The organism is Streptomyces sp. NPDC005931 (genome assembly GCF_042871235.1).
GTDB lineage: Bacteria > Actinomycetota > Actinomycetes > Streptomycetales > Streptomycetaceae > Streptomyces.
Genome location: NZ_JBIAIG010000022.1, coordinates 1 through 57671 on the forward strand (window position 1 = coordinate 1; position 57671 = coordinate 57671).

A 57671-nucleotide genomic window follows, 5' to 3' on the forward strand; every position below is an offset into this window, starting at 1 on the left:
AAGATCCCAAGCCGTTCATCTGGACCAAGACAGCCGAGGAAATCCTCGACTCCCTCGCCAACTTCTGCCGACGGATCTCCGGCGCAGGACACTAGAACCCTTTCCGTCTTACCCGGAGAAACAGATGCGCTCGAGATCTGTAGCCCATTCGGCGCCCGTGCAGGTGGCCGCGGGCCGGCGGCAGCACGCCCCTCGTCCGGCATACCTCCCACCCTGCGCTGCAGCGCCGCGCGCGTAACTCGAAGAACACGATCCGGGGCCAGCCGGTCAACACCCCCGCCGCCCGCACCCGGGGCCGGTGTCCCCGGTGTCGTGCTCCAGGATCCCGAACCGCACCCGTCGTCGACGATCGGATGCTGCCGCTTCGCGGACAGCCAGGGGATCTCTTCGAGCCACCCGGCGACCCGGCCGGCTTCGCCCTCGACACCGCCGGAGGCGGTAGTCGCCCACCCGTCCGCCGTGAAGAGCCGCCGGTACGCACTCCAGTCACCGCCGTCCACCGCCTCCGCGTGCTCGGTGGCCGGCTCGTCCACGGCCCAGCCGGTCCATCACGGGTGCGAGCTCAACGCGCTGCGTCATCGGCGCAGTGAGGGCGGGGGCGGGGGCGAGGTGCCAGGGCTGTGCCGAATATTCGGTGGTACGGGTGACACGGAGCCGGGACGTGGACGTGGTTGCCCTCGACCCGAGGAGATCGCCCGCCCGGTCACGGCATGGCCGCGTACCACCACCTCGGTGCCGTCGGCCGGAACCACGGCGATGCCTCCCGAACCGAGCTGCTCGACCACGGAGGGCAGGGGAGGGCGAATCTCCGGCACCGTGTGACACAAGTACGATGCCGCCAACGGTGTCATGAACAAGGACTCTATGAGTCGGAACGCCATTCAGCAATGCCGAACAGGGAGTCGATCATGGTCCAGGCGGTGCAGAGGGCGATCCACGTCCTGAGGGAGCTCGCCACGGCGGCGACACCGCGCCTGGGCGTTACCGAACTGGCCGACCGCGTCGGGATTGCGAAGCCGACCGTGCATGCCCTGTTGCGCACTCTGGAGGCGGAGGGCATGGTCGTGCAGGACCGGGAGTCCGGCAAGTACCGACTCGGCCCCGGCCTCGTGGCCCTGGGCAACGCCTACCTGGACTCGCACGAACTGCGCACTCGCGCGGTGACGTGGGCCGACCTGCTCGCCACCCGGACCGGGGCCGCCGTGTGGGTGGGAGTCTTCACCGATCCCCAAGTTCTGGTCGTCCACCATGCTTTCCGGCCCGGCGGATCGATGCAGATCCTGGAGACGGGGGCCAGTCTCCCCTGGAACACCTGCGCCCTGGGAAAGGCCGTCGCGGCCTTTCTGCCCGCCGAACGCCGAGAGAAGCTTCTGGCGGGGGAGTTGACCCGGGTCACCGGTGCCAGCATCGACGATCCGGCACGGCTCGCGGCACAGCTGGACAGGGTTCGGCAGACCGGCTACGCGCTGGACGACCAGGAGCTGACCCTCGGCGACGCCGGCATCGCGGCCCCCGTCTTCGACCGCACCGGTGACGTCGTGGGCGGTCTCGGCGTGGTGGGCCCCGTCGAGCACCTTCTGGCGGAAGGTGCACGTCAGGAGAGTGCCATCGCGGTCCGCCAGGTCGCCCGCAGCCTCTCCCGGGACCTCGGTGCACCGCGTGACGCAGGGCTGCACGCCTGCGATTGAGGCCGCTTTCAGGGGACCCTACGGCGTCCTTCACGATTCATCAACTCACCGGACACGTCTGATCGTTCACCCCGTCGTGCCCCTCGGAACCGCTCTGTGACACACGCTTGACGGAACCGGGGGCGGTGGGTTTTGCTTCCCATGGCCGTTCGGCAATGCCGAACAGCTTTCGGAATTGTCAGTGGCCCGGCCCGCCGCTCACGGCAGCGACCCCGGGGAGTGAAGGAGCGCCTGCCATGGAAGACCGTGCAGCACCCGTCGAGTTACCCGCGTCCCCGCGCTCCGAGGCGCTTGTGGATGTCGCCGACGCCTGCCGGCAGGCAGCTCCTCGGCCAACCTCCCTGGCCGTCCGGCCCCGTTGCAGGACCGCACCGCGCGATCCGAAGGAGGACAGGTGGATGCCTCGCTCGCCCGTGGCTGGATGCAGAACATCGCCTCGGCCATGAGCCGGAATCAGGAGTACCTCACCACACTGGATGCGGCCATCGGGGACGGCGATCACGGGGCCAACATGGCCCGTGGCTTCGGCGCGGTCCGCGCCCGGCTTCACGATGGGGGGCAGCCCGCGGCCTCAGTCGGCGAGATCTTCGTGGCCACGGGAAGCACTCTGGTCTCCGTGGTCGGAGGCGCCTCCGGTCCACTGTTCGGCAGCGCGTTCCAGGCCCTCGGCAAGGCCATCGACAGAGATGCGGAGATCGACACCCCGCAGTTCGCGGTGGCGCTCGGCGCGGCGCTGCAGAAGCTTCAGCAACTGGGCGCGGCGGTGCCCGGCGACAAGACCATGATCGACGCGTATGCGCCCGCATTCAGGGCCTTCCATGACGCGGCTCATTCCGGCGCCGACTTCGGAACGGCCGCACACGCGGCGGCCGAAGCGGCCGAGGCCGGGATGCGGGCCACCATCCCGATGCAGGCCAGAAAGGGCCGCGCGTCGTATCTGGGACTGCGCAGTATCGGCCACCAGGACCCGGGTGCCACGTCGACCGCCTATGTCTTCCGCGCTCTCGCCGAGGAGACGGGAGCGGTCTGAAGGACAACGAGCTCCTCCGGTACGGCCGACAGGCCGCACAACGCCCGCGCCTGACGACCGCCTCCCCCAGGACGGGCAACAGCAGTGGGCGGCTCTTGGCCCGACCGCCGGCGACGCTGCCCGCCCCCGGATGCCGGGGCGCGCTCCCACGGGCCCGTCCCCTCCCTCTTCTCCCTCTTCGTGCCTCCAACGATCGATTGGATCCATGTGACCGTCCATTCCGTCGACCATGTCGAGTTCTTCGTCGGAGATGTCCATCAGGCATCCCATTACTACTGCAGCACCTACGGATTCCGGGTGGTGGCCGAGGCCGGCCCGCTCACCGGACTCGCCGGTGCCCGCTCGCTGGTGCTGGCGCACGGCGGCGTCCGCCTGGTGCTGACATCCGCCCTGCACGCCGACCACGCGGCCGCGCGGTTCGTCCGCAGGCACGGTGATGGCGTACGCGACGTGGCACTCCGGTCCACCGATGCGGTCGGCGACTACGAGCGGGCGCTGGCCTCCGGGGCCGAGTCCGTCGCCGCACCGGAGACCTTCGAGGGCGCCGGAGGCCGGGTCGTACGGGCCACCATCGCCGCGACCAACGACCTGGTGCACACCTTCGTCCAACGCGACGATCCGTCAGGCGCTCATCTGCCCGGCAGGTATCTGCCCGTGACCGACGAGCCCGCGCCCGGGCCCGGGCTCCTGCGCTCGGTCGACCACCTGGCCCTGTGCCTGCGCGCCGGTTCGCTTCACAGCATGGTCGACTTCTATCAGCGGGCCCTGGGGCTGCGGCACACCTACGACGAGCACATCGTCGTAGGCGGTCAAGCGATGGCTTCCAAGGTCGTGCAGGACGAGACCAGGGGCGTCACCTTCACCATGGTGGAACCGGATCCCACCGGCGACCGCGGTCAACTGGACGAATTCCTCGACGGATTCGACGGTCCCGGCGTCCAGCATGTGGCGTTCGGCACCGACGACATCGTTCGGGCGGCCCGTGAACTGCGCGACTCGGGTGTGGAGTTGCTGTCCACTCCGGCCGGCTATTACTCCGCGCTGGCCGATCGCGGCATCGACGTGGACATCGACACCACCGTGCTGCAGGAGCTGGGCCTGCTGGCCGACCGGGACGAGTGGGGCCAGCTGGTGCAGGTCTTCACCCGCTCTCCGTACGCCCGTCGGACAGTGTTCTTCGAACTGATCCAGCGGTTCGACGCACGGACCTTCGGCAGCGGCAACATCAGGGCCCTCTACGAGGCGGTGGAGCGCGAGCGCGCCAAGGACGCACTACCGGCCGGTGCCGCGGCGAGGACCGTCGAGTGACCGCGCGGGTGACCGAACGGACCGGGCCACCCGACGGCCGGCGGGACGTGCTGTTGTCCCCGCAGGACTACGAGGCGGCGGCACGCGCCCGGCTCGACCCCTCCGTCTGGGACTACATCGCCGGCGGCAGCGGCGACGAGGTGACCCTGCGGGAGGACACCGCGGCATACCGGCGCTACCGGCTGCGTCCCCGCGTCCTCGTCGACGTGTCCCGCTGCGAGCTGAGCACCACACTGCTCGGCGGACCCGTCGAATTCCCCGTCGGTATCGCGCCCATGGCCTACCACGGGCTGGTCCACGCGGACGGCGAGACCGCCACCGTCCGCGGGGCCGGAGCCGTGGGCGCGCTCACGGTCATCAGCACCTTCGCCGGCAGGACGCTGGAGGAGACGGCACGAGCGGCCACCGGACCGCTGTGGCTGCAGCTGTATGTGATGCGTCGCAGGGAGATCACCGAATCGCTCGTACGCCGGGCCGAGGCCGCCGGCTACCGAGCCCTGGTGATCACCGTCGACACCCCCCGGATGGCGCGTCGGGAACGCGACCTGCGCAACGGCTTCGGCCTCCCCGCGCACGTCCGGCCGGCCAATCTCGACAACGGGCACCGGGGCGCACTGCACCACGGCCGCTCCGGCAGCTCCGCTCTCGCCGAGCATGCCGCGGAGCACCACGATGCCGCGTTCACCTGGCAGGACCTGGCCTGGGTGCGCTCGCTGACCAGTCTGCCGCTGGTGCTGAAGGGCGTGCTCACCGCACAGGACGCCCGAAAGGCGGCCGGCCTGGGAGTGGACGGGCTGATCGTGTCCACGCACGGAGGCCGGCAACTCGACGGCGCCGTACCGGCACTGGAGGCGCTGCCCGAAGTCGTGGCGGCCGTGCCGGACCAGTGCGAAGTGCTCGTCGACGGCGGCGTCCGCCGCGGCAGCGACGTGCTCAAGGCGCTGGCTCTCGGGGCCCGCGCGGTGCTCGTCGGCCGCCCCGTCCTGTGGGGGCTCGCCACCGACGGCGAGAGGGGCGTCGAACGGATCCTGACCACCCTCCGGACGGAGCTGGAGGAGGCGATGGCGCTGACCGGTCGGCCCCGCCTCGACACCGTCACCCGGGACCTCCTCCACCCTTCCGAAGACTTCGCGCACCACGCCACCGATCACAGGGAGATGACATGACGACGAACGACGCCCGCTTCACACTGAGCGCCGCCGAGCAGGAGCTTCTGCCGTCCGACGAGGAGGTCCAGTTCTACCAGGAGCACGGCTGGTATCTGTCGAAGAAGCTGCTGACCGACGAGGAGGTCGACCTGCTGAACTCCGCGGCCGACCGCTTCTACGCCGGCCACCGGGACCGCACCATACCGAAGCGTCCGCCGCGCCTTGCGTACTGGGAGCCCGAGCAGGGCGATGTGCACCGGCACAACGACTACATCTTCTACGAGGACGCCACCATCCGCGGGATCCTGTCCAAGCCGGTCATCGCGGCCGTGGCGGCACGGATAGCGCAGACCAGCCAGATACGCCTGTGGAACAGCACCCTCATCCACAAGCCGCCGCGTGCGGACGACGCCCGCAACATCGTGCCCTGGCACTTCGACCGCCACTACTGGCAGACCTGCTCCAGCGACGAGATGCTCACCGCCTTCGTCCCCTTCCACGACTGTGACGAGGAGATGGGGACGATCACGATGATCGACGGCAGCCACCGCTGGAAGGAGATCGGCGGCGACGACTCCACCAGCCGTCACTTCGCCGAGCGCGACCGGTCGGAACTGGAGGAGATGCTTGCGGAGAATGCCGCGTTCAACAACGCGGAGGTGCGCAAGGTTCCGGTGAACATCCCCAAGGGACACATCAGCTTCCACCACTGCCGCACCTACCACGGCAGCGGCCACAACGTCAGCGACCGGCCCCGGCGGGCCATCTCCTTCCACCTGCAGGACCGCACCAACCAGTGGCGGCCGTACGAGCTGTCCTCCGGTGAGCGGCTCGTGTACAACAACGACGTGCTCGTCCGCGCGGATGCGAACGGCAACCCCGACTACACCGACCCGGACTTCTGCCCGGTGCTGTGGGAGGACCGGCGGTGACCCAAGGTCCCCCCAACACCGTGCTGCGGGCCGATGAGCTGCACGCATCGCTCGACGACCCGCTCATGGAGGTGATGAACTTCCTCAACGAGGTCACCTCCCGCCATCCGGAAGCGATCTCCTTCGGCCCCGGGCGCCCCTACGAAGGACTCTTCGAGGTGGAGCGGATCGGCCACTACCTGGGCGCCTACACGCGGTATCTCTCCGAGGAGATGGGCCGGACCGACGACGAGATCCGCACCATGCTCTTCCAGTACGGACGCACCAACGGCCAGATCCACGACCTGGTGGCCCGCGTCCTGCGCAACGACGAGGGCATCGAGGCGGACCCCGATGCGCTCGTGGTCACCGTGGGCTGCCAGGAGGCCATGTTCCTCACCCTCCGCGCTCTGTTCGGCGGGCCCTCGGACGTACTGCTGGTCTCCTCACCCTGTTATGTCGGGATCACCGGGGCGGCCAGGCTGCTGGACATCGAGACGGTGCACGTACCCGAAGGCGAGAGAGGGGCCGACCCGGAGCTGTTGCGGCGGACGGTCGCCGAGCTGCGCGCGGCCGGTAAGCGGCCCCGCGCGTTCTACGTGGTGCCGGACTTCTCCAACCCCACCGGCACCTGTCTGCCCCTGCCCGCGCGTCGCCGCCTGCTCGAGGTGGCCCACGAGGAGGACCTGCTCCTCCTGGAGGACAACCCGTACGGCTTCTTCACCCGCACCGGCACCGGACTGCCCACGCTCAAGGCGCTGGACAGCCGGCGGCGGGTGATCTACCTCGGTTCCTTCGCCAAGACCTGCTTCCCCGGCGCCCGGGTCGGCTATGTGGTCGCCGACCAGCGCGTCCGGGCGGTGGACGGCGGCCACCGACTCCTGGCGGACGAACTGTCCAAGATCAAGGGCATGGTGACCGTCAACACGCCCGCCATCAGCCAGGCCGTCATCGCCGGCATGATCCTCACCCACGACTTCCGCCTCAGGGAGGCCAACAAACCGGCCGCAGACTTCTACCGGGAGAACATGACCGTCCTGCTCGGCTGTCTGGACCGACTGCTGCCCGCACAGCGGCGCGAGGCGGCCGGAATCCGCTGGAACTCGCCCGACGGAGGATTCTTCCTGACCCTGACGCTCCCTGTCCCGGCGGACAACGCACTGCTCGAAGAGTCCGCCCGCGAGCACGGAGTGATCTGGACCCCCATGAACTACTTCTATCCGGATCCGGAGGGCGGCCGCCACCAGATGCGCCTGTCCCTGAGCTATCTCACGCCGGAGCAAGTGGCCGAGGGAGCCGGTCGGCTGGTGGGTCTGCTGGAACGGAGCTGTCTGTGAACGCGCTCCTGTACCTCGTGACGGTGCTGATCTGGGGTTCCACCTGGCTGGCCATCAAGGGACAGCTCGGGGAGGTACACCCCACCGTGTCGATCGCCTACCGGTTCGCCCTGGCGGCCGTGATCCTCCTGGCGTGGGCCCGTCTGCGCGGGCTGCGGCTGCGCCACCCACCGCGGGTGCACGGGCAGTTCGCCCTCATGGGCGCGCTGATGTTCTCCACCAACTTCGTCTGCTTCTACTTCGCCGAACAGCATCTGACCACCGGTCTCGTCTCGATCGTCTTCGCGATGTCGCTGCTGGTGAACATGGCGTTCGCCCGCCTCTTCTTCAAACGCGCGATCACCGGGAAGATGCTCGTCGGCGGTGCGGTCGGGCTGACGGGGATCGGCACGGTGTTCTGGCCGGAGTTCCAGAACTTCGGTCTCTCCTCCGGCTCGGGCCAGGGCATCGCGCTCTCGGTCCTCGGCACCCTGGTGTTCTGCCTGGGGAACGTGGTCTCCGGCAAGACCCAGGCCGCGGGCATCGCGGTGGTCCCGAGCACCGGGTACGCCATGGCCTACGGGGCGCTGCTGATGGCCCCGTTCGCCGCGTTCTTCGGCAGGAGTGCCCTGTTCGAGCCCACGCCGCGATACGTCGGCTCGCTTGTCTACCTGGCCGTTTTCGGCTCGGTGGTGGGTTTCGGTGCCTATCTCACGCTGCTCGGCCGGATCGGCGGCGAGCGCGCGGCGTACGCGATGGTGCTCTTCCCGATCGTGGCGCTCCTGCTGTCCACGATGTTCGAAGACTTTCACTGGACCGGACGGGATCTGGCGGGCGTCCTCCTGATCCTGGCCGGCAACGCCGTGATGCTGGCACACCCGGAGCTGCTACGGCGCCTGACCGGCAACCGGCTCCCCGCGGGGCCGACGGCACCGGCGGAACCGGCGGCAGAGAGCGCGGCCGACCGGTAACCCCTCCCGAGGCCCGTCCGGGCCCGTCCGCATGCCGGATGGGCCCGGACGGTCGCGCCGCCCATCTCACCACGGTCGAGGAGCGACCCTTGCAAACCGCTGCAGTCGTCGGCACTGGCCTCATCGGCACATCGATCGCCTTGGCACTGACCGGCCGCGGAGTGACCACCCACTTGATCGACCGCAACTCCGAAAACGTACGCATCGCCGCCGCACGCGGCGCGGGGACGCCCGAACCGCCTTCGGCACCGGTGGACGTCGCGGTCATCTGCGTCCCGCCGTCGGACGTCGCCGGCACCATCGCAGAGCACCAGAAGGCCGAACTGGCCAGGGCGTACACGGACGTGGCGAGCGTGAAAGCGCTCCCCCACGCCGCGTGCCTGGCCCTGGGTTGCGACACCACCGCTGTGGTGGGCGGGCATCCGCTGGCCGGGCGGGAACGCTCCGGGCCGCTGGCGGCCCGAGCCGACCTCTTCCGTGACCGGCCCTGGGTGCTCACCCCGACCCCGGAGACCAGCGAAGACGCTCTGAACCGCGCCCTGGAGCTGGTGTCACTCTGCGGCAGCGTCCCCGTGCTGCTGGACCCACCGCACCACGACCGGGCCGTGGCGCTGATCTCCCATCTGCCCCACCTGATGGCGAGCCTCACCGCCGCCCGGCTGCTGGAAGGGGAGGACCACACCGTACGACTGGCCGGTGGTGGAGTGCTGGACGTCACCCGGATCGCCGCGGGCGACGCCACCCTGTGGACGGACATCCTCGCCGCCAACGCCCCGGCTGTCGGCGCGCTGCTCGCAGAGGTCACCGAGGACCTGCAGCGAACGGCCGACGCGCTGGCCCGACTCGCCGAGGGAGCACCGGGGCAGCAGGACGGTGCCCTGGCGGACCTGACCGACATCCTGCGCCGCGGCAGCGAGGGGCGGGCCCGGATCGTGACCGCGCACGGCGGCGGAGGAGTGGGCTCCGCCACCCCGCTCACGATCGCCATCGGCGGCTGGGGACGCGGCCTCGAGCAGCTGCTCGACGATGTGAGCGCGGCACGAGTGGACCTGGAGGACTTGACGTTTCCGGACGTGGCACCGCCACCGCACCGTTCGGTGGTCGAGCTCCGGGTGGCCCCGGACGCGGCGCGCCCGCTGACCGACGCTCTGCGCGAACGGGGCTGGGCGGTCCGTTAGCGACCCCCGCCTTGCGTACGTCACGTACATCCCCCAGCCATGACGCGGATTGGTGCTCTTTTGTCTCTGCATCCTGACGGCCCCGCGAAGCCTGATCGCGATCGCGTGGTCGAGCCCTACCTCCTGCCGGCGGGCCAATACACCCTCGGCGTCCTGACCGACCTCATCGAACAGCAACGTCCCATCTTCGCGATGCCGTCCGGGTTCGTCACCGAAGACTCCGCCCACGTGGGTTTCCTCCTCAGCGAGTTGATGCGCGAGCTCGGTGGCATGCCCTCCGGTACGACCTACCGGAGCTTCTTCGCGAACTCCCGCTTCGAGGCCCTGCACGGAGCCGTCAAGCTGCTGCGCCATCGCGCAGTCGCCTCCGCCGATGTCCACGGAGGCCGGGTCCTCGTCCTCGACCCCGACGGCACTCTCGGCCGGCGGGCCGACCCGCTCGGCGAGGGGCCCGAACGCGCCCTGGTACCGGGTATCGCCACCCATCCCACCCTCGACACCCTGCGCGCCGCCCTGTCCACGGGCACGTACTGCGGGCTCGTCGTCCGTGCTCCGGAGTCCCTCGATCCCGCGGAGCTGGTCGAACTCGCCGAGCTCGCCCGCGCCCACGGCGCACGCACCGCCCTCGATCTGTCCGACGCCGACCCGGTGCGGCCTCGCTCCCCGGCCGTATCGGCTGTCCGGCCGGACATCGTCGTGGTGGGCGAGTCGCTGACCGGCTACGAGATCCCGTTCGGCGCGTTCATCGGCACGCATGACGTGTTCGCTCCCTGGAGCACGCCCGCCACGGGCTTTCTGCACTCCAACACCTACGGCGGCAACACCGTCGCCATGCGTGCCGTCAAACAGAGGCTGCTGCGCCGGTGGGGTCCCGAGGCCCCGGTGCGCACGGTACTGGCCGCGACCGCGAAGAACTGGCAGCGCACCCTCGATCTGTACGCACGCCATGTGAACCCGATGACGGTACGGATGCACCGCAAGCTGCGCGGCGCCCTGCACGTCGTACAGGCCAAGGGCTCCCGGGTCACCGTCCAGCTGGATTCCGGCCGCCGGCTGAACCTGGTCGACGGGCTGTGCGGCGCGGGCCTCGGCGTCAACGGCCACAACCCGACCGACGCCCTGACCGACGTGATAGGCCGGCACGACCCCGGCCGCGACTATGTGGCCGAGTTGCGGCGGGTCCTGGCCCGGGAGACCGGGCTGCCGCACACCTTTCCCGCGGTCAGCGGTGCCTCGGCGGTGGAGAACGCGCTGATCCTTGCCCGGCTCGCCCGCCCCGAACAGCGGCGGATCGTCGTCTTCAAGCACAACTACGGCGGAAAGACACTGGTTTCGCTGCTGGCCACCGCGGCGCCGAAGACCCGCGCTCCCTTCGCGCCGCTCTACGACGACATCGTCTACATCGACCCGTTCTCGACGCGCGCGGCCGACGAGTTCCAGTCCGAGATCGACTCGGGCCAAGTCGGTCTGGTCTGGATCGAACTCGTCCACGGCAGCTCGGACTCGTACGGCTCCATTCCCGACCCGCTGCTCGACGTCGTGGCCCGCGGCCGTACGGAACACGGCTACCTGGTCGGCGTCGACGAGGTACTCACCTCCTTCTACCGATGCGGACGACGCTTCGCCCACCGGGGTCGGCTGCCCGAGATCGACCTGATGAGCCTCTCCAAGGTGCTCAGCTACGGCTGCTTCCCCACCGGAGCGGCCCTGGTCTCCGACACCGTCCATCAGGCGGCCGCGAGGACCAACCCGCAGCTGGTGGGCGAACTCCGCGAACATCACGCCAGCAGGCTCGGCGCACACTTCGCGCTGCAGGCCATCGCCCAGGTCGACGCACTCCGGCTCGACCGGCGTGTCGCTGCACTCTCAGAGGTCGTGCGCACCGGCATCGCCGGAATGCGCAGCCATTCACCGAGCGTCGGACGGCGGTTCGCCGAGGGGCTGCTCGGCCGCTTCGAGGTGCGCCTGCCCCGTCTGCTGCGCCACATCATCGATCCCGAGGGCGAGTTGATGACCTTCTCGATGATGCTCTGGTGGATCACCAGAGCCAGGGTGTTCATCGTCTACGACGTCTTCCTGCTGCCGTTGATCGCCACGGAGGACGAGATCCGCGGGGTGATGCGCAGCGCCCAGGAGCTCTCGCGCACCAGCCCGTACCGGCTGCTCGCCCAAGTGGCCCGGTTCCATGCACAGGAGACGTTCCGCGGCGCCCTGCGGTGGCGCCGGAGCGTCGCACACACGTCCAATGCCGTGGGGGGCACTTCATGAGCGACCAGAACATCGATGTGATCCGCCGCTTCTTCCGCCTGTTCGACGAGGGCCGGCTCGAAGACATCGAGGCGATGCTCTCCGAAGACTTCGAATGGATCTACCACGGCCCCAAGTCCCTTCCCTGGGCCGGTGCGTACCGGGGTGTGTCGGGTTTCCGGGAGTTCTTCCGCATCGTCCGGGAGCTGATCGAAGTCCAGGAATGTGAGGCGTACGAATACCTCGATGCGGGGGACAGGGTGGTGGTCCTCGGCGTCAGCCGGACCCGGATTCTGGCCAACGACGTCCGGTACGAGGCGCAGTGGATGAATGTCTTCACCGTTCGGGACGGTCTGATCACGCGATACCTGGATCTCTACGACACCGCCAGCGTCGTCGCGGCACTGAACGCCCGTGGGTGACGCGCCGATGACGACGACAGCTTCTGCCGACACCCTGGGCGACGCCTTCCACGAGGTGGTGGCCGCCCGCCCGGACAGCACGGCCCTGACCGCCGGCGACCTGCGGCTCAGTTACCGCCGGCTGGCCGACTGGGCCGGGGTGGTGGCCGGACGGCTCACCGACACCCTCGAACCCGAGGAGACTGTCGGGATCTGCGCCCCGCGTTCCCCCGGGACCATCGCCACGCTGCTCGGGATCGTCCTGGCCGGGGGCGCGTACATGCCGCTGGATCCGCGCTCGCCCGATGCGCGGCTGCGCATGCTCGTCGAGGGCAGCGGAGCTCGTGTGGTCTTCGCGGCGACCGATGACGTACCGCGGCTGCGTGCTCTGCTCCCCGAGCACGTCGAGATCCGGTGCATCGACGAGTTCCCGCCCGAGGAGGAGGCGCCACCGTTCACCCCGGTGCCGCGGCGGCCGGACACTCTGGGCTATGTCATCCACACCTCGGGCAGCACAGGGCAGCCCAAAGGCGTACTGGTGGAGCAGCGTTCCGTGCTCGCCCTGGTGCGTGGCACGACGGCCGGGCTCGGCCCCGACGATGTCTTCCTGCAGCTCGCCCCGCTGCATGTCGATCCGTCGGTGTTCGAGATCTGGGGTGCCCTGCTGAACGGCGCGACACTCGTCCTGCCCGAGCAGCCGGACCCGACCGTCCACGACATCGGCCGCGCCGTCACCCGGCACGGCGTGACCGTGCTGCGGCTGGCCGCCCCGCTCTTCCGGCTGGCGGTGGAGCACATCACCCCCGAGCTGGGCGGGCTGCGGCTGCTCATATCGGGCGGTGACCGGGCCCATCCGCGGTCGGTGCGGCAGGCGCTGCGGGCGCTCCCCCGGTGCCGGATCGTCAACGGCTACGGACCGACCGAGACGACCGTCTACGCCTGTTGGCAGGTGATGGACGCGTACGACGAGAGCTGGTCCGGCGGCGTACCCATCGGCAGGCCGGTCGCGGGGGCGTCGGTGCACGTTCTCGGTCCCGGCCGACGGCCGGTGGCGCCGGGGGAAGAGGGCGAGCTGTGCGTGGGCGGCACCGGAGTGGCCCGGGGCTATCTCGGTCGGCCGGAGCTGACGGCCGAGCGCTTCATCCCCGAGCCGGGCAGGCCCGACCGCAGGGCGTATCTGACCGGGGACCGGGTGCGGCAGCTGCCGGACGGCAGTCTGGCCTTCCTCGGTCGGCTCGACGACCAGATGAAGATCCGTGGTCACCGGGTCGAACCGGGGGAGGTCGAACAAGCCCTGCTCGATCACCCGGCGGTGCGCGAGGCAGTGGCGGTCGCGCAAGGGGAAGGCCTGCTCCGAAGACTTGTGGCGTTCGTCCGCCCGGCGGCCGGGCGGACGGTGTCCGAGGAGGACCTGCTCACCCGACTCGGTGAGGTGCTGCCGTCCCACATGGTTCCCGCCGCGGTCACGGCGCTGCCCGCGATCCCCGTGACGGCGAACGGGAAGGCCGACCGGCAACTGCTGGCGCGGAGCACGATGACCTCGCAGGACTCCCGTGCCGAAGCAGCCGCCTTCGACGCGGGCACCATCGGCACGGTGGCGGCCGTCTGGCGCGATGTGCTCGGCGGGCCGGCCGGCCCGGACACCGACTTCCTCTCGGCGGGCGGCGACTCGCTCTCCGGCATGGTCGTCCTGGCGCGTCTGGAACGGGCCACCGGCGTCGCGCTCTCCGTCGCCGAACTCCTCGAAGCCGCCACTGTCCGGGCGCTCGCTGCCCGCGTCGACGCCGCGAAGCCTGCCGTGCGGGCGGCGCTCCGCACGGCACCCAGCGACCGGGTCCCCCTCCTGCCGGGGCAGGAAGGCATCTGGTTCGAGCAGCAAGCGGCCCCCGGAGGCCGCTATGACATCTCCCGTACCTTCCTCGTACGGGGGCCGGTCGACGTCCCCGCGCTGCGCACCGCCCTGACCCGGCTGGCGTACCGCCAGAGCGCACTGCGCACCGCCATCGAGCAGGACGCGGAAGGCTGGTGGCAGTCCCCGTCCGCCGACCCGGGCGCCGCGCTGCGGCACATGGATTTCAGCGCCGTGCCGCCGGCCGCACGGGAGCCCCGGGCGCGGGAGCTGATCGCCGAGTCCATCGCCGCCGACCCCGCGGACCCGGTGACGCCGCTGGTCCGCACGGTGGTGCTCACCTTGGACCCAGCACGGACCGTCGTCCACTTCGACATCCACCACGTCATTGCGGACGACTGGTCGCTGGACCTCTTCTTCGACGAACTGTCCGCCTTCTACGCCGCTGCGCTGAGCGGCGAGCCCGACCCGGCCGGTCTCCCGCAACTCGAGCTGTCGTTCGCCGATCACGTGCTGGACTCCCTCGACCGCGATCCGGGGCGGTCGGCCGCCGCACGCGAGTTCTGGAGGGACGCCCTGGCAGGCGGGGCCGCCGCCCTCGACCTGGTGACGGATGCCCCGCGTCCTGGCGTGCTCAGTGGCGCGGGCGACCGGATACGCCTCAGGATCGCTCCCGCGCAGGCAGTCCGGCTGACCGAAGCGGCCCAGGCGCACGGCGTCAGCCGGTTCATGTTCTGCCTCGCCGGGGTCTACACCGTGCTGTCCGCCTACGCCGAGCGGGACGATCTCTGCCTCGGCAGCCTCGCCACCGGTCGCGGCCGGGCCGGCACGGAGCGGCTCATCGGCTACTTCGTCAATATGCTGCCGATCCGGGTCAGCGCATGCGCTGACACCTCGGTGGGCACGCTGCTGCAGCGGGTCCGGGACGCCTGCCTCGAGGCGTATCGCCACCACGACGTCCCCTTCCAGACGGTCTGCCGGGACCTGGGTGTCACGGGCCCGGCCCGCGGCTCGATCCCCTTCCAGGCCGTCGTCAACTACCAGCAGCGTCCACCTCGTCTCCCGGCCCTCGGCCCCGGTGTCGAGCGCTGGCCGACCGCGGCGCCGGACTCCGCCAAGTTCGAGCTCTCCTTCGCCTTCCAGGAGGGGGGCGAGGGGATCGACCTGGAACTGGAGTTCAGCACCGATCTCTACCGCACGGACACCGTCCGGCACCTCGGGGAACAGGTGATCGCGGTGCTCGACCGGCTCGCGGGCGACGCCCACGCGACCCTGCGGGAACTGGCACTGGACTCGGCTCACGAGCGGCAGAACCCGGGTGAGACAGAGCACATGCAGGAGTTTCCCCCGGCCACGCTGCACGAACTGTTCGCCCGCCAGGCCGCCGCACGTCCCGACAAACCGGCTGTGATCAGCGACGGCCTCATCCTCACCTACCGGGAGCTCGACCGGCTCAGCGACGAGGCCGCAGCCCGGCTCGCCGGGCACGGTGTGCGCGCGGGCGACCGGGTGGCGATCTGCCTGGACCGCTCGCCCCGTCTGATCGTGGCGATTCTCGGCGTGCTCAAGGCCGGTGCGGCCTACGTCCCGCTCGACCCGTCCTACCCGGTCGAGCGACTGCGGTACACCGTCGACGACGTACAGGCACGGGCCCTGGTCACTGCCAAGGAATTGGCCGACGCGCTGTTTCGCGAGGTGCCCGGGGCTACCGCCGTGCTCCATATCGACCGGCTGACGCAACCCGCCGACGAGCCCACGACCGTCGTGCCCGCCCCGGCCACGGCACCGGACGACCCGGCGTACGTCATCTACACCTCCGGCAGCACCGGCCGCCCGCGCGGTGTGGTGATCGAGCACCGCTCGGTCGTCAACACGCTCCGCGCGAACCTGTTCCGGCACCCCTTCGACGCCACGGACGTCTGGCTGCAGCTCACCTCGCCCGGCTTCGACGTCGCGGTCTACGAGCAGTTCATGCCGCTGGTCTCCGGGGCCTCCCTGGTGTTCTGCGACGACACCACTCGCGGCGACGGAGCGGCGCTCACCCGCCTGCTGCGGGAGCGGAAGGTCACCGTCATGGTGACGGTCCCCTCGCTGCTGCGTGCCCTGGGCCGCCCGGATCTCGCGGGCGTACGGGTGCTGCTGGTGGCCGGTGAGCCCGCGGACGTACACGACACCCGGCATTTCGCCCGCGGCCGTGTGGTGATCAACGGTTACGGGCCGACCGAGGCCGCCATCCTCGCGACCACCTACCAGGTCGCGCCGGACGACGACCGGGCCCGGGTGCCGATCGGCCGTCCGCTGCCCGGTACGCGGGCCCATGTGATCGACCGGTACGGCCGGCCGGCTGCCGTCGGGGTCCCCGGCGAGCTCTACCTGGGCGGCGCCGGTGTCGGCCGCGGCTACTGGAACAATCCCGAGCACACCACGAAGCTGTTCACCACCGTCCCGGTGGTCGGCCCCGATGAGCGGTTGTACCGTACCGGCGACCGGGTGCGTCGGCTCCCCGACGGCAACCTCGACTTCCTGGGCCGACTGGACGGCCAGATCAAGCTGCGCGGCTTCCGCGTCGAACTGGGCGAGATCGAGGCCGCGTTGGCGACCCACCCCGGAGTGCGGGAGGCGGTGGCGGTCGTCCTGGGACACGGTCCGGACGCCGAACTGGCGGCGGTCCATGTCGGCCCGGCGGACGCCCGGCAGGCGCGCGAGCACCTCACGAGGCTGCTGCCCGGCCATATGGTCCCCCGGCACCTCGCTCCCGTGGACGCCATCCCGACCAGCGCACACGGCAAGGCCGACCGCCACGCCCTCGCCGCTCTGCTGGCCGACCGGCTTCCGGCGGCCCCCGTCGCCGCCGACCCGGTGGCAGCGAGCCCGGAAGAACGCCGGATGCTGAGGTTGTGGGAAGAGGTGCTCGGCAGCCCGGTGGGGTCGCTCGACGCTGACTTCTTCGCGCTCGGCGGGCATTCGCTGCGGGTCATCAGGCTGCTCGGCCTCATCGAGCGGGAGTGCGGCACCCGTATCGCGGTCCGCGACTTCCTGGCGGCGCCGACCGTCCGCGCCACGGCCGGCCGGACAGCGGGCCACACCGTCCCGCCCGCGGACACCGTGCGCCCGGCCGACGCCGTACTCGATCCGGCGGTCGTCTTCAGCGGGCCGCCCGCGCCATCCGGCGGACCGGCGCTGCTGACCGGCGCCACCGGTTTCCTCGGGGCCCACGTCCTGCAGGAGCTGCTGGAGCGCACCGACGACCGCGTGCTCTGCCTGGTACGGGCGGACTCGCCCCACGCCGCACGTCGCCGTATCGAGACCACCGTGTCCCGCTACGGACTGCGGGTGGACCCGCACGACCCCCGTGTCGTGCCGGTCCCGGGCGATCTGGCACAGCCAGGGCTGGGGCTGGCCGGTACCGAGCGGGAGCGGCTGCTGAGGGAGGCCGACACCGTCCTCCACATCGGCGCCCGAGTGCACCACCTCTCCGGCTTCCAGCATCTCGCCGCCGCCAACGTCCGTGGCACCGAGGAACTGCTGAAGATCGCGGCGACGGGCCGACCCACCCGGTTCCACCAGATCTCCACGCTCGGGGTGTTCACGGCCGACGGCACACCTCGGACGATCACCGAGGCCACCCCGACGGACGCCGAACGGCACCCGCTCGGCCGGGGCTACGCCGCCACCAAATGGGCGGCCGAACGGCTCGTCGCCCAGGCCGTGGCGCGCGGGGCGCACGCCCGCGTCTACCGGCTCGGCCGGGCGGGCGGCACCACCGGCAACGGCGTTGTGAGCCTGGACGACATGCTCACCCGGATCCTTGTGAGCTGCGCGGAACTCGGCTGCTACCCGGCCGACCCCCGGCTGACGTTCGACGTGCTCCCCGTCGATTTCATGGCGCGGGCACTGGTGGCGCTGGCCCTCGCCGACGACCGGTCCGGCGCCGTCTACCACCTGCACCATCCCCGGCCACTGGGCCTCGACGCCTTCCTCACCCCGTACCACCGGCGGGGCGATGGCCCCATGGAGGCGGTGGACCTCGCCGAGTGGATCCGGCGGTTGGGCGCAGCAGCCGCAGACGGGACCGAACTGCCCGCCCTGGCCTACCTCGAGCACCTCAGGGACCTGGGCGCCATCGAGCACCCGAGTCGCGTCCGCCACGACAACCGGGCCACCCTCGACGCGCTGCTGGCACACGGCATCACCCCACCCGAGCTCGATGACGCCCTCATCGGCCGGTGGTGGGACTTCCTGCGGCGGTCGCGCGCCGCGCTCGGTACGACGACCGGAGAGATCCACCGATGACCACTGCACGCTCCACTCCCACCGGCACGGCGCCGTCCGGCGAAACCCCCGTACCCCCCCACTACCCGATGGCACGCCAGTGCCCGTATGCACCGCCCGAAGAGGTCACCCGGGTGCGCGCCGCAGGGACCGTCCCCCGGGTCACGATCTGGAACGGGGTCCGGCCCTGGCTGTTCACCCGCTACGAGGACGCCCGAGTGGTGCTCTCCGATCCGCGGTTCAGCGCGGACAAGAGCCGCCCCGGCTATCCCCTGTCCAGCGCCGTCGCCCTCGCCGAGACGGCCGTCACCCCGACGCTGCTCATCATGGACAACCCGGAACACGCTCATTACCGGCGGCTGGTGCTCAGTGAGTTCACAGTGAAACGCGCCGAGTTTCTGCGCCCCGCCGTGCGCGGTGTCGTGGACCGCTGCCTCGACCGGATGCTCCAAGGGCCCGCCCCGGCCGACCTGGTCGGCGAACTGGCCCTCCCGGTCGCCCTCTCGGTGATCTGCGAGCTCCTGGGAGTGCCGTTCGAGGACCGGGAACTGTTCCGCTCCCTCACCCACACCATGAACGCGATCGGTGGTACGACACAGACCGCCGCGGCCGCCCGCCGGGAGCTGCAGGACTACCTTGAGTCCCTGGTCGCCGTGCGGGAGCAGGCCCCCCGGCAGGACTTCATCAGCCGGATCGCGGTGAAGCACCTTCGCACCGGCGCCATCGACCGTGAACGCCTCGCCGCCATGGCACTGTTGCTGCTCACCGCCGGGCATGACACCACCGCCAATATGATCTCGCTGGGCGTTCTCACTCTGCTGCGCCACCCAGCGCACCTCGCCGCGCTCCGCGAGGGCGAGGACCCCGGGCTGCTCCGCGACACCGTCGAGGAGATGCTGCGGCACCTGACCATCGTCCAGCGCGGCATCCGCCGTATCGCCGTCGAGGACGTCGATGTCAACGGCCACCTCGTGCGCGCAGGAGAGGGGGTCATCGCCGCCATCAACGTGGCCAACCGCGACCCCGGGCGGTTCGGCGCCGGTGAGGAGTTCGACCCCACCCAGCGCGCCCACGGTCATCTGGCCTTCGGCTACGGGCCGCACCAGTGCCTGGGACAGTCCCTCGCCCGGGTGGAACTCCAGGAGGTGTACGCGGGCGTCGCCCACCGCATCCCCACCCTGCGTACCGCCGTGCCCGACGAGCAGCTCCGCTTCAAGGAGGACATGGCGGTGTACGGCGTGCACGAGCTGCCCGTCACCTGGTGACCCCCGGACACGCAACAGCACGAAGACAAGGAGCTCCCGCACATGAAGGTCACCCTCCTGCCGGAAGAGTGCGTCGGCGCCGGACACTGTGTTTTGTCCGCCCCCGACGTCTTCGGCCAGAACGAGGACGACGGTGTCGTCCTGCTCCTCGACCCGACCCCGGACGCGCACCTCGGGGACGCTGTGCACGAGGCTGCCGATCTCTGCCCGGCCCGGGCGATCGTGGTCCACGCACCGGGCAGCACCGTATGACGGCCACCCTGCTCCGGGAGCTGCGTCAGGCATTGGGGGAGGAGGCGGTGCTCACCGACCCCGGTGCGACCGAGGGCTACTCGGGCGACATGATGCCGCTGGTGCCGCGCGGGCGGCCGCTCGCTGTCGTGTTCCCCGTCGACACCGTCCAGGTGCGGGCCTGCGTACGCGCCTGCGCCGGGGCGGGGGTCCCCATCGTGCCGCGCGGCGCGGGCAGCGGCCTGACCGGCGCGGCGAACGCCGTCGACGGCTGCGTCGCCCTCGTCACCACGCGGATGAACCGGATCCTGGAGCTGGACCCGGACAACCGGCTCGCCGTCGTCCAGCCCGGCGTGGTCAATCTCGACCTGCGCAAGGCGGCGGCCCGCCACAACCTCTTCTACCCCCCGGACCCTTCAAGCCTGGAGTGGTGCACACTCGGCGGCAACCTGGCCACCAACGCCGGCGGTCTCTGCTGCGGAAAGTACGGGACGACCGCGGACTTCGTGCTCGGCCTGGAGGTGGTGCTCGCCGACGGCTCAGTGCTGCGGACCGGGCGCCGAACCGTCAAGGGCGTCGCCGGGTACGACCTCACCCGCCTCTTCGTCGGCAGCGAGGGCACGCTCGGCGTCATCAGCCAGGCAACCTTCGCGCTCACACCGCTGCCTGCTGCTCCCGGCACGCTGATCGCCTCGTTCGACGCGGTCGAGCAGGCGGGCGACGCCGTCATCCGCGTCGTACGGGAAGGCATCGTCCCCTCCCTCATGGAGATCATGGACGCCACCTCGCTACGGGCGTCCGCAGCCTATCTCGACAGCGACCTCGGCCGTGCCGGCCGGCAGGTCCTGCTGCTGTGCCAATCGGACTCGGGAGGCAGGGCCGCCGATCACGAACTGGCGGCGATGGCGCGGCTCTGCCAGGAGGCCGGGGCGGCCTTCACCCACACCACCCGCGATCCGGCCGAGGGCGACCTGCTGCTGCGCGCCCGCCGGGTGTCACTCACCGCCCTGGAGGCGCAAGGCGCCGTGATGACCGAGGACGTGGCCGTACCACGCACCCGAATCGCCGAACTCATCGTAGGCTGCGAGAAGATCGGCGCCGATGCGGGTCTGACCGTGGCCGTCGTCGGGCACGCGGGGGACGGCAACATGCACCCCACCGTGCTGTACGACCGCACGTCATCGGAGGAATTCCGCCGGGCCTGTGAGGCCTTTGACGCGATCCTCGCCCTGGGCCTCTCCCTCGGGGGTACGGTCACCGGCGAACACGGCATCGGCAGGCTCAAACAGCAGTGGCTGGAGCGCGAACTGGGCTCCGTCTCGCTGCGGGTGCACCGGCAGCTCAAGGCGGTGCTGGACCCGGGAAGTCTTTTCAATCCGGGAGCCGTGTTCACCCCGGCGGAGGCGAGGCACGGCGCCCCGTGATCATCGTCAAGACCTTCCGGATCGTGGCCGGACTCGACGACGGGCTGCGCGCTCTCTTCCTCACCACCCTTGTCTTCCGTGCGGGAACGATGGCGTACCCGTTTCTCGCCGCCCACCTCCTGCTGTCCGAAGGCTTCGACAAAGCACAGGTGGGCGCGATCCTCGCCTGTTTCGGAGCGGGTGCGCTCGCCGCCGACCTGGCGGCCGGTGTGCTGCTGGCGCGGATCGGCGCACGCACGGTGATGCTCGGCGGCTTCCTGCTCAACGCCGCGGTACTTGCCGTCATCCCCCTTGTCCATCACCTCACTCCGATCATCACGGCAGTCGTCATCTGGGGCTTCGGCTACGAACTGGTCACCCCGGCCGCGTACTCGGCCACCCTCGACGGCTCTCGGCCCGCCGAGCGCAAGGTCGCCTTCTCCTGCTACCGGCTGGCCATCAACCTCGGAATGGCCGTCGGCCCGATCGCCGGCGGGCTCATCTTCGCGGTCGGTCCCCGCGCGGTGTTCTGGGTCAACGCCGTCTGCGTCCTGGCCGCGGCCGGCTCTCTGGCGCTCCACCCGCACGGCGGCGGCCCACCGCGCCGCCCGGTACGGACAAAGAAGCGGGCCGGCCCGGGCACTCGCCCGCTGCGTCACCACACCCGGTTCTGGACGATCTTCACCCTGTCGTTGCCGATCCAGCTGGCGTACTCCCTCCCCTCGGTCTTCGTCGGCACCTACGTCGTCGTCGCCCTTGGCATGCCAAGTCACTGGGCCGGCATCATCTTCACGATCAACGCTGCGGGCATCGTGCTCTTCGAAGTCCCCCTCAACGCAGCGACGGCACGCTGGAGGAACCTGCCGACGCTGCTCACCGGCTACGGGCTCGCCGGCGTGGGCTTCCTGCTGACGGGGCTCTCCTCGTCCGGCATGTCCCTCATCTTCTCCACCGTGGTGTGGACGCTCGGCGAGATCGTCGTCTTCCCCGCACTGCTGCACTACGTCAGCGGCCTGGCACCCTCCGGCGGCGCAGCCGACCGCAACCTGAGCCTCTACTCCACCGGCGCCAACATCGCCTTCATCCTGGCTCCCCAGGTCGCCCTGCTGCTCTCCGGACCCGGACACGCCGGAGCGCCCTGGGTGGTGAGCGGAGCCGCGGTGTGCGTGGCGTGGCTGCTGCTGATCGCGGCCCGTACATGCCCCTACACCTGGCACGACGAGAAGTCGTCGCACGAGGAACCGTTGCACAAGGAGGAACCTGAACCATGCACAAGCGTGATCTGACTCCCTACATAGGTGTCGAGTTCACCGGGGCCACCATCGACGAGCTGCGCCGTCCCGAGGTGTTCGACGACCTCGTCGACTCGCTCCACCGCAGGGACCTGGTCGTCGTCCGCGGCGTCGATCTCACACCGGAACAGCAGATCGAACTGGCCACCCGGATCGGCAACCCGGTGCCCTTCGTGATGAAGGACTGGCGACACCCGAAGTTCGAACAGATACTCGTCTCGTCCAACGAGCGGAAGAACGACCGGCCGTTGGGCGTTCCCCGCGTCGGTAACTTCTGGCACCAGGACTCGTCGTTCAACGAGCATCCTTCCGCATACACGATGCTGCACGGCGTCAACGTGCCACAGGACTGCGGGCACACCCTCTTCGCGAGCGCCTGCGACGTCTACGACCGGCTGCCGGACGAGTGGAAGACCAAGCTCGAGGACCGCAGGGGACTGCACACCCTGACCAAGCAACAGCGCATCGGCGAGGAGCACGTCGGGCTGTCGATCACCGAGATGCAGGCGCTCGTCGCCCAGCAGTACCCGCCGGTGGAACACCCCCTGGTGCGGCGCGACGCGTTCACCGGCCGCACCTACCTCTACGGTGCCCGCGCCTACATGGACTCCGTGGTCGGCTTCGACGCCAACGACAACGCGGCCTTCTTCGACCTGGTCGACGCGCTGATGCAGGACCCCGACCACGTCTACACCCACCGCTGGACGCCGCACGACCTGCTGGTGTGGAAGACCTCGACCACCTACCACGTGGCGACCGAGCTGCCCCCGGGTGTCTCCCGGACTGTGCACCGTGTCAGCATCGCGGCCGTGTGACGGGGCGAACCATGCAGACTTCCAACCGTGCGCGGGTAGGCGTGGTCGTCGACGGCTATTCGGTCGGCAAGTACCTGCCGGCCGCGTTCCGGCGGCTCGGGGCGGATGTCGTACATCTGCAGAGCACGCCCGAGTTCCTGTCCACCGTCACGCCGCCGGACCTGAGCCCCTACCTCGCCAACGTCGTCCACGAAGAACTTGAGCAGACCGCCGGGCAACTTTCCGAATACGCCCCAGTCTGCGTACTGCCTGGTCAGGAAACCGGTGTGATACCGGCCGACCTGATGGCCGAGTACCTCGGGCTGCCCGGCAACGGCTCCGCGCTCTCCGTCGCACGGCGCGACAAGTACGAGATGATCGAGACCCTGCGCCGGGCAGGGATCCACTGCGCGCGCCAGCTCAAGTCCGCCGACATACAGGAGATCGTGGACTGGGCCGAGCGCGAGTCCGGCTATCCCGTGGTGATCAAACCACTCAGCTCCGCCTCCACCGACGGTGTTTCCATCTGCCGCGACGCGCACGACGTCCGCACCGCCGCCGCGGCCGTGCTCGGCTCGTACGACATCTTCGAGCGCCGCAACACCGAGGTGCTCGCCCAGTCGTGCCTCCACGGCACCGAATACGTCGTGGACGTGGTACGTGGGCCCGGCGGGGGACGGCACGTCTGCGGGGTCTGGGAGTACGAGAAGACCGACATCGGCGCCAAACGCGTGTACGACAAGGACATCCTGCTGGGCCCCGACAGTGAGCCGGTGGCCGAACTGGTCGCCTATCTCGACACCGTTCTGGAAGCTCTGGACATCCGGTTCGGTGCCGCCCACGCGGAAATCATCATGACCGCACAAGGCCCCGCCCTGGTGGAGATAGGCGCCCGGATGAACGGTGACATGGAGCCCGGCTTCCACGACCTCTGCATGGGCGGGAACCAGGCGGACCTGCTGGCGCTGGCGTGCATCAGGCCGGATGAGTACGCGCGCCGCTTCACCGGGAAAACCATGTACCGCAAGCGGTGCGAGGCTCTCGTTCTGCACGGCCGGACCAGCCTCAGCGGCGTAGTGGCCGCCATCGATGAAGACGTTCTCGCGGAGATCAACGCACTGGACACCGTGCACCTGACGGTACCCCGGGTGGCACCCGGAGACCGGCTGCGCCCCACCACCGACCTTCTGTCCAGCCCGCTGCGGGTCTTCATGACCGGAGACGACCGCCGGCAACTGATGGCCGACTACCAGCGGATCCTGGCTCTCAAGGACCATGCCTTCCGGCTCGCCTGACCGCTCACGACCCTGCGTACGTGTTCGACCGGCGCCCGTCCCGGTCGCCCTGCGAAAGGAAAAGATGCCCGTTCCGATCCGGCCCGGCCTCGCCGCACTGCCCGACTACATCATCCCGAGCCAGCCGCCCGGTGCGATCCTGTTGAACTCCAACGAAGGGCCCCTCCCTCCCTCACCATCCGTGGTCGCCGCCATCACCCGCGCGACGTCCGAGAGCCACCGCTATCCCAGCTGGTACTCGGACGAGCTGGTCTCCCGGCTCGCGGACCGGCTCGGCGTACCCGAGCCATGGATCGCCGTGGGCTGCGGCTCGGTGAGCCTGTGCCAGCAGCTCATCCAGGCATACTGCGCCCCGGGTGACGAAGTGCTGTGCGCCTGGCGCTCCTTCGAGGCGTACCCCGTCTTCGCCCAGGTGGTCGGAGTGGCCGTGCGCACCGTTTCGCTGGATGCGGAACACCGGCACGACCTGGACGCCATGCTGTCCTCCCTCACCCCCGCCACCCGGGTCGTCTTCGTCTGCAACCCGAACAACCCGACCGGCACCGCGGTACGTTCGGATGCTCTGCTTCGGTTCCTGGACAAGATCCCCCCCGACGTCCTGGTCGTCCTCGACGAGGCATACCGGGAGTTCGTCACGGACCCGGAGGTGCCCGATGGGGTGCCGCTCGCCCTGGAGCGCGAGAACGTGGCGGTGGTGCGCACCTTCTCCAAGGCGTACGGCTTGGCCGGCGTCCGGATCGGCTACTGCGTGACGGCCCCGCCGATCGCCGCCATCACCACCAAGGTCGGCGTCCCCTTCTCGGTGAGCCGCCTCGCCCAGGCGGCGGGACTCGCCGTCCTGGAACACGCCGAGGAAACACGCGCGCGATGCGAGGCCGTCACGCGGGAGCGGGACCGCCTCCGCGCGGCCTTGCAGGAAGCCGGTTACGACGTGGCGGAATCACAGGCCAACTTCCTCTGGCTGCCACTGGGTGAACGTTCCGCGCAGTTCGGTGAACACTGCGCGGACAACGGGATCATGATCCGCGTCTTCGGGAACGACGGGGTACGTGTCACGGTTGGACTCCCCGAGGAGAATGACGCCTTTCTGCGCGCGGCCCAGAGCCTCACCCCTCCCTTGCCGCGAGGCAGTCGATAGAGCACGGGAGACACCCACCTGGTTTCTGGCACCACCACCCATCGAGCCCATCGAACGAGGAGAATCGAATGCCGCACATCACCGTCGACTACGACAAGCCCTTGGACGGGTTCTTCGACCGCCGCCGCTTCGCTCTCGAACTCCACACTCTGGCGGCCAAGACGGTCGACGGCATCACGGTCGAGAGCTGCAAGACGCGCTTCAGGCGCGTTGAGGAGGCCGTCGTCTCGGACGGCGAGCCCGGCCAGGCGCTGATCCACATCGACTTCGCGATCCTCCCCGGCCGTTCGGCAGAGACCAAGACCGCGCTGAGCCGTGCGGTGCTCGACCTGGTACGCGCCCACACGGCGTCGGTGCCCGACACGGTGGTGCACGCCTCCGTCGATGTACACGACCTCAGCGCCTCGTACACGAAGAATGTCGGGTGAGTCGAGCAGCAGCCGACAAGGGACGGCACGGCCATGACCTCCACCCACCTGCGCAAGCGACCGCAGCGGCGCAGCGAGAAACCTCACGGCCCGCAGCAGACCGCGGGTCTGCAGCAGATCCGCGACGCCCTGCCGCCCGCGCCCGCACCCTGCACAGTCGAGCCCGCCCCGCGCTCAGTGGGCGAGGAGGTGCCACCAGAGCTGCTGGCGCTGGTGACCCACCACTGCCGCCGCATCAACGCCTACCTCGCCCGCGCGCAGCATCTGCAGACCGTGCACGGCGACAGCATGCGGCAGTGGCAGCGCCTGGTCCTGTACGCCCTGACCGACGCCCTCGCCCACAACCACCTCCTGGTCGGCACCCTCGCCGCCTACCTCCAGCGACAGGACCTCGACCCCGACCTGCTCTGCCGCTACCTGCAATCTCCCGACCCCGACCGCTACATCACTCGGGAGGCCGTCCAGCACCTCGACGGCCTCACCGGCGCCGTGCCCGAAGAAGCGGCCGAGCCGATCCGGACCGTCGTCGGTCGGCACGTCGCCCGCGACGGCATCTGACAGCCGGGCCCGGGCGGCACGGCAGGCCCGACTGCCCCAACGCCGGCTGCGGCACCCCACGCCACCTCATCACACCACGACCGAATGGATGGCGTGCGTGCCGGCGCACGCCATGTGTCGCGCCAGGGAACCTCCACTGCACGCGGGGTAACTGAGATGTTCGGTTGAGGCTCCGAAGACGGCGGAGACTGGGAGCGGCCGTGTCCGGCGCAGTGCATGCTGTCGGAGAAGCCAGCTGCAGGGCGACAGCGGGGCGCGCTGAGCAGCAGGCTCCCGGTATAGCCCACGGCACTGGCATCCTGCCCCGCGTCCGCCCACGTGGTGTCCTGCGGTCGCTCAGACCCCGGTGGGAGTGCCGTACACGCTGCGCCAGGCCTGCAGAGCCGGCAGCGTCTGTTTCTCCAGGACAGTCTCGGCGATCTCCGGATCGAGGCGGGCCAGGGAATACACGACGTGCCTGATGCCACCCCTCTATGACCAGGCAGGCAGTCGTGAAGGCACGGGCCCGGCCGTCGAGGAGGTCGGGCCGGTTGAGCCCGAACACCTGAATGCTCGTTCTCCCTTTCGCGGTGCGCCCCTCGCGCAGGGGAGCGGAGGCCAGGGGTTGGAAGTGGTCCATGTCGGTACCGAGGCTGTCGTCGCAAAACATGCAGCGCACCGCGCCGTGCGCCATCGTCTCCAGCAGGGCCTTCACATGCTTTTCGGTAACTCACACAGCAGGAGGCCATCCTCTCCGTCGTCTGGGCACACGGCGGCCGCATGTTCACCGCGGACCGCGGCGAGCACCTGCCCGACGACGACGATGACCCGATGCGCACCTTCGTGCGTCAGGTAATGGGAGCAGCCGCACAGCTCGAGCGTGGACTCATCACCAAGCGGCTGCGCACCGGCCGCCGCACCGTGCCGACCGAGGCGTCGATGCCAGCCTCGAGGAGGTGCGCGGTGAACGCGAACGACGTGTATTGACTGCCCGCATCCGAATGATGAACCAGCCCCGGTCCAGCGGGAGTTCCAGCACGGTCGCGCCGCCACAAGGCCATATCGAGGGCGTCGAGGACGAGGTTGGCCCGCTTGCTGGCGGCCGTGGACCAGCCGACGATTGCCCGGGAGAAGACGTCCACGACGAAACGCGACGTAGACGATCCCCGACCAGGTGGCCACGTAGGTGAAGTCGGCGACCCACCTCTCGTTCGGCCGGGACGCGGTGAAGTCACGCTTGAGCAGGTCAGCTGCCCGCTCATGCCCGTCGTCGCGCACGGTGGTGCGGATCTTTTTGCCTCGTCGGGCGCCTTCCAGACCGAGCTCGCGCATCAGCCGGGCGACCGTGCAGCGGGCCACGGGTATGCCCTCGCGATGAAGCTGCCGCCAGACCTTCCGCACCCCGTAGACGCCGTAGTTGTCGGCGTGGACCGGCTGATGTGCGCTTCAGCTCCTCATCCCGCATCGCACGGGCGCTGGGAGCACGGTTCCTGGCAGCGTAGTAGGTGCTCGTTGCGATCTTCAGCCCGTGGCCGGACAGCACACGACAGATCGGCTCGACCCCGAACACCTGCTTGAACTCGTCGATGAACGCTACGAGCGCCTGGACGGCCGGTCGAGCTCGGCCGCGAAGAAAGCCGACGCCGCTTTGAAGATCTCGTTGCCCCGCCGCAGTTCGGCGTTCTCGGCCCGCAGCCGCTTGATCTCCGCGGCCTCCTCGGACGTCGTGCCGGGCCGCTGACCGGTGTCCACCTCGGCCTTGCGGACCAACGTCTGCACCGTCTCCGCCGCGCCGATGCCCAGCTTCGCCGCAACTGCCTTCATCGCGGCCCACTCGGTCGGATAGTTCGGACGGATCTCCGCGACCATGCGCACCGCGCGCTCACGAAGCTCAGGAGGGTAGGGGGACGGACGTGCCATGACTCGATCCTCTCAGGGAATCGAGCCTCCATAAGACCCGCAGCGGTTCACAGCTGCATAGGCTGGTGGCTCCGGAAGAGGTACCTTGTCAAACCGTGAGCGGGCGGTGCCCGCACTGGGATGGCGTCCCCCGTGACCTTGCTCCTTGTCAACGAGGCCCCGGCAGGGCTGCGCCAGGCGCCTGCGCAAGGGAATCGCGACCCGCGGCTAGGGCTCGAGCCCCTCCTGGGCCTGGTCAGCAGGGGCCGGATCCGCCCGCGACGGACCGCCACGGACAACCGAACCGCAGGATGAACAACCCGCTCCGGCATAGAATCGAGGTCCGATATCGGTTTCGTCACCGCCGGGACGGCGGTCCGGAGGTGGGCGGAGTGCGGGAGTTCCAGCGGGGTGCGGTGCGGCTGCACATCCTGCACCACGCGGCCGAGGGCGAGATCCACGGTGCGTGGATGACCGAGGAGCTGGCCGAGCACGGCTACAACATCAGCCCCGGCACGCTGTATCCGACGCTGCACCGGCTGGAGGCGGACGGGCTGCTGGTCTCCGAGCAGCGGGTGGTCGGCGGGCGCGCCCGCCGGGTGTACCGGGCGACCGAGGCCGGAAGGAAGGCGCTGGCCGAGGACCGCAGGGCACTGGCCGAGTTGGCCCGCGAGGTCCTCGGTGACTGAGCACTCAGCGGTAAGCGCCGTGCTGTGCTGTCGTTCGTCTGCGGCTCCGTCGTGTCCGGCGGCGCCCGCAGGCGGCGGAACCGCAGACGGATACGGCCCCGCTGGACACGGCCCCACGCCCCCTCAGAGCGTGCCGAACCGCAGGGACTTCGCCGGGCGTGCACAGAGCGCCGAGACCTGACTCGCCCCGGACGTCCTGTGTGCGGTCGCAGACCCGCCCTGCCGATCGCGCCGCGTCCGAGGCCGAGCCGGTGACTTTCCGGCCCCGTCTCGGCCGATTCTCATGTGCCGCTCCCGCAGTGGGCGCCTCCATACGGCCCGGCCGGATCGGCCGGTGGACTGCCTCTGTGTGAGCAGGAAGACGGCCAGGCGGCAGGCGAGGCTACGATCCCCAGCGCTCCGGCGCCGAGCAGCGCGCGGATCACGCCCCGGCCGGCGGTCGGCGGCCACACAGGGCGGCGGCCACTACGGCGTACTGCCACCCGTTCTCCAGGGCCGGCACCCGCGGGATTGCCGCCCCCGCGACCGCACCGATCACCGCGGGGCCGGCGCCGTTGAAGAACGCCTGCGCCCCGGCATTCGACCGGATCCCGTCGAGCCTCCGGCCCCCTCCGATCACCGTCAGGCACGGGGGATGGTCCATGCTGCGCCGGCCGGTCTTCCTCGAGGTCAGGACGTCGAGTCCGCCGGGCGGGGCAGCGGCAGCAGGCGGTGGTCGGCGGTGAACAGGCGGTGGACCAGGCCGAGGGCCACCACCACCGTTGTCGTGGCCACGGAGGCGAGGACGAGGAACATAACCACGGCCTGCACCAGCACGGCCTGGACGGGAGAGACACCGGCGAGGATCAGGCCGGTCATCGCGCCCGGCAGGAAGACCAAACCCGTGGCCTTGGTCGTCTCGATCTGCGGGGAGAGCGCCGAGCGCAGCGCGGCCCGGACATACGGGGTGGCGGCCCGCCGGGACGGCTGCCCCAGAGCGAGCCGGGCCTCGACCTCGTCGCGCTTGTCGCGCAGCTCCTCCACCAGGCGGCGGGCGGCGAGCACCGTCGCGGTCATGGAGTTGCCGACCATCATCCCGGCCACCGGAACCAGGGTACGTGCTTCGAGGGGCAGCACTCCGAGCCCGAACACGACACCGAGGGTGATGGCCGCGGCGGCCGCGAAAGCGGCGACGACCAGCGGCGCGATCCGCGGCACCTCGGCGGCCCGTCGCCGGGCGACGTCACCGGCGTAGGCGACCATGGCGACCACCCACAGCACGGACCACCACAGCGACCGACCGGGCTCAACCAGCAGCGCCAACGCCGCGCCCACCAGCAGGAGTTGGACCAGAGCGCGGGCCGCGGCCCAGACCACCTGCCGCTCCAGGCCCAGCCGTTGCCACAGCGAGACCACCGCCGCGACCGCCACGAGCGCGAGCGAGACAGCGAGACCGCCGATGCTCACCATGTCGTCCACGGCGCCACCTCCTCCACCCGCGGAGGCCGGGCGACCGGTTCGATGCCGACACACCGGCCGTGCTCGATGTGCAGTACCCGGTCCGCGATCCGCCGCACCTGGGCCATGTCGTGGGTGACCCACAGCACGGTCAGGCCGCCCTCTACGAGACGGCGTACGGCCTGTTCGAGCACTTCGGTGGCGGACACGTCCAACGCGGAGGTGGGCTCGTCCAGCAGCAGCACCTCCGGTTGCGTGATCAGCGTGCGGGCCATGCACACCCGCTGGGCCTCGCCGCCGGACAGCTCGGTCGCGTCCCGTCCCAGCCACGAGCCGTCCAGCGCGGCACCGGCCAGGGCCTGCTCCATCCTGGCCCGGTCCGCGTCCGGCACGGCCGCGCGCAGGTTGTCCTCGACGCTGCCGGGGAACGGCGTGGGCCGCTGGAAGACCATGCCCACCCGTCTGCGCAGCCGCAGCGGGTCGAGGCCGGCGAGGTCGTCTCCCCGGAACGACACCCGGCCCTCTGCCGGTACCTCCAGGCGGTTGCACAGCCTCAGCAGCGTGGACTTGCCGGACCCGGACGGCCCGAACACCGCGGTCACGCCCTGTCGGGGGATCTCCGCCGAGAACCTGTCCAGGGCGCGCACGCCACCGCGCTCCACCACGACCCCGTCGAAGACGAAGCCACCGCCGTCCGGTTCCATGACGCCTCCCCGAAGCTCGCCGACCGACTCTCCATTATATCGGTGGTCGATATCGTCAGCCGATATTTGGCTGGCGGTACAGCCCCTTTGCGTGCTGCCGCGGGGCGTCGATCCGGTTACTCGGGTGCGAAGACCTGGAAGAACGTCGGGAAGGTGCCCAGGACGCCGAGCCCGAGCAGCACCAGCGCCACCGTCAGAGCACGGCCGGTCTCGCGTTCCTTGTTCCTGAGGGCGAGGTGGAGCACCGCCCAGGACACCAGCCAGACGACCACTGCCATGACGGTCTTGCCCGACAGCGGGCCGACCCGCTCGCTCCACTGCAACCAGTCCGCCACGTCCTTGCTGGCCTCCGCCAGCGTCGTGAACATCCCCAGAGCCGCCGCTCCCGCGCCAGCTGCGATGATCGCGGCCGAGATCGCCCCTTCCGGCCGGTCGCCGTCCGCCGGGGTGTTCTCCTCCGTGAGGCCCGGACCGTACCCCTCGTCGACGTGCGACGCGTGTTCCTCGTGCTGGGTCATGTCGCTCACTCCCTCTCCGGTCTACTCGACCGGTGCGACCTTGGTGATGAAGGCGCCGAACGCCCCGGCGATCGCGGCGAAGGCGAAGGCGAGCACGAACAGCAGCAGGGTGGTGCGCCGCACCCGCTCATGACGGATGAGTGTGTTGCCGTAATAGAGGACGATGAAGGCGACCACGGTGGCCAGGATCGGACTGATCCAGGCGATGTGTTCCTTCCACTCCATGCCGAACTCGTGCCAGTCCACGGTGCCCGGATCGGCCATCAACTGCGACTTGGGGCTGCCCGGGGTCTTCTCCCGGTACCAGGGGTAGACGACCCAGGTACCGGTGATCACCGTTCCCCAGGCGGCCACGGCCATCGCCGTCACGCCGACCTTCAGCCGGCGCATCCGCTCGACGATCCCGGTGCCGGTGACCAGCGCCGCCCGTAGCCCGTAGAGATCGGCCAGCCCGCCGGCGAACGCCAGCAGGAACACCGCCCCCAGAACCATGCCATGGATCAGCCCCCACACCTCGCGGTTCGTGAAGCTCATCCCCCACCTCCCTGTGGGTTTCCTGTGTGTTCGACTGGCCGAAAACATAGGACCCGGCAATCGGCTTGGGATATGGGCCGAACAGCCCCTCCATGGCCGAAAGTCACACCCGACGCTTCCCGGCAGCCGGCACAGCCGCCGCCAGGAGGAACGCCATGACGGATGGCGGGTTGCCTGCCTTCCGGGACCGTGAGGTGCTGTTCGTCGAACGGGCGCTCAGGTCTCACCAGTTGGGGGAGTGTCTAATCAACGGCGGATCTGATGATCAAGGAGATGCGTCTGATGACGGAGACCGCCGTGGAGAACGAGCAGGCCGAGCAGGTGGTTCAGGCACCGTCCAGTACAGTGTGACGCCCAGCTCCAGCAGTAACCCGGCGACGTCGTCGCGCGCCTGCTGCTGATCGTCCGCAACGGCGGCACCGTTCCCGTCGACGAGGAGCCCTTCGAGGAGGAGCCCGCCGGGGAGGTTGAGGGCCCGGTGTTCCGCAAGGGGGACCGGATCGTCTGCGCCGACGGCGTCACCCGCACCGTCGAGGGAATGGCCCCGGCCGTCACCGGGGAACCCGCCCGGGTCGTCGTCGAGGGCGGAGGCGAGCGGATCGCCGGGAACTGCCTGCGGGCGAACTGGGAGGACGTCCTCGCCGCGCACCGTCGCACCAACGCCGCCGGCATCCGGGTCCGCACCGAGCCCGACCCGACCAACCCGGAGTGGGGCGCCGTCCTCACCGAGCTGGCGAAGCCCTCGACTATTATCTAGGGTCCGAGTGGAAGCGCCAGGCATGTTGACCGAACTAACTCATGGGTATTCGCAGGTCAGTTGGGGTTTCTGCTAGCTTCCCGGCATGCCCGGTGAACAGCGTCCCGACAGGGATCTGAAGAACTTTGTGCTGCCCGAGTTGGGCAAGCTGTTGGAGACGGGAGATCGCTGGGAGCCGTACCAGGTGTTGGACCCGTTCGGACGGCCGATCGAGCCTGTCGCGACGTACCTCAGAGATCTGATGGCAGCGGACAGTTCGCCGTTGACGCCGCGTTCGTACGGGATGGATCTGCTGCGCTGGTGGCGCTACCTGTGGGCATGCGGGATCGAGTGGGACCGCGCGGTTCGTGAGGATGCTCGGGACTTCATGCTGTGGATGAAGCTGGCGGACAAGCCGGTACGTGTCCACTGGCGCCACCGCGGCAAGAACCCCGCCGAGATACCCCAGCCCGCCCCGACCGGCAGTCTGGCGCCGGGATCTCCGAACCTGGTGACGGGCAAGCCCACCGTCGGCAAGAAGTACGCGCCCAATACCCGGGCGCACTGCGAGACGGTGCTGCGGACCTTCTACGACTTCCACCTGGAGCGCAACACCGGATCGCTGCTGGTCAATCCCTTCCCTCTGGTCCGTAACCGGCGCTCGGCACGAGCCAACGCCCACCACAACCCTGAGAAGGAACACAAGCAGCAGCGCACCGGCCTCTATCGGCCCAAGGTTCCCAAGCGGATCCCGCGCCGCATCCCCGATGAGAAGTACACCGAGGTCTTCGAAGGTCTCCGCTCGCACCGTGACCGAGCTCTACTGGCCTTCTGGGTCGCCACCGGCGCCCGCGCCGAAGAACTACTCACCGCAAAGCAGGGCGACGCGGTAGTCGGCCAGCAGACCATCGGCGTGATCCGCAAGGGGACGCGTGATTACCAGGAGCTGCCCGCCACTCCCGACGCGTTCGTCTGGCTGCGGCTTTATCAGGAAGAAGCCTGGAGGAAGGGCGTCCCCCGCGGCCGCGCTCAGCCGCTGTGGTGGACTCTGCGCCGTCCTTGGCGGCCTTTGGAGTACGACGCGGCGCGCATGATGTTCAACCGCGCCAACGAGCTCCTGGGCACCAACTGGACTCTTCACGACCTGCGGCACACGGCGACATTTTTGATGCTCGATGACCCGAACATGCCGCCCGTCTACGTCCAGCACATCCTCGGCCATAAGCATCTGTCCACCTTGGATATTTACAACCGGCCCACCAGGGACGACGTGATCTCGGCAGGTCTTGCACACCATGCCCGCCAGGAGCACAAGCGCAACAACCCGCCTCCGGCCCCGCCCGCGCCGGCCTACAACCGCGACTCCCTCGACGTCCTGTTCGGCCGGAGGCCCGGGTGACCACTACCACCGCCCCTCTCCTCGTATCCCCACCGGCCCGGGCCGCGAGGAGCCTGGCCGGCGGAGAGATCGATGCCTATCTCCAGAGGTTTCCGCCACGGAGCCCGGGAACCGACTGGGCCATCACCCGATCTTCCCGCGACGAGGTTCTCCACAGGCTGGAGCAGCCGCCGTTCAAGAACGGCAAGGACTCCACCCACTCGATGCGGATGGTCGGTGCGCGTCTGCTGCTGCGATGGCTGGAGACCTTCGAGGGCGAGACCTGGCAGCAACGCTGGAACACCAGCCCGGGTTCCGCCACCTCGGTCGGCTGGACCGAGGCCCCCCTTGCCTGGGGAATCGCCCACGGCAGGAAACCGCAGAAGGCGGGGCTCGGTTCCGGGCTGCTGGCACTGGTCTGCGCCGATGTCATCCGCCCCAGCATGCCGTGGCTCGCCAGCAGCCTGTCGCCCCACCTACGCGAGGCCATCGAAGCCGCTCGCGATCCCAGAGGATTCGCCGACCTGCGTAACGCGCGCATGCCCGGACAACCGGACCAGCGGCACACCTCGAAGGCGCTCAAAGCCCTGGCCCGCATCCTCGCGGCGAAGGGCGGCGCCATCGACGACATCCTGGCCGGCGATGTCCTCGAACTGCTGTTGGTGGCCACGCCGAACTCCACAAGCCACACTCGACTCGCCTACGCCCTGCTTCAGAGCCGCGGCCAGTTCCCCCCTGACGCCCCCAAGACCTTGCGGAGCATCGAGAAGCGTGCCGGGCAGGTGAGCCCGGCTCAACTCGTCGACCGATTCGAGGTGAAGTGCAAGCCGATCCGCGACCTGCTCGTCAGCTACTTGACCGAACGCCAGCCCTCAATCGACTACGTCACCTTGGTGCAGCTGTCCAGGAATCTGGTCGGCTACTTCTGGGCCGACCTGGAGCGGCACCACCCAGGGATCGACAGCCTTCACCTGGCCCCGGAAGTGCGCGACGCGTGGAAGGCCCGGATCGCGGTCAAGACCGTCAAGCACCGCATGCCGAACGGCACAGTCGCCACGACAACGGAGCCGCGCATCGGAGCCTTGAGTATCAGGGTGGCAGTGAGGGGTTTTTACCTGGACATCGCGGAATGGGCCCTGGACGAGCCCGAGCGCTGGGGGCCGTGGGCCGCCCCGACTCCAGTGACGGAAGCCGACTGCTCTGCCAGGAAGGCCGAGCAGGAGGTCCGCGCGAGATCCGACGCCCGCACCCGGGAAAGGCTGCCGGTCCTGCCCGCGCTGGTACAGGCGGCTGCCCGCCGGCTGAAAGAAGCCCGGGAGCGGCTGGAGGCGCTGGAGGCGGCTGACCTTGGAGCCACCGTGACGGTGCTCGGCGAGAGTTTCACCCTGCCCCGGTCCACCGAGCGAGCCGGTGGCAGACCTTCAACGGTCGTTGACGCCACAGGAACGCGGCGCGACTTCCGAACGGAGGAGAAGCTGGCCTTCTACGGCTGGGCGACCGTGGAGATCCTCCGGCATACCGGGATGCGCATCGAAGAGCTCAAGGAGCTCGGCCACCACAGCATCATCAGCTACAAGCTGCCGACCACCGGAGAGGTGATCCCGCTCCTGCAGATCGCGCCGTCCAAGACGGACCAAGAGCGTCTCCTGCTGGTCAGCCCCGAGCTTGCCGACGTTCTCAGTGCCGTGATCAGCCGTGTTCGCGGGCATGACGGCAGGGTGCCGAGCATCCCGTCCTACGACCTGCACGAGAAGGTCTGGAACCCTCCCATGCCGCTGCTCTACCAGTGGTCCGTAGGTGGCGAGAACAGGGCACTCTCCATTGCCACGATCCGCCAGTCGCTCAACACGCTGCTGGCGGATACCGGCATCACCGACGCCAGCGGACAGCCGCTGACCTTCCAGCCGCACGACTTCCGCAGAATCTTTATCACCGACGCCATCCTCAACGGCTTGCCTCCGCACATCGCCCAGGTCATTGCTGGTCACGACCACATTGGAACCACGATGGGATACGCCGCGATCTACCCGGAAGACGCCATCGAGGCCCACCGAGCCTTCATCGCCCGGCGCCGCGGCCTACGGCCCGCCGGGGAGTACCGGGCGGTGACCGACGAGGAGTGGCAGGAGTTCCTCGGGCACTTCGAGCGGCGCAAGCTGGCCCTGGGACAGTGCGGCCGAGCATACGGAAGCAGCTGCGTCCACGAGCACGCCTGTGTCCGATGCCCGGTACTGATCGTGGGGCCAGGCGAACGGCCCCGTCTGGAAGAGATCCGCGAGAACCTCCACGCCAGGATCACCGAAGCCGAACGAGAAGGATGGCTGGGCGACGTCGAGCAACTGACCGTCAGCCTCACCGCCACCAACGACAAGATCAGCCAGATCGGGGCCAATGAGAGACGGAAGAGCTCGCCGGTGTTCGTCGGCATGCCACCGATCAACCATCTCGCGGTTCGGGAAGCCCAAAACCTGAATAAGACAGACTAACCGCGACACACCGGACGCCAAACGGCCCCTCTGGGGGTGCGTCAGGGCTCCGTCATTCTCGCGATCGGTGCGGAATGATCACGTGAGTCCGAGGGTCGCCAGTGGCCGGTTCATGTCCCGTCCGTGGTGGCGCAGGCCCTCGGCGATGTTGTTCTGACCCTCAAGCCGGAGTGCGCCGATGGCCAAGTTCCGCAGGGAGGCCATCGTCTGGGGCGCACTGCCGGTCCGCACCCGGGAGGCGTCCTCACCGAACGTCACGTCCCTGACATGGTGCTCACGATTTTCGATGGCCCAGTGCCCGCGTACGCGTTTCGCCAGGTCAGCGGGGGTCGCTTGATGAACCATCAGGCTGGTGACCGCGTAGACGCGTTCGAGTGAGACTTTGCCGGTGCGTACCGTGCGGCGTCGTCGGACGATTTGCAGTGCCTGGCCGGCGTGCGGGAACGGCAGGTGCGGCACGGTGACGGCCTTCAGGCGGCGGATCTCGTCGCGGCCGTGGGCGGTGGTGCGGGTGCGGTCCATCAGCGGCACCTCCTTCCAGGGAAGCTCCTTCACGAGCGCGTGCAGGGTCGGGTGGTTGCCCTTGAGCACGGCGATATAGTGCGCGTTCTTCTCCTCGACCAGGAACTTCGCGTGGTCGGTCTGGGTCAGCAGCGCGTCGAAGGTCACCACCGCGCCGGTCAGGTCCAGTGGTTCCAGCAGCGGCCGGAACGCGGTGATCTCGTTGCTCTTGGCTTCGGTCTCGCGCTGGGCGAGCACGATGCCGTCGCCGCGCAGCGCCGAGATCAGGTGGACACGGCGGCCGTCGGCGCGGATGGCGCCGCGCAGGGATTTTCCGTCCACCGCGACCGCCTCCCGGGCTGGGCGGGATGGCGGCTGTGTGTCCTGGCCGGGGGCGCGCAAGGTGTCTGCACGGGCGGTGAGCCAGCCGCCGATCGCCGCGTCGAGCGCGTCGCCGTCGATGCGCTGCAGTACTCGGCGCACGGTTGCTTCGCTGGGAGCCCGGTAGGGCCGGTCCGGATCGCGCAGTGTGGCCCCGCAGTGGAGAAGGAGCTGGTCAGGGGCGTCGGCGGCCCACTCGGTGATGGCGGCGAGGGACTTCGCTCCGGCCAGGACCGAGCAGGCGGCCAGGGCCAGGACATACGACAGTGGGTGGCGCCGGCCTCGCCGACTGCGTGGGTCGGGCAGCCTGCGCAGCCGCTCCAGCAGACCGGGCAGTTCATCGCAGAGAGCCGGATCGGATCCGGCGAGTTGGCCCAGCCCGGCGGGGATGGGCGATGATGGCGCAGCAGGCACGGTCTTCCGTTGTGGTGATCAGGGAACTCGACACTCCATGATCACCGGAAGCCGTGCCTGCACGTCTTCCCGCCGATCCAGCACCATCACGGCGGAGTTGGGGCATCAGGCCCACAACGACTACGTCGGACCGACCACGAGAACGACGGAGCCCTGGCTCCGACCCGCCCCTAAAGACACCCCACACGCTCAGTTGACAGCTATAGGAGCGTCTGTCACCTCGGAAAGGGGAGGCTCTGGGCGGCCCGGGGCTACTGTCCGCCCGCTCCGGTTGCCGACGCCAGCAAAGCGGCGGAATACGCGGCAAGAGATCGGACCCGCAACCGGTACAGGAAATGCGAGGACGCGACAGGCGTTGCGCTTCATGATCGGCTCCCTGGTGCCGTGAACCTCGTGAGGGACCCCGGGGCTCCACGTTTGGAACTCTTTCTTCGACCCGTTCAGCGTGCGCCAGCGGCGGCCTGCGGCACATCGGGTGCACGCCCCAAGTTCCGCCCCGCCACACCCTACATACCACCCCGTCCCGTCCGAGCACACCCCACGCACGCCGCCCCTCCTGCGCCCGCAGGGCCTGTCCTGGCCGGTTCTAGATCTTTTGCGCTGCCCCGGCACGGGAGGGAAGGTGGATGGTGATGGATCTGCTGGGGCGAGAGACCGTGCTCCAGGACTTCACTGGTCACCTACAGGCAGCCACCATCGGCCCTGGACGAATGGCCCTGGTGCTCGGCGAGTCCGGCATCGGCAAGACCGCTGTCGTCGAGCATCTGGTCCAGTCGGCCGGTCCTCACATCCAGGTCCTGGCTGGCGCCTGTGACCCACTGGCCACCCCGCGCCCCCATGGGCCCGCTGATGGGCCTGCCCCCCCGGCCTCGGACGGACCGTGGGCACCGCCCTGAAGGAGACTGGGAGCAACGATGCCTCTTAAGTCGAAACTCTTCCGTGATGACCAGGCGCTGCAGAAGTGCCTGGTGTCCGACGCCAATCACGTCACGCCCGGCGCCCAGGGTGATCACGTCACAAAGATCCAGGCAGCGCTCGTCACGCTGGGCGCCGGGGTGATCGGGCCCGACGAGGTCGAGAGGAATCTCTATGGTCCGACAACGGTGCGGACCGTACTGGCCTTCAAGGGTCCGCCACGCAACATCCTAGGTCCCGGCCAGACGACTCCAGACAACATCGTCGGGAAGAAGACAATCGCCGCGCTTGACAACGAGATCGTAGCGTTCGAGAACCGGCCACCGCCCACCGTGATCAGCCTGTTCGTCTCGTTGACCCACGAAGGATCCCCGCACGACCACAACACTTGTCCGGTGGACACCAGCGGGCACAAGGTCGACCACATGGCCACGCCGATCAACCCGGGCCTCGGAAGGAAAGTGAACATCGGCGGTGAGGGGGAAACGCAGTACCAGGGCTTCGAGGACTTTGTTACGGACCCCGGCGTCGTTGGCGGACCACCTCGCCCACTGACCGACACCATTGCGAGCGACACGGCCACAGACATCGCACTGCGGTCCGCGCCCATCACCACGCGTGGAGAGCGCGAGATCCGCCGGATCGCGACATCCAACGCGCGTCTCACCATCGCCACGAATACGTTCACGCTGCCGAAGATGGAGCAGATCGTTAAGCGGCTCGGCGGGGTTGTCATCGAACGCATCTCACTGCCGGACACTTCGGTCCCTGACGGACTCGGCTACCAGGTCCTAGTCGTCGTACTCCCGATCAAATTCTTCGGCACGCCCAGTACACCGGACGGTGTCGGCACTCCCATACTTTCTCAGGGTTCTCAGGGTGAAGCGGTGCGGAAGCTGCAGCAGCTGCTGAACGGGCATGTGCCTGATCTGCCGTCTCTGGCCGTGGACGGGGACTTCGGGCCTGCGACGGATGCCCGGGTGCAGGAGTACCAGCGGCGTGTCGAAATCACTGTCGACGGCGTGGTGGGCCCGCAGACCTGGGGGATGCTCTCCGGCGGCGAGCAGTCGGAGGAAGCCGCTGCGGGCACTCCTACCCTGCAACAGGGCTCTCACGGGCCGGCCGTACGAAAGCTCCAGCGGCTGCTCAACGATCACCTTCCGGACCTGCAGCTCGTGGTCGACGGCCGATTCGGCCCCGTCACCGATGGCCGAGTACGTGAATTCCAGCAACGCGTCGACATAGCGGTCGACGGCATCGTCGGACCCCAGACATGGGGCCGCCTGACGCCTCAGTGGGTGCACTGGGATATGTCCGAGAACGAGTTTAAGCAGAAGGACTCCGAGTACTTCCCGCAAGGGCTCCGCATCACCTCACTCATAATCGAAGAAGGCCGTTTCGCCGCCGTCTGGCAACCAGGCAACGGCACCCAGTGGGTGCACTGGGGCATGTCCGAGAACGAGTTTAAGGACAGAGATACCTTCTATTTTTCGGCCAGGCTTCGCATTAACCCCCTTTCCTGCGCAAGGCGCCACACGCCTCAGTCGGCGGCAGGGGGTACGTTGCGTTTCCGAAGCAACCTTCGTGACGCTAGCGGGATCCTTAGGGCGCATGAGGGGGAAGTGCCAGCTTCGACAGAACAACCTATACCGATTGGCGACATTAAGTTCCACGGAGAGAGTATCTCCTATGAATATAGGGCAGTCGACGAGACTGGAACGCTGAGAGTGAAGGTGGGAGAGGTCAGTGTTACGGCGAACGGGCGCCTGCAGGTCGGAACTGCGAAATTCGGCGGTTCGTTTGATGGCGACAAACTAACAGCCAAGGGATACGCCGAAGTCACTACAGCCAGGGTGGATGCCTCGTTCTCCGTCGATGCCCCTGTTATTTCGGCCGGGGGTATTGGGCATGCTGAAGGCCCTGCAGCCCATACGGGCGTGGAGATTGGACCGGACGGAATCGGTGCGGAGGCTGGCGCGAGTGCGGGTGAGCTGGGAGGACAAGTCTCTGTCTCGATCGGGGGTAAGTCTTACGGTCTCGGCGGTGAGATCGGGCTGAAGGCGGAAGTAGGTATCCATTGGGGTACCACAAGCACAATCAAATTGCCCGTACTAACGATTACGGGACCCAATCCCCTGGCCGGCGTAACTTCGTTCGCGGTTGGCGCGGTCAGCAACTTGCTGCAGGATCCACTAGGGACTGCGGGCGACGCCTTCAACGACATACTGGGCGCTGGCGAAGATGCGGTAGAAGCCGCTGGTGGGGCGATTGAAAGCGTCGGTGATGCACTTTGGGACGCCATCTCTTTCTGGGATTGATGGATCTAACAACCCCTGTCATACGCCCCCGCTGTAGTACCGGCAGGCCAGGTTGCCGAACTACCCACACGAGTCATGATGGAGTGAGTACCAGACCGACGCGTACACAGATCCGCAGAGGTGGTCGGCGTCAGGGCTCCGTCATTCTCGCGATCGGTGCGGAATGATCACGTGAGTCCGAGGGTCGCCAGTGGCCGGTTCATGTCCCGTCCGTGGTGGCGCAGGCCCTCGGCGATGTTGTTCTGACCCTCAAGCCGGAGTGCGCCGATGGCCAAGTTCCGCAGGGAGGCCATCGTCTGGGGCGCACTGCCGGTCCGCACCCGGGAGGCGTCCTCACCGAACGTCACGTCCCTGACATGGTGCTCACGATTTTCGATGGCCCAGTGCCCGCGTACGCGTTTCGCCAGGTCAGCGGGGGTCGCTTGATGAACCATCAGGCTGGTGACCGCGTAGACGCGTTCGAGTGAGACTTTGCCGGTGCGTACCGTGCGGCGTCGTCGGACGATTTGCAGTGCCTGGCCGGCGTGCGGGAACGGCAGGTGCGGCACGGTGACGGCCTTCAGGCGGCGGATCTCGTCGCGGCCGTGGGCGGTGGTGCGGGTGCGGTCCATCAGCGGCACCTCCTTCCAGGGAAGCTCCTTCACGAGCGCGTGCAGGGTCGGGTGGTTGCCCTTGAGCACGGCGATATAGTGCGCGTTCTTCTCCTCGACCAGGAACTTCGCGTGGTCGGTCTGGGTCAGCAGCGCGTCGAAGGTCACCACCGCGCCGGTCAGGTCCAGTGGTTCCAGCAGCGGCCGGAACGCGGTGATCTCGTTGCTCTTGGCTTCGGTCTCGCGCTGGGCGAGCACGATGCCGTCGCCGCGCAGCGCCGAGATCAGGTGGACACGGCGGCCGTCGGCGCGGATGGCGCCGCGCAGGGATTTTCCGTCCACCGCGACCGCCTCCCGGGCTGGGCGGGATGGCGGCTGTGTGTCCTGGCCGGGGGCGCGCAAGGTGTCTGCACGGGCGGTGAGCCAGCCGCCGATCGCCGCGTCGAGCGCGTCGCCGTCGATGCGCTGCAGTACTCGGCGCACGGTTGCTTCGCTGGGAGCCCGGTAGGGCCGGTCCGGATCGCGCAGTGTGGCCCCGCAGTGGAGAAGGAGCTGGTCAGGGGCGTCGGCGGCCCACTCGGTGATGGCGGCGAGGGACTTCGCTCCGGCCAGGACCGAGCAGGCGGCCAGGGCCAGGACATACGACAGTGGGTGGCGCCGGCCTCGCCGACTGCGTGGGTCGGGCAGCCTGCGCAGCCGGTCCAGCAGACCGGGCAGTTCATCGCAGAGAGCCGGATCGGATCCGGCGAGTTGGCCCAGCCCGGCGGGGATGGGCGATGATGGCGCAGCAGGCACGGTCTTCCGTTGTGGTGATCAGGGAACTCGACACTCCATGATCACCGGAAGCCGTGCCTGCACGTCTTCCCGCCGATCCAGCACCATCACGGCGGAGTTGGGGCATCAGGCCCACAACGACTACGTCGGACCGACCACGAGAACGACGGAGCCCTGGAGAGTTGGGGTCATGCGGTGATCTAAGCAGACGTGGCAGAGCTGCCCTGATGTACGTGCAGGAAGTACCGGACCCCACTCGGCGTATTGGGGCACAGCGTCCGAGTCGCGCGGCATTGGCCTCCCCGTTACATCAACTCTTAGTTCGGAGAAGGCATGTGAGGCAAGTGCCCCTTTGGCATGCGTGCCTGACGAACATTTACTGGGTGTTCAGGCAAGTTGGTCACATTGGCCGCACCGAGGTTGAGGCACTTCCGAGACGTGCCCGGGTGCTGGCTCGTTCAGCTCAGTTGGTCGAAGACCCGTTGGAACGCGTCTGCCTTGATACCCGTCCGTGCCTCCCACGGCCCGCCCCGGCGTCTGTTCCCAGATGGCGGCGTACCGGTCTTGGCCGTCCGTGCCGTAGCCGCTGATGTCCACTAGCCGGTAGCCCTGGCTTCCCAGCTCGTCGAAGGTCCGTTGATAGGCGTCCGCGGACAACCCGTGACGGGCCTGCCACGCCGGACCCGGCGTCTGTTCCCAGATGGCGGCGTACCGGTCCTGGCCACCCAACGTGTAACCACTGACCCGACGCAGCCGGTAGCCCTGGCTTCCCAGCTCGTCGAAGGTCCGTTGATAGGCGTCCGCGGACAACCCGTGACGGGCCTGCCACGCCGGACCCGAGGCCCCTGCCCAGATCGCGGCGTACCGGCCCTGCCCGTCCGAGCCGTAACCGCCGATGTCCACCAGCCGGAGTGCGCTGTCGAGTACGGTCACCGTGTCACCTACGATCCGCAGGCGGGTGTAGGTCGTGTTGTCGACGAAGGTGTCCTCGGGAATCAGCCGCTGCGCGTTGGTCGTCGAGCGCAGGAGGTAATCGCCGTCCGGCACCCCATCGAGGACGATGAATTGGCACGGCAGTGTCTTCTCATAGAGGTCTGCCCACCCTGCGGATACGCCCTGGTTCTGGTTGCAGTCGGCGAACTGCCGTTGAGTTGGCCCCCACGGGCTGAGGTGTTCGATGTCCACCAAGCAGAACGCCTGCTTGTATCCGTGGGTCACGTCATTTCCGTTCAGATCCAGCAGCCTGAACTCGTTGAAGTTCTTGAGATGCCAATGACCGTGCGAGGCGGACTCTACGAACCAGTCGGGATGCGGCCCATCAGGGCCAGGCGCACCCACAACCAGGTCGGAGTCCCCTACGTTGTGGGAGAGGAAGTCGAAGCGCAGCAGCCGGTGCACACCCGCTTCGATGCAGCCGTCCTCGATACTGTGTTCATCCGCACGCTCCTCGCTTATTGAGAAGTTGCGCACAAGCGGAACCAGGTTAGCGCCCATCTTGCACACTCCGAACTGCTAGTTTTGTGTTCATACAACTCAACAGGGAGAGATGCAGGTTTAACAGTGCAATTCAATTGCGCCACTGGGCACTCGGAGATGCAAACGGAGCGTACTCGCGCGGGATGCGGCGCAGGTTGGTGCCCGGCGTCCCTTGTTCGTCGCCAAGATCCACGGCCTGGCCGTCGCCGAACACATCGCGGCCAGCCGCATCGCCGCCACCCTGCTGAAGCGGACTTGGCAAGTCCACCAGCAGCTCGGCTACATGCTGCTGTACGGTCGCTTGAACCCGATCCGGAGCCGGGTCACGCGCACCGCGGCGGGCCCGTCCGGCCATACCTTCATCGAGCTTCTTCAGCGTTGCCGCTCCAGGGTGAGGACGGCTTTGGCGATTGACGTCATGCGGTTCGGACTGCAGCCGCATCTGCGGAAGATCCGCCAGGACTCCCCGGCTCCCGGTGGAGGCCCTGCACGGCATCGGCCCCCTGTTGACTGAACTAAGGCGAAAGTCTCCGCAGGTCAGAGCCTTGTCCTGCTAGCTTCCCCGCATGTCCGAAGATGCGGGAGTTCCGCGGGATCTAAGGGGTTTCGTTTTGCCTGACCTAGGGCGGCTGGAGGAGACCGGCAATCGGTACGAGCCCTACCGACTGCTGGACCAGACAGGCGCCGTGGTGGCTCCGGTGGCAGTGTGGTTCTCGGAGCTACAGGCTGCCGGCAAGCCAGAGACGACGCTTCGTTCCTACGGCAATGATCTGCTGCGCTGGTTCCGATTCCTGTGGGCGCTCGAGGTGGGGTGGCAGCGGGTGACGAGGGTGGAAGCACGGGACTTCGCGCGGTGGATGCAGGTGGCGAACAAGCCAGTCCGCGTGCACTGGCGGCACCGAGCGAGGGCTGCCAGGGGTGAAGTGTTTCCCGTACCTGGGCCGCGGTCGGAGAGGGCGCCCGGGACGCCGAACCCGGTCACCGGAAAGCCAAGCCCTGGGCTGAAGTACGCGGCTTCCACACGCGCGCACTGCGAGACGGTGCTGCGCACTTTCTACGACTTCCACCGGGAGGAAGGCAGCGGACCGCTGCTCAATCCTTTCCCCTTGGATCGTTCCCGACGTGGTGGTCGGGTACACGCTCACCACAACCCGATGGAGCCGTTCTCGGGCGAGCGGCAGGGCCGCTACCGGCCTCAGGTGCCGCGCCGTATCCCGCGTCGCATCCCGGACGCCTTATTCGACGCGCTGTTCGCGGCGTTGAAGCATGATCGGGACAGAGCATTGGTGGCGGCGTGGGTGTCTACCGGGGCGCGGGCAGAGGAACTATTAACGGGCCGGCAAGCGGATGCAGACCCGGGCCAGCAACTGATCGGCGTCGTCCGCAAAGGGTCGCGTGAACGCCAAGACCTGCCCGCCGCGCCGGACGCATTCGTTTGGCTGCGGTTGTATCAGCAGCAAGCGTGGGAGCTTGGAGTGCCTCGCGGAGCGCGATTGCCGTTGTGGTGGACGCTGCGTCGGCCGTGGCGTCCGCTGACTTATCACGCGGCACGTGCTGTGCTCCTGCGGGCCAACGCTCTGATGGGGGCCAACTGGTCGCTGCACGACCTACGGCACACGGCCTCGTACCGCATGGCGCGCGATCCCGAGCTGCCGCTTTCCCATGTGCAGTGGGTTCTTGGTCACGCTCATCTGTCCACAACGGAAATCTATCTTGCGGCAGGCTTGGAAGAGATCCTAGAGGAGGTAAGGGCGCACCATGCTCGGCAGGCTGAGCGACGTCTAGCACCTCCGGCTCCACCAGCATCTGGGTACAACCCGGCCAGTTTGGATGTGCTGTTCGGGCGGCAGGTATGACCACGATGTCCTCCGCTGTGGCTGGCCACCTGACACCGGTGCGACCCACCACAGCGTCGTTGATGGGCGGCAGCCACCGGGCCCTGACACTGCAGTTTCCTCCGCGACCTGTGCCCGAGTCCTGGGAGCGCTGTGCTGAGTCGTTCGAGCAGGTCATTGACCGGCTGATTCCGCTTACATGGAGCGACTCGTACAAGAGCCGTGAACACCGGATGCGCGGGGTGCGCCGGGTGCTGCGCTGGCTGGAGACCTTTGACGGGCAGACCTGGCAAGAACGCTGGCTGGGTTCGGGCTCGGACGCGCTGCGACGGGATTGGTCTGACCGTGTGGCCGATCAGATGTCGACTCAGAGCGGTGTGGGCAGACGCACGGTACGTAACGAAATCCAGTGCGGCAGCATTTTCCTGGCGATCGCGGATGTCTATCGACCTCGGCTGGAGTGGCTAGCCACCCGCTGGTCGCCGTTCCTGGCCGACGCGGTCGCACAGCGGCGTGACCCGGACGGTTTCGCTGCGCTGAAAGAAGTCGCCGGCGAGTTGTGGGGCACTCCGGTGTGGCGCAAGGCGGCCTACCAGATTGCATTGCTGGTCATTGGTAAGGGCGGCAGCGTGCGGGAGATCACGGTAGGTGATTGCCTGCAACTGCGGCACATCGAGGTGAACGTACTGCGGCAAGCCCCCACTTCACGAACCTTCTTCTACACGTTACTCAAGGAGCTAGGAAACTTTCCCTTGGACGCACCCGCGACGTTGCGGGCTGTGACCGCGTACGCAGGGCAATCCAGCACCGAAGAGCTGGTGGACCGCTACCACGTCCGATGCCAGCCAGTGCGCGACATGTTCGTCGCCTACCTCAATGAGCGGCGTCCCGCGCTGGATTACAACACATTCGAAGATCTCTCCCGGTCTTTAGTGGCGCGTTTCTGGGCTGATCTGGAGCACCACCACCCAGGCATCGACTCACTGCACCTGAGCCCGGAGATCGCAGCGGCCTGGAAAGAACGCATCCGTACCAAAACCATCCGCCGCCGCACCCTCGATGGCCAGCTGGCAGAAAGCACCGCGCCTCGCCTCAACCCCAGCAGCCTGATGGCAACAGTGCGGGCCTTCTACCTGGACCTCGCAACGTGGGCCGCGGACGAACCTACCCGCTGGGCCCAATGGGTGGCACCTTGCCCGATCAAGGACTCCGACGTCGTCTTCAACAAGCACCACAAGCGCGTCAAGGCCCGGGCCGACCAGCGTACCCGCGAGCGCATGCCCACCCTGCCGGTGGTGCTCCGCACCGCCGAACTCCGTCTGCGCCAGGCCCAGGAGAGGCTGGCCGCCTTCCGCGACGCACCACTGGGGGAGCGGTTCACCGTCCTGGGCGAAGCCTTCACAAAACCCAAGCGAAGCCACTCCGGATTGGAGCCGACCCTAGCCCTGGACGTCGGTGGGCGTCGCCGCTACCTAGTAGCAGACGAGAACCGTGCATTCTGGGTCTGGGCCGCGATCGAGTTTTTTCGTCATACCGGCTCCCGCATTGAGGAGATGCTGGAGACCAGCCACCACAGCATCGTCCAGTACACCCTGCCTACCACCGGCGAAGTCGTCCCCCTGCTGCAGATCGCTCCTTCCAAGACGGACGAGGAGCGTTTGCTGCTGGTCAGCCCGGAACTTGCCGATGTCCTGTCCACCATGGTCACCCGCGTGCGCGGTGCCGACGGCGCTGTCCCGCTGGTTTCCGCCTACGACTCCGGTGAGCGAGTGTGGAACCCACCCCTGCCGCTGCTGTTTCAGTGGTCCAGTGCCGGACAAAACCGTCCTGTCTCGGCCCAAACCATCCGCAAGGGCCTCGGTGAGACCCTGGCTGCTTCCGGCCTAACCGACAGTGCAGGCAACCCGCTGGGCTATCAGCCGCACGACTTCCGAAGGATCTTCGTTACTGACGCCATCCTCTCCGGACTGCCGCCGCACATTGCCCAAGTGATCTGCGGCCACAAGAGCATTTCCACCACCATGGGCTACAAGGCCACCTACCCCACTGAGGCAATTGAGGCTCACCGTGCCTTCATCGCACGCCGCCGTGCCCAGCGCCCCAGCGAGGAATACCGCACCCCTACCAGCGAGGAGTGGGACGCCTTCCTTGGCCACTTCGAACGCCGCAAGCTCTCAGTCGGCATCTGCGCCCGTGCGTTCGGCACGGCCTGCATCCACGAACATGCCTGCGTCCGATGCTCACTCCTTCGGCCGGACCCGGCACAGCGACCCCGACTCATCGAGATCCGTGACAACCTTCAGGCCCGAATCACCGAGGCCGAACGCGAAGGGTGGCTGGGCGAGATCGAGGGGCTCCGCGTCAGCCTTGCCGGCGCCCAAGACAAGCTCGCGCAGATGGATGCAGAAGTTACTCGCCGTGGCAGAGCAGTCAGTCTCGGCATGCCCACCTTTCCTCAGATTGCGGACGACAGCGGCCTGACGCTGCGAACTACTCAATGAGAAAATTGAAGGGGGAAGATCACTGGAACACCCTGTGATCTATTCCGGTGGCCCTTCCTGTGCGTCAGGAGGTACCTCCATTGCCCTCTTCAATATAAGCTTCAGATCATCCCAGAAGAAGTCAATCATTTCTTGGATTTTCTTGCTGGGGGGCGGATCCATCCTCGCCATTGCCTTGGTGTATGCGAGGAGGTTTTCGAGATCCTTAAGGGGATCGCCTGTCCTTTTGGTGAGGAATAGGTAGTCGAGTGCCACCATAAGCCTGAGAGCCATAGCTGGAACTGGACTCTGCAGCCCAAAGAAATTCGGATTGTGACTGCCATGTTTTTGGTTCCTGCTATGGAACTCCCCCAGCATGAGTGCGTCTGACCTATATTCGCCAGCGACTCTTTCATGGACGTCGTCAATGAACGCTGGAGCTGCACTCGCATCCACCATCGGAAATACGATAATTATCGTCTTGAACCTCGCGTCCCGACCGCGAGTAGGCGGTAGCTCCTTGAGGACATCCCTATAGGCGTCAACGATCCGCATCACGTCCTCAGGGCTACGCACTGGCTCGTTGGGCAAGGTAAACCAAGTAAGGCCCTTAGCGAGAGAACCGGGCATAAACGGGCACACGGCCGCTCGGTCGTTTGGGTTCTCCGGGTCACGCTCGGGGTGAGGCTGAGCGACAAAGTCCTTGACCCATCTCAGCATTGATTTAAGGGCGTCCGCATCAGAGTTCGGCGGCAGCTCATCCACCTCTGCCGGGGTAAGAAGGCCAAAGTCTTCTGGTGCTGGAGAGCCGGACATCTTGTCATCCTTGCCAGAGGTTCCGATGACTAGATCTATCCTTGCACCTGATGGTGCTCTCCGCATTCTGGCAGAGACCCAGAAAGAACTTATTGTGGGCACCTTGCATCTATGCGGCGCGGCCGCCTCGTTTCACCGCACCGCTTATCGCATCACGGCGTCAGGAATCAGAAGTGAGGGCTTTGGTGACATCAAAAAGCTCAAGGTCCTCCGCGCGTTTCACCGCTCCACCCAGCACCACGGCCATCTCGGCCCGGAACTCTGGCTGGCTCGCGCGCGCATCCGCGAGTTCATGTGCAGTCCTGCGCATGGCTGCGGCCAGCACGGCTACGTCCGACTCCGTGGGAGAGATCATCTCGTCTGCAGGGTCGACGCTCTGGGGGGGTTGCGACTGGACCTGCTCGTGATGCTTCATAGCCGTTCCTAACTTTGCGTTACTAGGCGCATCCACTTGCGTTAGGACATGGATGCCACCCTTCGGCCTGGTGCGCGCAGCCTCGCGTTCCAGTATCCCTCTGGCGGGTTCCCGCGCGACATTGCACGAAACGATCGCGATGCGGGGATGCTCCCCGACTTCAGATGGCACCGCAAGAGTCGTAGTGCAGAATGTTCGGCTCTGTGTCAAACCTCATCGGGGCTGCTCCTGTAACGGAGAGTAGGCAGTGCAGTGCATGCCTCCAAGGTCTCGTGACCGTGCCCGCTCGGCACTGGCATCGCTTGTCCCCGTGCGGATGCGCCGACCTGTCATGTCAGTGATCATCGCTCGGACAAGTCCGTAGTTCAGAGAACCCCGCCAGGCGGCCGTGCTGCGGCACTACGGCCTCCACAGCGTCGGCCTGCTCGCCGCCGTCCCGCCCGCGACCCTCCAGCGCCTCCTTGGCGGCCGCACCGGCCGCACGGCCGCCGACCACGCCCGCGGCATCGACCCCCGACCCGTCGTGCCCACAGCCCTGCCCGCCTCCGCCACGGTCCGCTGCTCCTTCGACCAGCACACCCTGGACGGCGCCGCCGTCCGCGCCGCCCTCCTCGACCTCGTCGTCCGGCTCGGCGCCCGCCTGCGCCGCCGCCCTCAGGCGGCCCGCGCCCTGACCCTCACGCTGAAGTTCGCAGGCGGCACCACCTGGGAGAAGACCCGCCGCCTGGCCGAGCCGTCCGCACACGACGACGACCTGCGCACCCTCGCCTACCAGCTGATGGACGCCGCAGGCCTCCAGCGCGGCCGCCTCACCGGCATCGCCCTGCGCGGCGAAGACCTCATCGACGCCGACCGGGTCGCCCAGCAGATCAGCCTCGACGACACCCGCGCCCTGGCTGCAGGCGGAAAAGACCGTGGACCGGGTCCGCGACAAGTTCGGGCCGGGCGTCATCGGGCCGGCAGCCGTCTTCCGCCGCGCCTCCTGACCAGCACTGTCACCCCCGGGCGCTAACCGTCCCCGAGCGTGCGCCGGGCACGCCGTCCCTGCCCGTGGCGCCGCCGCGGTGCTGCGACAGCCGCCGATGCCGCTCCACCGCGCGAAGCGCTGCGGAGCGTGTCCTCGCGCCGCGTGACGAACCGGCCCGGCCGATCGCCGTGCCAGCAGGTGGGAGGAGCCGCAGCGGCTGTCCGTCCCGCCGGAAGCGGCGTTGAGGGGCGACACCGTAGCCTGCTGGGCTTCTCGCCACGGCCGCGCCACCCTCCTTCGCCGCTGACGCCGTCCGTACGCCGCCGCCTGTCCCCCTGGGCCCCGGCGCACGGACGGCGGCCTCCCGCACCACCCCTTAGCAGAGGCAGGCAGCCGATGGCCCACGCGCAGGTCTGCGACGTCCCCCGCACCACCCAGCAACCGGCCCGCGCACCCCGCCCACTCCCCACACCCCCGCCCGCACCGGCAGACGACCCGGCGCTGCCGCGCACCCCGCCGACCTTCCGCGACGTGCTGCGCCACCGCTACTGCAGCCACCTGCTGATCTCCTCGGTCACCGGCCGCCTGTCGCTGGGCATGACGCCCGTCGCCCTGATCCTGGCCGCACAGGCGGACGGCCATTCGCTGCCGACCGCCAGTCTGCTGGCCGCGCCCTACGGCATCGCCCCGGCGCTCGGACTGCCGCTGCTGGGACGGCTGGCCGACCAGCGCGGCCTGCCCCTGCCCTGTCACCTGGGCGCCGCCCTCGTGGCCGCCGCCCTGGGCCTTCGCCACCGCCCGCCCCGCCAGCACCTGGCGGGCCGCACCCCGCCACCACGACCGCCTCGGCATGCTGCGCCCGCCCGCCCTGCGGCCCCTGCTGCTGTCCCTGGTTTTCCTCGGCGCCACGGTCGGCGCCCTCGACGTCGCCGGGATCGCCGTGGCCCAGCGACAGGACGCCTCCTGGCTGGCGGGCGCACTGCCCGCGACGTTCGCCGCCGGACTGCTCGGCGGCATCCTCTCCGCCCGCCTCCAGCCCACCACCGCCCCGAAGCCGCGTCACCTCCTGCTCCTGGGCGCCCAGTTCACGACCGCATGGATTCCCCTGCTGGCCCCGCTCCCCGCCCCGGCAATCCTGGCCCTGGCCATGCTGCCCGGCGCCCTGTTCGTCCCACTGCTGACCGTCGCGGGACTGACCGTCACCGCGCTCACACCACCGGGCACGTCGACCGAAGCAGTCGGCTGGATGTCCAGCGCCATCCGCCTCGGCCTGGCCGGCGGCACCGCCCTCGTCGGCCCCCTCGACGGCCACTTCACCCTCCCGCTGACGGCCGCCGCCTGCGCCCTCCTGCTCTCGGCCGCCACCTCACCCGCGCCCGCACCTCATGCCGCCTGAGACGATCCCCGGGTGGCACACCGGTCACGGAACCTGACCCGCGACGGCACCACCCGCGGAGGACCGCGCATCCATCGGCTCCCGGCTGACTCGTCGCAGCAGGCGGTGAGCAATCCTCACCGACGGCTGGCTGCCCGGTGCCGCTGGGACATCGACGCCCCCTTCGACGAAGCACACCCATACCTGGCCGTGGCAGACCGGGAACAGCGGTTCCCCAGACGGTGCTCGAGACGCATGACCGGCAGGCGGCGGCCGGTGACATCAGACGGGCCGCATCACCTGGGCCAGGCCCTCAGGGGTGTCTTTCACCTCCGGCGGTGGTCCAGGGTTTCCCCGGTATGTCACGCCATCGATTGTGACCTTGCCCGCCGCCTCGGGCAGCGGCAGGTGCTCAGTCCGACCGTCGGCCGGCCCACCGACGAAGGTCACCAGAACAGCTATCGAGCTCGGGTCCATCGAAGCCGTCGCCTCCGCATTCTCCGTGTTGCCCGGGGCCGCAGCACCCTCACTGGCGCCACCGCATCCCACGAGCACAGCCAGCAGGCCAACGCACCCCGCCATCTTCAAGATCCGCACTCGCGCATCCTGCCAGGACCAGATCAGCCCATCGCCTTCAGGCTCTGCCGCAACAGCCCAGTGACATCAATTCACATCAAAATTGATCATGAAAAAGCGTCGTGGGTGACTCCCGAATGCCGCCGACGCGACATCCACAGGAAGTGACGCAGCCGCCCCCCGCCACTGGCTCCATAAGGGCTCACCGTTCGGCTGCGTACGGCGGCCTTCCGACTTCGCCGGGGCGTACCGCGGCCCGGGCACCTGCGAAGCCCGGGCCGCCGCGGGGTCAGACCTTCGCGGGCTGCTTCTCGGCCTGCGCCCCGGAAGCCTGCTCGGCCTCACCCATCTCGGATGCGGCAGCCGCCTCGGCGTCCGCGAACGCGGTGTACATCGTGTTCCCCTGCTGGCGCGACTTCTCGGCGAGCCCCTTCTTGACCAGGGTGTCAAGACTGTTGCGCACCGTCTGGACGGACGTCGCCCGGCCGGGATGCTCCTGCGCGAGCCGGTCGGAGACTTCACGGACCATGCACGGCTGGCCGGGGGTCTTCAGCAGGATGTCCCGGGCGAGCTGCCACAGCGGCGGCCCCGTTTTCTCCTGTGCCGCGGCCTTCTTCGCCGACGCCTTGGGTGGCGGCCGCCTCCGGCGCCGGAGCCTGCTCAGCGGCCGCCTTCTTCACGGCGGAAGCCTTTGTCGCGGCCGAAGTCTTCTTCGCCGTGGTCTTCCTGGTGGTGGTCTTCTTGCGCGCGGTCTTCTTGGCGGCCGGCGCCTTCTTGGCCGGCTGCTTGGGCTGTTCCGCCTTCACCGACTCGTCCTGCCGCGGCTGCGGAACGCTCGGGGGTGCATCGGCGACGGCCTCGGCCGCCGCAGGGGTCTGCGGCTGTTCGTCCCTGGCCTGTGACAACACCTCGGCCGCGCCCTCACCCAGGGCGGCGGCCCCAGGCAGACTGCTCTGCGCCTGGGCCAGCCAGCTCTCCTCCACCCTGAGCTGTTCAAGACGCTCCTGCAGAGCGGCGATCTGCGCGGTGATGTCACGCTGCTCTGTACGGTTGGCCGCGAGGTCATCGGCGTATTGCTGCGCGTACTTGTTCTGGATGGGGGTCTTCTCGGGCTCGTCGGCCACGACAGCACGCTCCTTGTACCGGGTTGTTGCTGCCGGATGCTAGTCACCGAGACAGCGCGGCAGTTGCTCTCCCGTACGATCGCCACCCATGCGGGGGCCTGTGAAGAGCGTGCTCACAGCCCCCCGGGGCTCCACACACTCACCGGCCCGAACGTCACCAACCCTTCGCATTCCCAGGCCGTGGCCGACGCGTGCGTGCTCACTGGTGCCACGGGCGAATACGCAAGCAGGACGGGGCCGGGGTGCAACCAACGGTGCTGTCGTATCCGGTCATGCCTTCCCAGAGGAAGAGGCGGCAGAGGCACTCGGCAAAGGTCCGGGAGCGGCGCGCAACACCGTCCAACGAGCGACCAACGGGCGGAAGTAGTTCCGTGCCCTGTCCACCGCCATGACCCGCACGCTTTCGAAGTTGAGCGCCACCTCATCGAGGGATCGGCCGGTACGCCAGAGCTCGGTCGACTACCTCTTCAGCCGAGAGTTCCCGCTGTCGTGGCCAGAAGGTCAGGCCGCTGACAAGACGGGACGGGCATGCCAGGGCTCTGTCCAGCCTGTCCAGCCAGCCGTCCAGCTCGTCGTCTGAGGCGTAGTCCGCGTCCATGATCCGCTGCACGAGCGCGACCGCCTCCGCACGACTCATCTCCACAGCACTCATCACGTCCCTCCGCCGCGTCACCCTAACGGGGCGCGTGACCGTCAGCACAGCACCCCGTGCCCGGGGCCTGCGTCCGTATCGGCAGCAGCCTTGTCTGCACTCGCCGGCTCACCGGATGAGAGATGCCCTGAAGCACTGTCGTCCCACGGCCGGGGGCCGAACACGCTGTTTGCCGCCCTCACCACCCGGCGCAAGGGTCCGTCAGGCGGACCAGTGAACAGGACCCCCGTGCCAGGGGTTGGACTGCACACCCGGCACCGACCGGTGCCGGGGAAGCGGCGTTGCAGCGGTGCCGGGTGCCCTGCTGGGCTGTGCCACCAGCGGCTTGTCCCCCCCCGGCGCCGCTGCCACCGCCCGCACGGCGTGCCCCCTGACAGCCCACCGTGCGGGCGGCCCTCGCCGGATACCGCGACTTCCCACCGGCGGTACTGCGCTCACCCTCGACCTTCCGCGCTCTGCACCCACCCGCTTCGCCACCTCACGGAGGAACTCCGCACCATGTCCCCGCATTCACCGCGTGCCCGGTATCCGCGCCTGATGCTGCTCACCATCGCCACGGCCACGGCCTTCACCCTGACCGCGTGCGGCCTCGGCGGGCACAGCGAATCCGCCCGGCGCGCGACGGCCGTCCCCAGCGCGAGTCCCGCCGCCCAGGGCGTCGTCACGAAGGCGGCTGCCGAGCAGACGCTGAACACCTACGAGAAAAATCAACAACCGGGCCAACGCCACGCAGAACGCCAAGCAATCCTGGCCACCGTTGAGGCCGGACAGCTCAACGTCCAGTCCCGGGCAGACTACGAACAGTTCAAGACCTTCGAGGCGAAGGAGCAGCAGCGCTACCGCTCGCCCTTCTCCTACGAGGACCGCGAGTACTACATCCCGGGCGCCGGCACCGCCGACTGGTTCGCGGTCAAGGCTCGCTCCAGCGAGTCCGCGGACGGGGAAGCCCTGATGATCTTTGACAAGGTCGGCGGCACCTACAAGCTGACCCTCGCCGTCCACACCGACAAGGAGTCCATCCCGCCGATCGCCCGCGACAGGGACGGGATCGCCACCGCCGTCGACCCCGCCCGGCGCGTCGGGCCGCTCGCCGCCGACCAGCTCAGCAAGGCCCTCGAGGACCTGGTGGAGACAGGCGGCAGGAACGAAGGCCGGAAGCTGGCCTCCACACCGCTCACCCGGCAGTCCCTGAAACTCCACAGGGACCGCAACAAGCGCACAGCGGGCCAGAAGGGTCCTGTCACCTGGACCACCAACTTCGTCCACCAGCCACCTGCCCACCCGACGGTGTACGCGCTGCGCCTGGCCGACGGCGGCGTGATCTCCCTCTTCCCGACCGCCCGCACCGCGGAGTACCTCAACAAGCCGCAGTACCGCAGCAGCCGCATCCTCGTACCGGGCCCCACCCAGGCGCTCTACGACAGCCGGCCACGGGACCTGATCACCGACGAGTACCAGGGCCAGGCGATGGCCGTGCTGCACCCGCACCGCAAGGCCCGGGTGATCGCGCAGGAGTACCGGCTGGTCGACGCCCGATGACGAAAACCGCCCCGGGCCGCGGGCGCGCCGGCCCTGCCGAGGCGACGGCAGGGTCGGTGCGCCGCCCCCTGTCCTCGCCTGCCCCGCTGGGCGTGCGGGCCCCGGCGCGTGCCCGTACGGTTCCAGTGCCCGGCTCTGACAGGCAGCAGGGCTTGGCGGTCCCGTGCTCCGTTCGCACGCCGCGCGGGACCGCCCCAAGCATGCCGCGCGGTGACGGCCCAAGCAGGAGGCTCTTGGCCGCGATCAGGGGCGGACGCTGCGGTAGCGCACGCCCGGGCCCCACTTCTCCCGCGCCGCCGCCATGCACCATTCGCACAAGGGGCTGCCTCCGAGGCCGTAGCGGTGGGTCTTGCGCTGGCATGCGGAGCAGGGCCCGACCTTGTCACCCGGGCACACCAACGCGGAGGGGTCCGGCTCGGTGACCGGCGGGCAAGGGGGTGGCCGTGGCGACCTGTTCCGGGGGTGTAGGTGAGAAATCGCTGTGCAGGCAGGATATCGACCGGATGGCACGAGTGTTCGATCAGCGGGCCGCGGCAGCACAGCAAGCGGCACGGCCAGCGGGCCCCAGTGCAACGCGCGCCGCGAGGTCCCTCACCGCTGCGGGACGGCGGCCCGCGCCCTGATCCGGTCTGCCAGGCGGCCGCATGGCGCTGGACGCCGCACCGGCGATGGGGCACGCGTAGTCTGGTGGTGCTCGGGGTGAGTGCGGAGGTGTGCCATGCCCCGAACGATCTGGTCCGGCGCCATCAGCTTCGGCCTGGTCACCGTGCCGATCAACGTGGTCAGTGCCACCGAGGACCACTCGGTGAGGTTCCACCAGTACCACCTTCAGGACATGGGCCGGGTGCGCGTGCGGAAGTTCTGCGAGGTCGAGGACCGCGAGGTCACCGGCAGTGAGATCGGCAAGGGCTACCAGCTCACCAGGGAGCAGGTGGTCCCGATCACGGACGAGGAGCTGAGCAATCTTCCGTTGCCGACGGCGAAGGCGATCGAGATCGAGGCGTTCGTGCCGTTCGCGTCGGTCGACCCGATCCGGATCGGGGAGGGCTACTACCTCCAGCCCGCCGGGCAGGTGGCGGCCAAACCGTACAAGCTGCTGCTCCAGGCCCTGGCCCGCTCGGCGAAAGTTGCCGTCGCCAAGTACGCCTGGTCCGGCCGGGAGCGTCTGGGCCTGCTGCGCGTCCGCGAGGACGTGATCGTGCTGCACGCGATGCGCTGGCCGGACGAGATCCGCGACCCCGCCGAGCTGCTCCCGCCGCCGGTCGAGCTGTCCGACGACGAGATCGACGGCGCGCTGGCGCTGATGGACACGATGGCCCGCGAGGACCTCGAGGGGGAGGAGTTCCGCGACACCTACACCGAAGCCCTACAAGAGATCATCGAGGCGAAGCGGGAGCACCGCGAGCTGCCCGACGTGCCGGAGCCGGCCGCACCGGAGCG

At 68.7% G+C, this 57671-nt stretch carries 46 protein-coding genes and 2 pseudogenes (1 of these 48 running past the window's edge); 32 read left to right on the forward strand and 16 right to left on the reverse strand.

Annotated features, from left to right (window positions below; all coding sequences use genetic code 11):
* Nucleotides 1-908: 908 nt before the first annotated feature.
* From ACFYOV_RS31585 to ACFYOV_RS31680, 20 genes are all read left to right on the forward strand, one after another.
* Complete coding sequence (locus tag ACFYOV_RS31585; protein WP_389093670.1) at nucleotides 909-1688, forward strand: IclR family transcriptional regulator; 780 nt, start codon at nucleotides 909-911, stop codon at nucleotides 1686-1688.
* Nucleotides 1689-2082: 394 nt separating this feature from the next.
* Nucleotides 2083-2718: a dihydroxyacetone kinase subunit DhaL gene (dhaL, locus tag ACFYOV_RS31590; RefSeq protein WP_389093672.1), complete on the forward strand. Its 636-nt coding sequence runs from the start codon at nucleotides 2083-2085 to the stop codon at nucleotides 2716-2718.
* A gap of 207 nt (nucleotides 2719-2925) precedes the next feature.
* A complete protein-coding gene (gene hppD, locus ACFYOV_RS31595) occupies nucleotides 2926-4026 on the forward strand; it encodes a 4-hydroxyphenylpyruvate dioxygenase (protein ID WP_389093674.1) in 1101 nt (366 codons plus the stop codon).
* On the forward strand, nucleotides 4023-5192 hold the full coding sequence (locus ACFYOV_RS31600; protein WP_389093676.1) for an alpha-hydroxy acid oxidase: 1170 nt from the start codon (nucleotides 4023-4025) through the stop codon (nucleotides 5190-5192). The genes hppD and ACFYOV_RS31600 overlap by 4 nt, the downstream gene beginning before the upstream one ends.
* Nucleotides 5189-6106, forward strand: coding sequence for a phytanoyl-CoA dioxygenase family protein (locus tag ACFYOV_RS31605; RefSeq protein ID WP_389093678.1), 918 nt, complete (start codon nucleotides 5189-5191; stop codon nucleotides 6104-6106). Before ACFYOV_RS31600 ends, ACFYOV_RS31605 begins: the two co-directional genes overlap by 4 nt.
* Nucleotides 6103-7422 carry a PLP-dependent aminotransferase family protein gene (locus tag ACFYOV_RS31610; RefSeq protein ID WP_389093681.1) on the forward strand — a complete coding sequence of 440 codons (1320 nt, stop codon included), beginning with the start codon at nucleotides 6103-6105 and terminating at the stop codon, nucleotides 7420-7422. Before ACFYOV_RS31605 ends, ACFYOV_RS31610 begins: the two co-directional genes overlap by 4 nt.
* Nucleotides 7419-8372, forward strand: coding sequence for a DMT family transporter (locus ACFYOV_RS31615; RefSeq protein WP_389093683.1), 954 nt, complete (start codon nucleotides 7419-7421; stop codon nucleotides 8370-8372). The genes ACFYOV_RS31610 and ACFYOV_RS31615 overlap by 4 nt, the downstream gene beginning before the upstream one ends.
* Before the next feature lie 89 nt (nucleotides 8373-8461).
* Nucleotides 8462-9550 carry a prephenate dehydrogenase gene (locus ACFYOV_RS31620; RefSeq protein ID WP_389093685.1) on the forward strand — a complete coding sequence of 363 codons (1089 nt, stop codon included), beginning with the start codon at nucleotides 8462-8464 and terminating at the stop codon, nucleotides 9548-9550.
* Between the two features lie 105 nt (nucleotides 9551-9655).
* Nucleotides 9656-11818, forward strand: a complete 2163-nt coding sequence (locus ACFYOV_RS31625) for an aminotransferase class III-fold pyridoxal phosphate-dependent enzyme (RefSeq protein WP_389093687.1) — start codon at nucleotides 9656-9658, stop codon at nucleotides 11816-11818.
* Nucleotides 11815-12219: a nuclear transport factor 2 family protein gene (locus ACFYOV_RS31630; RefSeq protein ID WP_389093689.1), complete on the forward strand. Its 405-nt coding sequence runs from the start codon at nucleotides 11815-11817 to the stop codon at nucleotides 12217-12219. Before ACFYOV_RS31625 ends, ACFYOV_RS31630 begins: the two co-directional genes overlap by 4 nt.
* A gap of 7 nt (nucleotides 12220-12226) precedes the next feature.
* Nucleotides 12227-18340, forward strand: a complete 6114-nt coding sequence (locus ACFYOV_RS31635) for an amino acid adenylation domain-containing protein (protein ID WP_389093692.1) — start codon at nucleotides 12227-12229, stop codon at nucleotides 18338-18340.
* Nucleotides 18337-19584 carry a cytochrome P450 gene (locus ACFYOV_RS31640; RefSeq protein WP_389093694.1) on the forward strand — a complete coding sequence of 416 codons (1248 nt, stop codon included), beginning with the start codon at nucleotides 18337-18339 and terminating at the stop codon, nucleotides 19582-19584. Before ACFYOV_RS31635 ends, ACFYOV_RS31640 begins: the two co-directional genes overlap by 4 nt.
* A gap of 42 nt (nucleotides 19585-19626) precedes the next feature.
* The gene (locus ACFYOV_RS31645) at nucleotides 19627-19836 is read left to right on the forward strand and encodes a ferredoxin (protein WP_389093697.1); all 210 of its coding nucleotides are present in this window, start codon (nucleotides 19627-19629) and stop codon (nucleotides 19834-19836) included.
* The gene (locus tag ACFYOV_RS31650; protein WP_389093698.1) at nucleotides 19833-21239 is read left to right on the forward strand and encodes an FAD-binding oxidoreductase; all 1407 of its coding nucleotides are present in this window, start codon (nucleotides 19833-19835) and stop codon (nucleotides 21237-21239) included. Before ACFYOV_RS31645 ends, ACFYOV_RS31650 begins: the two co-directional genes overlap by 4 nt.
* Nucleotides 21236-22504, forward strand: coding sequence for an MFS transporter (locus ACFYOV_RS31655; RefSeq protein WP_389093700.1), 1269 nt, complete (start codon nucleotides 21236-21238; stop codon nucleotides 22502-22504). Before ACFYOV_RS31650 ends, ACFYOV_RS31655 begins: the two co-directional genes overlap by 4 nt.
* Nucleotides 22486-23325 (forward strand): TauD/TfdA dioxygenase family protein, encoded by an 840-nt coding sequence (locus ACFYOV_RS31660; protein WP_389093702.1) that lies wholly within the window; start codon nucleotides 22486-22488, stop codon nucleotides 23323-23325. The genes ACFYOV_RS31655 and ACFYOV_RS31660 overlap by 19 nt, the downstream gene beginning before the upstream one ends.
* Before the next feature lie 11 nt (nucleotides 23326-23336).
* Complete coding sequence (locus ACFYOV_RS31665; RefSeq protein ID WP_389093705.1) at nucleotides 23337-24599, forward strand: ATP-grasp domain-containing protein; 1263 nt, start codon at nucleotides 23337-23339, stop codon at nucleotides 24597-24599.
* A 64-nt stretch (nucleotides 24600-24663) separates the two neighbouring features.
* Nucleotides 24664-25737, forward strand: a complete 1074-nt coding sequence (hisC, locus tag ACFYOV_RS31670) for a histidinol-phosphate transaminase (RefSeq protein WP_389093706.1) — start codon at nucleotides 24664-24666, stop codon at nucleotides 25735-25737.
* Between the two features lie 68 nt (nucleotides 25738-25805).
* Nucleotides 25806-26165: a 5-carboxymethyl-2-hydroxymuconate Delta-isomerase gene (locus ACFYOV_RS31675; protein WP_389093709.1), complete on the forward strand. Its 360-nt coding sequence runs from the start codon at nucleotides 25806-25808 to the stop codon at nucleotides 26163-26165.
* A gap of 33 nt (nucleotides 26166-26198) precedes the next feature.
* Nucleotides 26199-26723 (forward strand): hypothetical protein, encoded by a 525-nt coding sequence (locus ACFYOV_RS31680; RefSeq protein WP_389093711.1) that lies wholly within the window; start codon nucleotides 26199-26201, stop codon nucleotides 26721-26723.
* Nucleotides 26724-27550: 827 nt separating this feature from the next.
* Here ACFYOV_RS31680 and ACFYOV_RS31685 read toward each other — a convergent pair.
* From ACFYOV_RS31685 to ACFYOV_RS31695, 3 genes and pseudogenes are all read right to left on the reverse strand, one after another.
* Nucleotides 27551-27964 (reverse strand): DDE-type integrase/transposase/recombinase, encoded by a 414-nt coding sequence (locus ACFYOV_RS31685; protein ID WP_389093713.1) that lies wholly within the window; start codon nucleotides 27962-27964, stop codon nucleotides 27551-27553.
* Nucleotides 27965-28004: 40 nt separating this feature from the next.
* A pseudogene (locus tag ACFYOV_RS31690) lies at nucleotides 28005-28121 on the reverse strand (IS3 family transposase); the annotation flags it as partial.
* A 174-nt stretch (nucleotides 28122-28295) separates the two neighbouring features.
* Nucleotides 28296-28622: a transposase gene (locus tag ACFYOV_RS31695; RefSeq protein WP_389093715.1), complete on the reverse strand. Its 327-nt coding sequence runs from the start codon at nucleotides 28620-28622 to the stop codon at nucleotides 28296-28298.
* A gap of 371 nt (nucleotides 28623-28993) precedes the next feature.
* Here ACFYOV_RS31695 and ACFYOV_RS31700 point away from each other — a divergent pair, with 371 nt between their 5' ends.
* Entirely contained in the window at nucleotides 28994-29290 is a 297-nt protein-coding gene (locus ACFYOV_RS31700; RefSeq protein WP_367321824.1) for a PadR family transcriptional regulator, read from the forward strand.
* 669 nt (nucleotides 29291-29959) lie between these two features.
* On the opposite strand, the gene ACFYOV_RS31705 is transcribed toward ACFYOV_RS31700, so the two are convergent.
* The 4 genes from ACFYOV_RS31705 to ACFYOV_RS31720 all read right to left on the reverse strand — a co-directional run bounded on the left by ACFYOV_RS31705 (nucleotide 29960) and on the right by ACFYOV_RS31720 (nucleotide 32483).
* Nucleotides 29960-30739: an ABC transporter permease gene (locus ACFYOV_RS31705; RefSeq protein WP_389093771.1), complete on the reverse strand. Its 780-nt coding sequence runs from the start codon at nucleotides 30737-30739 to the stop codon at nucleotides 29960-29962.
* Nucleotides 30733-31431, reverse strand: a complete 699-nt coding sequence (locus ACFYOV_RS31710) for a phosphate ABC transporter ATP-binding protein (RefSeq protein WP_389093717.1) — start codon at nucleotides 31429-31431, stop codon at nucleotides 30733-30735. The genes ACFYOV_RS31705 and ACFYOV_RS31710 overlap by 7 nt, the downstream gene beginning before the upstream one ends.
* 116 nt (nucleotides 31432-31547) lie before the next feature.
* On the reverse strand, nucleotides 31548-31949 hold the full coding sequence (locus tag ACFYOV_RS31715; protein WP_389093719.1) for a hypothetical protein: 402 nt from the start codon (nucleotides 31947-31949) through the stop codon (nucleotides 31548-31550).
* 21 nt (nucleotides 31950-31970) lie between these two features.
* A complete protein-coding gene (locus tag ACFYOV_RS31720; protein WP_389093721.1) occupies nucleotides 31971-32483 on the reverse strand; it encodes a hypothetical protein in 513 nt (170 codons plus the stop codon).
* Nucleotides 32484-32961: 478 nt separating this feature from the next.
* Between ACFYOV_RS31720 and ACFYOV_RS31725 the strand changes: the two genes are divergently transcribed.
* The 3 genes from ACFYOV_RS31725 to ACFYOV_RS31735 all read left to right on the forward strand — a co-directional run bounded on the left by ACFYOV_RS31725 (nucleotide 32962) and on the right by ACFYOV_RS31735 (nucleotide 37083).
* Entirely contained in the window at nucleotides 32962-33240 is a 279-nt protein-coding gene (locus ACFYOV_RS31725; RefSeq protein ID WP_389093723.1) for a hypothetical protein, read from the forward strand.
* Between the two features lie 85 nt (nucleotides 33241-33325).
* Nucleotides 33326-34618 (forward strand): tyrosine-type recombinase/integrase, encoded by a 1293-nt coding sequence (locus ACFYOV_RS31730; RefSeq protein ID WP_389093725.1) that lies wholly within the window; start codon nucleotides 33326-33328, stop codon nucleotides 34616-34618.
* On the forward strand, nucleotides 34615-37083 hold the full coding sequence (locus ACFYOV_RS31735; protein WP_389093728.1) for a tyrosine-type recombinase/integrase: 2469 nt from the start codon (nucleotides 34615-34617) through the stop codon (nucleotides 37081-37083). Before ACFYOV_RS31730 ends, ACFYOV_RS31735 begins: the two co-directional genes overlap by 4 nt.
* Before the next feature lie 78 nt (nucleotides 37084-37161).
* On the opposite strand, the gene ACFYOV_RS31740 is transcribed toward ACFYOV_RS31735, so the two are convergent.
* Entirely contained in the window at nucleotides 37162-38379 is a 1218-nt protein-coding gene (locus tag ACFYOV_RS31740; protein ID WP_389093730.1) for an ISAs1 family transposase, read from the reverse strand.
* A gap of 632 nt (nucleotides 38380-39011) precedes the next feature.
* On the opposite strand from ACFYOV_RS31740, the gene ACFYOV_RS31745 reads away from it, so the two are divergent.
* Complete coding sequence (locus tag ACFYOV_RS31745) at nucleotides 39012-39275, forward strand: AAA family ATPase (RefSeq protein ID WP_389093774.1); 264 nt, start codon at nucleotides 39012-39014, stop codon at nucleotides 39273-39275.
* An 18-nt stretch (nucleotides 39276-39293) separates the two neighbouring features.
* Nucleotides 39294-41612 carry a peptidoglycan-binding protein gene (locus tag ACFYOV_RS31750; RefSeq protein WP_389093732.1) on the forward strand — a complete coding sequence of 773 codons (2319 nt, stop codon included), beginning with the start codon at nucleotides 39294-39296 and terminating at the stop codon, nucleotides 41610-41612.
* Nucleotides 41613-41779: 167 nt separating this feature from the next.
* Here ACFYOV_RS31750 and ACFYOV_RS31755 read toward each other — a convergent pair whose 3' ends face one another.
* The 3 genes and pseudogenes from ACFYOV_RS31755 to ACFYOV_RS31765 form a co-directional block, all read right to left on the reverse strand.
* A complete protein-coding gene (locus tag ACFYOV_RS31755) occupies nucleotides 41780-42997 on the reverse strand; it encodes an ISAs1 family transposase (protein WP_389093734.1) in 1218 nt (405 codons plus the stop codon).
* Nucleotides 42998-43363: 366 nt separating this feature from the next.
* Nucleotides 43364-44446 carry a lysyl oxidase family protein gene (locus ACFYOV_RS31760; protein WP_389093737.1) on the reverse strand — a complete coding sequence of 361 codons (1083 nt, stop codon included), beginning with the start codon at nucleotides 44444-44446 and terminating at the stop codon, nucleotides 43364-43366.
* A 378-nt stretch (nucleotides 44447-44824) separates the two neighbouring features.
* Nucleotides 44825-44917: pseudogene (locus ACFYOV_RS31765) on the reverse strand (IS5/IS1182 family transposase); the annotation flags it as partial.
* A 101-nt stretch (nucleotides 44918-45018) separates the two neighbouring features.
* On the opposite strand from ACFYOV_RS31765, the gene ACFYOV_RS31770 reads away from it, so the two are divergent.
* Together ACFYOV_RS31770 and ACFYOV_RS31775 are read left to right on the forward strand one after the other, a co-directional pair.
* Nucleotides 45019-46308: a tyrosine-type recombinase/integrase gene (locus ACFYOV_RS31770; protein WP_389093739.1), complete on the forward strand. Its 1290-nt coding sequence runs from the start codon at nucleotides 45019-45021 to the stop codon at nucleotides 46306-46308.
* Nucleotides 46305-48788: a tyrosine-type recombinase/integrase gene (locus ACFYOV_RS31775; protein WP_389093742.1), complete on the forward strand. Its 2484-nt coding sequence runs from the start codon at nucleotides 46305-46307 to the stop codon at nucleotides 48786-48788. The genes ACFYOV_RS31770 and ACFYOV_RS31775 overlap by 4 nt, the downstream gene beginning before the upstream one ends.
* Nucleotides 48789-48827: 39 nt before the next feature.
* Here ACFYOV_RS31775 and ACFYOV_RS31780 read toward each other — a convergent pair whose 3' ends face one another.
* A complete protein-coding gene (locus ACFYOV_RS31780; RefSeq protein ID WP_389093744.1) occupies nucleotides 48828-49685 on the reverse strand; it encodes a DUF6875 domain-containing protein in 858 nt (285 codons plus the stop codon).
* Nucleotides 49686-49743: 58 nt separating this feature from the next.
* Nucleotides 49744-49998 carry a hypothetical protein gene (locus ACFYOV_RS31785; RefSeq protein ID WP_389093747.1) on the reverse strand — a complete coding sequence of 85 codons (255 nt, stop codon included), beginning with the start codon at nucleotides 49996-49998 and terminating at the stop codon, nucleotides 49744-49746.
* Nucleotides 49999-50386: 388 nt separating this feature from the next.
* On the opposite strand from ACFYOV_RS31785, the gene ACFYOV_RS31790 reads away from it, so the two are divergent.
* Both ACFYOV_RS31790 and ACFYOV_RS31795 read left to right on the forward strand, forming a co-directional pair.
* Complete coding sequence (locus tag ACFYOV_RS31790) at nucleotides 50387-51010, forward strand: hypothetical protein (RefSeq protein WP_389093749.1); 624 nt, start codon at nucleotides 50387-50389, stop codon at nucleotides 51008-51010.
* An 805-nt stretch (nucleotides 51011-51815) separates the two neighbouring features.
* Nucleotides 51816-52361 (forward strand): hypothetical protein, encoded by a 546-nt coding sequence (locus tag ACFYOV_RS31795; protein ID WP_389093752.1) that lies wholly within the window; start codon nucleotides 51816-51818, stop codon nucleotides 52359-52361.
* 844 nt (nucleotides 52362-53205) lie between these two features.
* Here the strand turns inward: ACFYOV_RS31795 and ACFYOV_RS31800 are convergent.
* The 3 genes from ACFYOV_RS31800 to ACFYOV_RS31810 form a co-directional block, all read right to left on the reverse strand.
* Nucleotides 53206-53445 carry a BlaI/MecI/CopY family transcriptional regulator gene (locus ACFYOV_RS31800; RefSeq protein WP_389093754.1) on the reverse strand — a complete coding sequence of 80 codons (240 nt, stop codon included), beginning with the start codon at nucleotides 53443-53445 and terminating at the stop codon, nucleotides 53206-53208.
* A complete protein-coding gene (locus tag ACFYOV_RS31805) occupies nucleotides 53435-54040 on the reverse strand; it encodes a hypothetical protein (protein WP_389093756.1) in 606 nt (201 codons plus the stop codon). The genes ACFYOV_RS31800 and ACFYOV_RS31805 overlap by 11 nt, the downstream gene beginning before the upstream one ends.
* Before the next feature lie 421 nt (nucleotides 54041-54461).
* A complete protein-coding gene (locus tag ACFYOV_RS31810) occupies nucleotides 54462-54692 on the reverse strand; it encodes an e9imm peptide (RefSeq protein ID WP_389093759.1) in 231 nt (76 codons plus the stop codon).
* Between the two features lie 498 nt (nucleotides 54693-55190).
* Here ACFYOV_RS31810 and ACFYOV_RS31815 point away from each other — a divergent pair, with 498 nt between their 5' ends.
* Nucleotides 55191-56231: a hypothetical protein gene (locus ACFYOV_RS31815; protein WP_389093761.1), complete on the forward strand. Its 1041-nt coding sequence runs from the start codon at nucleotides 55191-55193 to the stop codon at nucleotides 56229-56231.
* Between the two features lie 718 nt (nucleotides 56232-56949).
* Nucleotides 56950-57671 carry the 5' portion of a Ku protein gene (locus tag ACFYOV_RS31820; protein WP_389093764.1) on the forward strand. The gene runs 193 nt beyond the window's last position, so the window shows 722 of its 915 coding nt (coding positions 1-722); it begins with the start codon at nucleotides 56950-56952; its stop codon lies beyond the right edge, outside the window.

Excerpts from the sequence above, each read along its gene's own strand:
- ACFYOV_RS31585 (WP_389093670.1), top strand. The coding sequence starts at position 909 with ATGGTCCAGGCGGTGCAGAGGGCGATCCACGTCCTGAGGGAGCTCGCC.
- ACFYOV_RS31605 (WP_389093678.1), top strand. The coding sequence starts at position 5,189 with ATGACGACGAACGACGCCCGCTTCACACTGAGCGCCGCCGAGCAGGAG.
- ACFYOV_RS31630 (WP_389093689.1), top strand. The coding sequence starts at position 11,815 with ATGAGCGACCAGAACATCGATGTGATCCGCCGCTTCTTCCGCCTGTTC.
- ACFYOV_RS31635 (WP_389093692.1), top strand. The coding sequence starts at position 12,227 with ATGACGACGACAGCTTCTGCCGACACCCTGGGCGACGCCTTCCACGAG.
- ACFYOV_RS31640 (WP_389093694.1), top strand. The coding sequence starts at position 18,337 with ATGACCACTGCACGCTCCACTCCCACCGGCACGGCGCCGTCCGGCGAA.
- ACFYOV_RS31645 (WP_389093697.1), top strand. The coding sequence starts at position 19,627 with ATGAAGGTCACCCTCCTGCCGGAAGAGTGCGTCGGCGCCGGACACTGT.
- ACFYOV_RS31650 (WP_389093698.1), top strand. The coding sequence starts at position 19,833 with ATGACGGCCACCCTGCTCCGGGAGCTGCGTCAGGCATTGGGGGAGGAG.
- ACFYOV_RS31660 (WP_389093702.1), top strand. The coding sequence starts at position 22,486 with ATGCACAAGCGTGATCTGACTCCCTACATAGGTGTCGAGTTCACCGGG.
- ACFYOV_RS31665 (WP_389093705.1), top strand. The coding sequence starts at position 23,337 with ATGCAGACTTCCAACCGTGCGCGGGTAGGCGTGGTCGTCGACGGCTAT.
- hisC (WP_389093706.1), top strand. The coding sequence starts at position 24,664 with ATGCCCGTTCCGATCCGGCCCGGCCTCGCCGCACTGCCCGACTACATC.
- ACFYOV_RS31675 (WP_389093709.1), top strand. The coding sequence starts at position 25,806 with ATGCCGCACATCACCGTCGACTACGACAAGCCCTTGGACGGGTTCTTC.
- ACFYOV_RS31680 (WP_389093711.1), top strand. The coding sequence starts at position 26,199 with ATGACCTCCACCCACCTGCGCAAGCGACCGCAGCGGCGCAGCGAGAAA.
- ACFYOV_RS31685 (WP_389093713.1), bottom strand. The coding sequence starts at position 27,964 with ATGAGCGGGCAGCTGACCTGCTCAAGCGTGACTTCACCGCGTCCCGGC.
- ACFYOV_RS31695 (WP_389093715.1), bottom strand. The coding sequence starts at position 28,622 with ATGGCACGTCCGTCCCCCTACCCTCCTGAGCTTCGTGAGCGCGCGGTG.
- ACFYOV_RS31705 (WP_389093771.1), bottom strand. The coding sequence starts at position 30,739 with ATGGTGAGCATCGGCGGTCTCGCTGTCTCGCTCGCGCTCGTGGCGGTC.
- ACFYOV_RS31710 (WP_389093717.1), bottom strand. The coding sequence starts at position 31,431 with ATGGAACCGGACGGCGGTGGCTTCGTCTTCGACGGGGTCGTGGTGGAG.
- ACFYOV_RS31715 (WP_389093719.1), bottom strand. The coding sequence starts at position 31,949 with ATGACCCAGCACGAGGAACACGCGTCGCACGTCGACGAGGGGTACGGT.
- ACFYOV_RS31720 (WP_389093721.1), bottom strand. The coding sequence starts at position 32,483 with ATGAGCTTCACGAACCGCGAGGTGTGGGGGCTGATCCATGGCATGGTT.
- ACFYOV_RS31730 (WP_389093725.1), top strand. The coding sequence starts at position 33,326 with ATGCCCGGTGAACAGCGTCCCGACAGGGATCTGAAGAACTTTGTGCTG.
- ACFYOV_RS31745 (WP_389093774.1), top strand. The coding sequence starts at position 39,012 with ATGGATCTGCTGGGGCGAGAGACCGTGCTCCAGGACTTCACTGGTCAC.
- ACFYOV_RS31750 (WP_389093732.1), top strand. The coding sequence starts at position 39,294 with ATGCCTCTTAAGTCGAAACTCTTCCGTGATGACCAGGCGCTGCAGAAG.
- ACFYOV_RS31770 (WP_389093739.1), top strand. The coding sequence starts at position 45,019 with ATGTCCGAAGATGCGGGAGTTCCGCGGGATCTAAGGGGTTTCGTTTTG.
- ACFYOV_RS31775 (WP_389093742.1), top strand. The coding sequence starts at position 46,305 with ATGACCACGATGTCCTCCGCTGTGGCTGGCCACCTGACACCGGTGCGA.
- ACFYOV_RS31785 (WP_389093747.1), bottom strand. The coding sequence starts at position 49,998 with ATGAAGCATCACGAGCAGGTCCAGTCGCAACCCCCCCAGAGCGTCGAC.
- ACFYOV_RS31795 (WP_389093752.1), top strand. The coding sequence starts at position 51,816 with ATGCTGCGCCCGCCCGCCCTGCGGCCCCTGCTGCTGTCCCTGGTTTTC.
- ACFYOV_RS31800 (WP_389093754.1), bottom strand. The coding sequence starts at position 53,445 with ATGGTCCGTGAAGTCTCCGACCGGCTCGCGCAGGAGCATCCCGGCCGG.
- ACFYOV_RS31810 (WP_389093759.1), bottom strand. The coding sequence starts at position 54,692 with ATGAGTGCTGTGGAGATGAGTCGTGCGGAGGCGGTCGCGCTCGTGCAG.
- ACFYOV_RS31815 (WP_389093761.1), top strand. The coding sequence starts at position 55,191 with ATGTCCCCGCATTCACCGCGTGCCCGGTATCCGCGCCTGATGCTGCTC.